This window comes from Gelatiniphilus marinus (assembly GCF_042684345.1).
Classification (GTDB): Bacteria; Bacteroidota; Bacteroidia; order Flavobacteriales; family Flavobacteriaceae; genus Gelatiniphilus; species Gelatiniphilus marinus.
This window is the reverse complement of record NZ_JBHULK010000003.1, coordinates 1-57,671: the sequence shown is the minus strand read 5'-3', so window position 1 is coordinate 57,671 and position 57,671 is coordinate 1. Positions and strand designations below refer to the sequence as shown.

General features: G+C 35.5%; 54 protein-coding genes and 1 rRNA gene (1 of these 55 running past the window's edge). 28 read left to right on the top strand and 27 right to left on the bottom strand.

Features of this window, described 5'->3' with window-relative positions:
- The 3 genes in view from cls to ACFSQS_RS09030 are tightly spaced (at most 36 nt apart) and all read right to left on the bottom strand, a layout consistent with a single transcriptional unit that may run on beyond the window.
- Window positions 1-363, bottom strand: the beginning of a protein-coding gene (gene cls / locus ACFSQS_RS09040; protein WP_388017396.1) for a cardiolipin synthase. Its footprint begins 1,095 nt before the window's first position; only the first 363 of its 1,458 coding nucleotides appear in the window; the start codon lies at window positions 361-363; its stop codon lies beyond the left edge, outside the window.
- A complete protein-coding gene (locus ACFSQS_RS09035) occupies window positions 364-1,293 on the bottom strand; it encodes a lytic transglycosylase domain-containing protein (RefSeq protein ID WP_388017393.1) in 930 nt (309 codons plus the stop codon).
- A 36-nt stretch (window positions 1,294-1,329) separates the two neighbouring features.
- Window positions 1,330-1,995, bottom strand: coding sequence for an alpha/beta hydrolase (locus tag ACFSQS_RS09030; protein WP_388017390.1), 666 nt, complete (start codon window positions 1,993-1,995; stop codon window positions 1,330-1,332).
- Between the two features lie 116 nt (window positions 1,996-2,111).
- Here ACFSQS_RS09030 and ACFSQS_RS09025 point away from each other — a divergent pair, with 116 nt between their 5' ends.
- A complete protein-coding gene (locus ACFSQS_RS09025; protein WP_388017387.1) occupies window positions 2,112-2,408 on the top strand; it encodes an N-acetyltransferase in 297 nt (98 codons plus the stop codon).
- 48 nt (window positions 2,409-2,456) lie between these two features.
- On the opposite strand, the gene mtaB is transcribed toward ACFSQS_RS09025, so the two are convergent.
- Both mtaB and ACFSQS_RS09015 read right to left on the bottom strand, forming a co-directional pair.
- The gene (gene mtaB, locus ACFSQS_RS09020; protein WP_388017384.1) at window positions 2,457-3,782 is read right to left on the bottom strand and encodes a tRNA (N(6)-L-threonylcarbamoyladenosine(37)-C(2))-methylthiotransferase MtaB; all 1,326 of its coding nucleotides are present in this window, start codon (window positions 3,780-3,782) and stop codon (window positions 2,457-2,459) included.
- A gap of 139 nt (window positions 3,783-3,921) precedes the next feature.
- Window positions 3,922-4,521, bottom strand: a complete 600-nt coding sequence (locus tag ACFSQS_RS09015; protein WP_388017381.1) for a lysoplasmalogenase family protein — start codon at window positions 4,519-4,521, stop codon at window positions 3,922-3,924.
- Window positions 4,522-4,817: 296 nt separating this feature from the next.
- On the opposite strand from ACFSQS_RS09015, the gene ACFSQS_RS09010 reads away from it, so the two are divergent.
- Window positions 4,818-5,354, top strand: a complete 537-nt coding sequence (locus ACFSQS_RS09010; protein ID WP_388017378.1) for a hypothetical protein — start codon at window positions 4,818-4,820, stop codon at window positions 5,352-5,354.
- A 10-nt stretch (window positions 5,355-5,364) separates the two neighbouring features.
- Here the strand turns inward: ACFSQS_RS09010 and ACFSQS_RS09005 are convergent, their stop codons facing one another.
- From ACFSQS_RS09005 to ACFSQS_RS08995, 3 genes are all read right to left on the bottom strand, one after another.
- On the bottom strand, window positions 5,365-6,276 hold the full coding sequence (locus tag ACFSQS_RS09005) for a TolB family protein (RefSeq protein WP_388017375.1): 912 nt from the start codon (window positions 6,274-6,276) through the stop codon (window positions 5,365-5,367).
- A 258-nt stretch (window positions 6,277-6,534) separates the two neighbouring features.
- Window positions 6,535-7,710 (bottom strand): GlmU family protein, encoded by a 1,176-nt coding sequence (locus ACFSQS_RS09000; protein WP_388017372.1) that lies wholly within the window; start codon window positions 7,708-7,710, stop codon window positions 6,535-6,537.
- A 175-nt stretch (window positions 7,711-7,885) separates the two neighbouring features.
- Window positions 7,886-8,137, bottom strand: a complete 252-nt coding sequence (locus tag ACFSQS_RS08995; RefSeq protein WP_311941027.1) for a type B 50S ribosomal protein L31 — start codon at window positions 8,135-8,137, stop codon at window positions 7,886-7,888.
- A gap of 159 nt (window positions 8,138-8,296) precedes the next feature.
- Between ACFSQS_RS08995 and ACFSQS_RS08990 the strand changes: the two genes are divergently transcribed.
- The 7 genes from ACFSQS_RS08990 (at window position 8,297) to ACFSQS_RS08960 (ending at window position 15,380) form a co-directional block, all read left to right on the top strand.
- Window positions 8,297-8,827, top strand: coding sequence for a DUF4199 domain-containing protein (locus ACFSQS_RS08990; protein ID WP_388017367.1), 531 nt, complete (start codon window positions 8,297-8,299; stop codon window positions 8,825-8,827).
- A 41-nt stretch (window positions 8,828-8,868) separates the two neighbouring features.
- On the top strand, window positions 8,869-9,819 hold the full coding sequence (locus tag ACFSQS_RS08985) for a glycosyltransferase family 2 protein (RefSeq protein ID WP_388017364.1): 951 nt from the start codon (window positions 8,869-8,871) through the stop codon (window positions 9,817-9,819).
- 112 nt (window positions 9,820-9,931) lie between these two features.
- Complete coding sequence (locus ACFSQS_RS08980; RefSeq protein WP_388017361.1) at window positions 9,932-11,662, top strand: phospho-sugar mutase; 1,731 nt, start codon at window positions 9,932-9,934, stop codon at window positions 11,660-11,662.
- Window positions 11,662-13,521, top strand: a complete 1,860-nt coding sequence (locus ACFSQS_RS08975; RefSeq protein WP_388017358.1) for an ABC transporter ATP-binding protein — start codon at window positions 11,662-11,664, stop codon at window positions 13,519-13,521. The genes ACFSQS_RS08980 and ACFSQS_RS08975 overlap by 1 nt, the downstream gene beginning before the upstream one ends.
- Before the next feature lie 302 nt (window positions 13,522-13,823).
- Complete coding sequence (locus ACFSQS_RS08970; protein ID WP_388017355.1) at window positions 13,824-14,366, top strand: RNA polymerase sigma factor; 543 nt, start codon at window positions 13,824-13,826, stop codon at window positions 14,364-14,366.
- 33 nt (window positions 14,367-14,399) lie between these two features.
- Entirely contained in the window at window positions 14,400-14,909 is a 510-nt protein-coding gene (locus ACFSQS_RS08965) for a hypothetical protein (RefSeq protein ID WP_388017352.1), read from the top strand.
- A gap of 15 nt (window positions 14,910-14,924) precedes the next feature.
- Complete coding sequence (locus tag ACFSQS_RS08960) at window positions 14,925-15,380, top strand: sensor of ECF-type sigma factor (RefSeq protein WP_388017349.1); 456 nt, start codon at window positions 14,925-14,927, stop codon at window positions 15,378-15,380.
- Between the two features lie 71 nt (window positions 15,381-15,451).
- Here the strand turns inward: ACFSQS_RS08960 and ACFSQS_RS08955 are convergent, their stop codons facing one another.
- A complete protein-coding gene (locus ACFSQS_RS08955; protein WP_388017346.1) occupies window positions 15,452-15,781 on the bottom strand; it encodes a thermonuclease family protein in 330 nt (109 codons plus the stop codon).
- A gap of 173 nt (window positions 15,782-15,954) precedes the next feature.
- Here ACFSQS_RS08955 and ACFSQS_RS08950 point away from each other — a divergent pair, with 173 nt between their 5' ends.
- The gene (locus ACFSQS_RS08950) at window positions 15,955-17,718 is read left to right on the top strand and encodes an aromatic amino acid hydroxylase (protein WP_388017343.1); all 1,764 of its coding nucleotides are present in this window, start codon (window positions 15,955-15,957) and stop codon (window positions 17,716-17,718) included.
- Between the two features lie 170 nt (window positions 17,719-17,888).
- Here the strand turns inward: ACFSQS_RS08950 and ACFSQS_RS08945 are convergent, their stop codons facing one another.
- Window positions 17,889-18,641: an enoyl-CoA hydratase/isomerase family protein gene (locus tag ACFSQS_RS08945; protein WP_388018290.1), complete on the bottom strand. Its 753-nt coding sequence runs from the start codon at window positions 18,639-18,641 to the stop codon at window positions 17,889-17,891.
- Between the two features lie 95 nt (window positions 18,642-18,736).
- On the opposite strand from ACFSQS_RS08945, the gene ACFSQS_RS08940 reads away from it, so the two are divergent.
- Window positions 18,737-19,051, top strand: coding sequence for a rhodanese-like domain-containing protein (locus ACFSQS_RS08940; RefSeq protein ID WP_388017340.1), 315 nt, complete (start codon window positions 18,737-18,739; stop codon window positions 19,049-19,051).
- Window position 19,052: 1 nt separating this feature from the next.
- On the opposite strand, the gene ACFSQS_RS08935 is transcribed toward ACFSQS_RS08940, so the two are convergent.
- The 7 genes from ACFSQS_RS08935 to alaS form a co-directional block, all read right to left on the bottom strand.
- Window positions 19,053-19,988: a pyridoxal-phosphate dependent enzyme gene (locus ACFSQS_RS08935; protein ID WP_388017337.1), complete on the bottom strand. Its 936-nt coding sequence runs from the start codon at window positions 19,986-19,988 to the stop codon at window positions 19,053-19,055.
- Window positions 19,989-19,992: 4 nt separating this feature from the next.
- Window positions 19,993-20,607 (bottom strand): DUF4230 domain-containing protein, encoded by a 615-nt coding sequence (locus tag ACFSQS_RS08930; RefSeq protein WP_388017334.1) that lies wholly within the window; start codon window positions 20,605-20,607, stop codon window positions 19,993-19,995.
- Window positions 20,608-20,664: 57 nt separating this feature from the next.
- On the bottom strand, window positions 20,665-21,315 hold the full coding sequence (locus ACFSQS_RS08925) for a response regulator (protein ID WP_388017331.1): 651 nt from the start codon (window positions 21,313-21,315) through the stop codon (window positions 20,665-20,667).
- Between the two features lie 7 nt (window positions 21,316-21,322).
- Window positions 21,323-23,413, bottom strand: a complete 2,091-nt coding sequence (locus ACFSQS_RS08920) for a tetratricopeptide repeat-containing sensor histidine kinase (RefSeq protein WP_388017328.1) — start codon at window positions 23,411-23,413, stop codon at window positions 21,323-21,325.
- A gap of 516 nt (window positions 23,414-23,929) precedes the next feature.
- A complete protein-coding gene (locus ACFSQS_RS08915; RefSeq protein ID WP_388017325.1) occupies window positions 23,930-25,819 on the bottom strand; it encodes an outer membrane protein assembly factor BamB family protein in 1,890 nt (629 codons plus the stop codon).
- Window positions 25,820-25,968: 149 nt separating this feature from the next.
- On the bottom strand, window positions 25,969-26,919 hold the full coding sequence (locus tag ACFSQS_RS08910; RefSeq protein ID WP_388017322.1) for a GSCFA domain-containing protein: 951 nt from the start codon (window positions 26,917-26,919) through the stop codon (window positions 25,969-25,971).
- A 121-nt stretch (window positions 26,920-27,040) separates the two neighbouring features.
- The gene (gene alaS, locus ACFSQS_RS08905) at window positions 27,041-29,704 is read right to left on the bottom strand and encodes an alanine--tRNA ligase (protein ID WP_388017319.1); all 2,664 of its coding nucleotides are present in this window, start codon (window positions 29,702-29,704) and stop codon (window positions 27,041-27,043) included.
- 129 nt (window positions 29,705-29,833) lie between these two features.
- On the opposite strand from alaS, the gene ACFSQS_RS08900 reads away from it, so the two are divergent.
- The 5 genes from ACFSQS_RS08900 (at window position 29,834) to ACFSQS_RS08880 (ending at window position 33,086) form a co-directional block, all read left to right on the top strand.
- Complete coding sequence (locus ACFSQS_RS08900; protein ID WP_388017317.1) at window positions 29,834-30,805, top strand: M23 family metallopeptidase; 972 nt, start codon at window positions 29,834-29,836, stop codon at window positions 30,803-30,805.
- On the top strand, window positions 30,805-31,134 hold the full coding sequence (locus ACFSQS_RS08895; RefSeq protein ID WP_388017314.1) for a MerR family transcriptional regulator: 330 nt from the start codon (window positions 30,805-30,807) through the stop codon (window positions 31,132-31,134). Before ACFSQS_RS08900 ends, ACFSQS_RS08895 begins: the two co-directional genes overlap by 1 nt.
- A 66-nt stretch (window positions 31,135-31,200) precedes the next feature.
- The gene (locus ACFSQS_RS08890; protein WP_388017311.1) at window positions 31,201-31,794 is read left to right on the top strand and encodes a LemA family protein; all 594 of its coding nucleotides are present in this window, start codon (window positions 31,201-31,203) and stop codon (window positions 31,792-31,794) included.
- Between the two features lie 6 nt (window positions 31,795-31,800).
- Window positions 31,801-32,238, top strand: coding sequence for a TPM domain-containing protein (locus ACFSQS_RS08885; RefSeq protein ID WP_388017308.1), 438 nt, complete (start codon window positions 31,801-31,803; stop codon window positions 32,236-32,238).
- 8 nt (window positions 32,239-32,246) lie between these two features.
- Window positions 32,247-33,086, top strand: a complete 840-nt coding sequence (locus ACFSQS_RS08880; protein ID WP_388017305.1) for a TPM domain-containing protein — start codon at window positions 32,247-32,249, stop codon at window positions 33,084-33,086.
- Between the two features lie 14 nt (window positions 33,087-33,100).
- On the opposite strand, the gene der is transcribed toward ACFSQS_RS08880, so the two are convergent.
- Window positions 33,101-34,405 carry a ribosome biogenesis GTPase Der gene (der, locus tag ACFSQS_RS08875; protein ID WP_388017302.1) on the bottom strand — a complete coding sequence of 435 codons (1,305 nt, stop codon included), beginning with the start codon at window positions 34,403-34,405 and terminating at the stop codon, window positions 33,101-33,103.
- Between the two features lie 163 nt (window positions 34,406-34,568).
- On the opposite strand from der, the gene ACFSQS_RS08870 reads away from it, so the two are divergent.
- On the top strand, window positions 34,569-35,090 hold the full coding sequence (locus ACFSQS_RS08870; RefSeq protein ID WP_388017299.1) for a GTP-binding protein: 522 nt from the start codon (window positions 34,569-34,571) through the stop codon (window positions 35,088-35,090).
- A gap of 62 nt (window positions 35,091-35,152) precedes the next feature.
- Here ACFSQS_RS08870 and era read toward each other — a convergent pair whose 3' ends face one another.
- Window positions 35,153-36,034 carry a GTPase Era gene (gene era / locus ACFSQS_RS08865; protein WP_388017296.1) on the bottom strand — a complete coding sequence of 294 codons (882 nt, stop codon included), beginning with the start codon at window positions 36,032-36,034 and terminating at the stop codon, window positions 35,153-35,155.
- A gap of 195 nt (window positions 36,035-36,229) precedes the next feature.
- Between era and ACFSQS_RS08860 the strand changes: the two genes are divergently transcribed.
- Window positions 36,230-36,373 (top strand): hypothetical protein, encoded by a 144-nt coding sequence (locus ACFSQS_RS08860; RefSeq protein WP_388017293.1) that lies wholly within the window; start codon window positions 36,230-36,232, stop codon window positions 36,371-36,373.
- 56 nt (window positions 36,374-36,429) lie between these two features.
- On the opposite strand, the gene ACFSQS_RS08855 is transcribed toward ACFSQS_RS08860, so the two are convergent.
- Complete coding sequence (locus tag ACFSQS_RS08855) at window positions 36,430-37,158, bottom strand: FKBP-type peptidyl-prolyl cis-trans isomerase (protein ID WP_388017290.1); 729 nt, start codon at window positions 37,156-37,158, stop codon at window positions 36,430-36,432.
- A gap of 87 nt (window positions 37,159-37,245) precedes the next feature.
- The gene (locus ACFSQS_RS08850; RefSeq protein WP_388017287.1) at window positions 37,246-38,127 is read right to left on the bottom strand and encodes a LysR family transcriptional regulator; all 882 of its coding nucleotides are present in this window, start codon (window positions 38,125-38,127) and stop codon (window positions 37,246-37,248) included.
- Between the two features lie 84 nt (window positions 38,128-38,211).
- Here ACFSQS_RS08850 and hutH point away from each other — a divergent pair, with 84 nt between their 5' ends.
- The 9 genes from hutH (at window position 38,212) to ACFSQS_RS08805 (ending at window position 50,940) form a co-directional block, all read left to right on the top strand.
- On the top strand, window positions 38,212-39,702 hold the full coding sequence (gene hutH / locus ACFSQS_RS08845) for a histidine ammonia-lyase (protein WP_388017284.1): 1,491 nt from the start codon (window positions 38,212-38,214) through the stop codon (window positions 39,700-39,702).
- A 12-nt stretch (window positions 39,703-39,714) separates the two neighbouring features.
- Window positions 39,715-41,712, top strand: coding sequence for a urocanate hydratase (locus ACFSQS_RS08840; RefSeq protein WP_388017281.1), 1,998 nt, complete (start codon window positions 39,715-39,717; stop codon window positions 41,710-41,712).
- Complete coding sequence (gene hutI / locus ACFSQS_RS08835; protein WP_388017278.1) at window positions 41,712-42,950, top strand: imidazolonepropionase; 1,239 nt, start codon at window positions 41,712-41,714, stop codon at window positions 42,948-42,950. The genes ACFSQS_RS08840 and hutI overlap by 1 nt, the downstream gene beginning before the upstream one ends.
- Window positions 42,951-43,090: 140 nt before the next feature.
- Window positions 43,091-44,245, top strand: coding sequence for a hypothetical protein (locus ACFSQS_RS08830; RefSeq protein WP_388017275.1), 1,155 nt, complete (start codon window positions 43,091-43,093; stop codon window positions 44,243-44,245).
- Between the two features lie 60 nt (window positions 44,246-44,305).
- Window positions 44,306-45,100: a hypothetical protein gene (locus ACFSQS_RS08825; RefSeq protein WP_388017272.1), complete on the top strand. Its 795-nt coding sequence runs from the start codon at window positions 44,306-44,308 to the stop codon at window positions 45,098-45,100.
- Window positions 45,101-45,130: 30 nt separating this feature from the next.
- Window positions 45,131-46,201, top strand: coding sequence for a hypothetical protein (locus ACFSQS_RS08820; RefSeq protein ID WP_388017269.1), 1,071 nt, complete (start codon window positions 45,131-45,133; stop codon window positions 46,199-46,201).
- 108 nt (window positions 46,202-46,309) lie between these two features.
- The gene (locus ACFSQS_RS08815) at window positions 46,310-46,930 is read left to right on the top strand and encodes an RNA polymerase sigma factor (protein ID WP_388017266.1); all 621 of its coding nucleotides are present in this window, start codon (window positions 46,310-46,312) and stop codon (window positions 46,928-46,930) included.
- 2 nt (window positions 46,931-46,932) lie between these two features.
- Window positions 46,933-47,679, top strand: a complete 747-nt coding sequence (locus ACFSQS_RS08810) for a tetratricopeptide repeat protein (RefSeq protein ID WP_388017263.1) — start codon at window positions 46,933-46,935, stop codon at window positions 47,677-47,679.
- A gap of 12 nt (window positions 47,680-47,691) precedes the next feature.
- A complete protein-coding gene (locus tag ACFSQS_RS08805; protein ID WP_388017260.1) occupies window positions 47,692-50,940 on the top strand; it encodes a CHAT domain-containing protein in 3,249 nt (1,082 codons plus the stop codon).
- 442 nt (window positions 50,941-51,382) lie between these two features.
- Here ACFSQS_RS08805 and ACFSQS_RS08800 read toward each other — a convergent pair whose 3' ends face one another.
- From ACFSQS_RS08800 to ACFSQS_RS08780, 5 genes are all read right to left on the bottom strand, one after another.
- Window positions 51,383-51,673 (bottom strand): Sec-independent protein translocase subunit TatA/TatB, encoded by a 291-nt coding sequence (locus ACFSQS_RS08800; protein WP_388017257.1) that lies wholly within the window; start codon window positions 51,671-51,673, stop codon window positions 51,383-51,385.
- Window positions 51,674-51,854: 181 nt separating this feature from the next.
- A complete protein-coding gene (locus ACFSQS_RS08795; protein WP_388017254.1) occupies window positions 51,855-54,161 on the bottom strand; it encodes a M1 family metallopeptidase in 2,307 nt (768 codons plus the stop codon).
- Window positions 54,162-54,263: 102 nt separating this feature from the next.
- A complete protein-coding gene (locus ACFSQS_RS08790; RefSeq protein ID WP_388017251.1) occupies window positions 54,264-54,767 on the bottom strand; it encodes a DUF6702 family protein in 504 nt (167 codons plus the stop codon).
- 180 nt (window positions 54,768-54,947) lie between these two features.
- The gene (locus ACFSQS_RS08785; RefSeq protein WP_388017248.1) at window positions 54,948-55,697 is read right to left on the bottom strand and encodes a hypothetical protein; all 750 of its coding nucleotides are present in this window, start codon (window positions 55,695-55,697) and stop codon (window positions 54,948-54,950) included.
- 36 nt (window positions 55,698-55,733) lie between these two features.
- Entirely contained in the window at window positions 55,734-56,477 is a 744-nt protein-coding gene (locus ACFSQS_RS08780; RefSeq protein ID WP_388017245.1) for a carboxypeptidase-like regulatory domain-containing protein, read from the bottom strand.
- Between the two features lie 191 nt (window positions 56,478-56,668).
- Here ACFSQS_RS08780 and pepE point away from each other — a divergent pair, with 191 nt between their 5' ends.
- Window positions 56,669-57,376, top strand: a complete 708-nt coding sequence (pepE, locus tag ACFSQS_RS08775; RefSeq protein WP_388017242.1) for a dipeptidase PepE — start codon at window positions 56,669-56,671, stop codon at window positions 57,374-57,376.
- 174 nt (window positions 57,377-57,550) lie between these two features.
- On the opposite strand, the gene rrf is transcribed toward pepE, so the two are convergent.
- Window positions 57,551-57,658, bottom strand: a 5S ribosomal RNA gene (rrf, locus tag ACFSQS_RS08770).
- Window positions 57,659-57,671 lie beyond the last annotated feature (13 nt).

The window sequence follows — 57,671 nt, the reverse complement described above, 5'->3', positions numbered from 1 at the left end:
TAAAGTTAAAGGCTCCTCATCACTTTCATAAAGGAACTTGACAAGTTTTACTTTATCGTTTAAATAGTGGTCTGCTTTTTTAATTTCCGCTTTGCTAAACTCTAATTCCTTATTGATGGATTTTATTACACTTTTATTTAGAATATGTTTTCTGCTAAAAATTTTATTTTTCCGATATTCTTGTCCAAAAAGATAATAAACCAGCAAGCCCAAAAACGGGAAGAAAACCAAAACGATAATATAAGATAGCGTTTTGGTTGGATTTATGCGTTTAAAAAAAATGGTAATTACAGCAGATATAGCTAAAATATAATTGACTGTAATGAGTAAATACCAAATGTTTTCTTTTATAAAATCGAGCATTTAAGGACCAGTCTGGTAAAAGCCGGCTTCAGGAATATCAATGAGGTAAAATTTTCTGCTTTTATTGTTCAAATGTGGCTCGCGTAACCAAGGGTTATGCAGTTTAAGTATTTTGTAATTAATGCCAAAGCCTTGGGCAAACTTAGCAAAATTGGTAACTGCCGTATCAACTTCTACTTTGTAGGTTGGTATATTTTTGTACAAATCTTTTTCTCTAAAATTAAATCCGTATTTATCTGGATGGGATAAAATTTCTTTTAAAGCTACAATTCTAAAAAGGTAACGCCCGGTTTCTTCGCCCAATAGTAAATCGTAATAATCATTAACGTTTTGTGCTTTTAAACGCCTAGAAATACCAGCGATTCCACCATTATATGCAGCGGCAGCCAGTGTCCAAGAGCCTAATTTTTCTTTAGATTTTTTTAAATATTTACAGGCTACCTCGGTGGCTTTTTCTAAGTTATACCGCTCGTCAACATTCGTGTTAATTTCTAGTCCGTTTTCTCTTCCTGTGGCTTTCATAATTTGCCAAACGCCACGTGCTCCTGCTGGCGATACGGCATTTGTTAATCCACTTTCAATAACTGCTAAGTATTTAAAATCGTCTGGAACACCATTTTTGGCCAAAATAGGCTCTATTATGGGGAAGTATTTTTTGGCGCGTTTAAACATTAATAAACCGTTAGACTGCCAATAGGTATTAACTAGCAACTCCCTGTCCATGCGCTCTAGAATATCTGGATTTTGCAAGGGCACGGGCTCGCCGGCAAAATTCAAATCATCTGGCACTTGAAGTGCATACACATTATAATCGTTTATTAGTTTGGTTTCAAAATTTTCGTCTGTTGGAGCATCTTGCAGGGCGTAAATAAATAATCCGCATAAACTTAATAATCCTACAAACGCTAAGGTTTTCTGTATAATCTTCATTTTTAAAAAGTTTTTCTAAAGGTAAAAAAAATTTGATTAGCTTTCTAAAATAAGGCGTGGCAAATTTTCGTTAAACCATTTGTATTTATTAATAATCATTATATGCGTACCGCCTTTTACGACAATGCAATTAGCGATATTTTTAATGGGGAATACAGCATCGTTATCGCCATGGATATGTATTATATTTGGGTCATGATTCTCTTGGTTCCAGCACAGCATATTTTTAATGGCCCAACTTAAATACGTACTGTTATTAACCGATAAATATTTTTTATACAGCTCTAATCGTTTTGTAACATTGCCACCAAATGCGAGTTTATAAAAAATATCTATATGGCTGGCAAGCTGTGTTGGTATTAACTTATAAGCTTTTGTTGCTTTGGTAATAAGCATGCGTTTTGGCAACTCGTGCATCGATTTTACACTAGATACAATAATGAGTTTTTTAACCTTGATATGTTTACTAATTTCTTGCGCCAATACACCTCCAAAAGATACGCCGAGCAATACTATATTATTGTGTTCAATACCCTTTGAAAATCGCCAAGCATAGTCGTTTAACGATTCGTTTTCTAAAGGGATTATCCATTCTAATTTATGAATTTCAAACCGGTTTTCTGGCAGTTTAATATGCTCGAAAATTTTGGGGCTTGCAGCCATTCCCGGCATAAAATATACAGGTATTAGCTCTTGATTCATAAGGTTTTAACTTTAATATTTGTTGAGGGTAACGTTTTTTTTCGTATTTTTGCACAAAGTTATAAAATAGTGCTTGCTATTTTACGAATTCCTTAAGAAATAAAATAAAATTCATCATGGTTGAAACTGCAGAATTAATTGACAATGAGTTTTTGCGTCAATATGAAATTAAAATTGATGACCATTTAGCTAAAATTGAATATTCCTTACAAGAACGAAAGATTTTTTTAACCAAGCTTATTATTCCTGAAGGCATAAAAGACGACAACTTTAAAAAAGAATTTTTGGCGCTTGTTTTTGAGCAGATCCAAGAACGCAATTTAAGCGTGGTGCCTACAAGCCCAGAAATTGCAAAGTTTGTGAGGGGCAACAGAAAATACAAACGCATGCTGCCTGTTGGCGTTAGGATATGAGAAGTTAGTAAAAATATAAAATCTGAAGTTTAGGCTTCAGATTTTTTTTTATATTGCAAGTTCTTTTTTAAAATCGAACCTTACCAAACCGTCTTCATCAATTTTAGTTAGCTCTACCTCGTGCAACGTATTTACCAATTGTGGGTTCCAAGGTGTTTTTACTTTTACATAATTTTCGGTAAAACCATAAATATAACCTGCTTTGTTTTCGCTTTCAAACAACACTTTTCTGTTGCTTCCCAATTGGCTTTCGTAAAAGGCTCGACGCATTTTAACCGATAAACCCCGTAGCATTTTACTGCGCTTGTTTCTTACATTCGTGGGTACAACGCCTTCCATTTGCACAGCTTCGGTATTATCGCGTTCAGAGTAAGTAAACACATGTAAATAAGAGATATTCAAAGTGCTTAAAAAATTATAGGTTTCTAAAAAATGTGTGTCTGTTTCACCCGGAAAACCAACAATTACATCAACACCAATGCAAGCATGCGGCATCACTTCTTTAATTTTAGCTACGCGATCTACATAAAGTTCGCGCAAGTAACGGCGCTTCATTTTTTTAAGAATTTCGTTATGGCCAGATTGCAGCGGGATATGGAAATGTGGTACAAATGCCCTGGATTTTGAAACCAAATCGATGGTTTCGTTCTTTAATAGATTAGGTTCTATTGACGAAATTCGCAAACGCTCAATACCTTCAACTTTATCCAGCTCGGTAACTAAATCTAAAAAGGTATGTTCGTGCTTTTTATTGCCAAATTCGCCTTTGCCGTAATCGCCAATGTTTACCCCTGTTAAAACAATTTCCTTTATGTTTTGTTTGGCTATGTCTTTGGCATTTTTTAAAACATTTTCCAAAGCATCGCTTCGCGAAATACCACGGGCTAAAGGTATGGTACAGTAGGTGCATTTGTAGTCGCAACCGTCCTGCACTTTTAAAAAGGCACGTGTTCTGTCGCCTATTGAATAACTGCCCACGTAAAAATCGGCATCTTCAATTTCGCAAGAGTGTACTTCGCCAAAATCGTTTTTAGACAAATCGTTTAGGTAGTCTGTAATCTTGAATTTCTCGGTCGCTCCAAGCACCAAATCCACACCATTAACATCGGCCAATTCTTGCGGTTTAAGTTGGGCATAACAGCCTACGGCAGCGACAAAGGCCTTTGGGTTTGCCTTTTGCGCTTGTTTTACAATGGTTTTAAAACGCTTGTCTGCATTTTCGGTAACCGAACAGGTGTTGATAACATATATATCTGCCGGTTCGGAAAAATCGACACGACAGAAACCTTCATCGTTAAAGTTTCTTGCAATAGTTGATGTTTCAGAAAAATTGAGTTTACAACCCAAGGTGTAAAATGCGACTTTCTTTTCCATGTATTGGTTTGGATTTTTATGTAGATAAAAATCTTGTTGTTTAAGCGGTTTTTAATAAAAGACTGCAAATTTACAATTAATATGTTATATGGTAAAATCTATTAAATTTAAGCTAACAAATAGGCTTATGGTTAGCAAATTAACTGTCTTGTATTTGCGCCAGTTCAATTTCTTTTTCGTTAATAAGACCAAAGACTATGGCATATAGTCCGGACCCATAAAAAAGTGTGCTTAAAAACTCCTGCATGGGGAACATGCCTTTAAACAATTGTATTGCTTGCATGCCTTCGCTTACAGCATAAGCAAGCACACCTAGAAACACAAACTTAAAACTCTTTTTATTAAATGCAACTTGCCTTAAAAAAGCAAATTGGAGCATAAGTAAAGAGGTAAAAAAAGATAGCAATGCAGGTACAAAAAAATCGTTTAGATGGTCGTAAAGAAACCAGGTCATAAAAACCGTATATATAAATAGAACTGAAGTAAAAGGAATTAAACTTGAAACACTAAAATCCTTGCTATGTGAGAATTTAAAACTTAAAAACAATTTAGCTGCTGTAAAAAACAGAATGGTTAAGCCCAATAGAACTAAGCTATCACCTTTTAGAATGATAATTAAATCGCCTAAAAGAAACGACACTAATGCCCAAAATACCATTTTGTTTTTTTTATCGCTTTTATTAATTACATGGCAATAAAAATAGCACAGCAAAACTAAGGTTACCCATGGTTTAGACATAAACCGGTAAGGAAATTGAGAACAAAACAGCTTTACAAAAATATCGATAGATAACACGATAAAATAAAGCAATGCAAATTGTTTATGGTTAAAAAAAACACGTAGTATCATTCGATGGGGCAATAATTACAATCGGCAAAAGTAGCAAAAAAATCGTTTAAAAAATATTTTGTAATAAAAAACATAAAATAAAACAAAACATTGACTATACATTTAATAGGCTTTTAACAAATATAAACCGATGACATTTTGGGTTATTACCGATGTACAGGTACAAACTTTTTAAACCTAAAAAAATGATGTCTCTTAAAACTAAAATTTTAACACTATTGATATTAATTTTATGTTTCTCTTGCAGCAAAAGCGATGAAACCGATAACGATAATACAATTGGGGATGCACTGGTAAATTTATCACTATCAAACGGCGATTTTAACGGCACTTATGCCTTTGAAAATTTCACCTTTAATTCTAATTCCTCAACACCTTACATAGGTACAATTGATTCTGGTGTTAATAAAAACACAGCCTCCATTAGCCTATTTTATTCTTTGGTTTTCGTAGATCTTGCCCAATTAAGCGAAAACAAAACGTTGAAATACAATAATGTTGAACTCTTTTTAAATATAAACGATGTAGGTTACCGAGGGTTTTCTGGAGGAGTTACCATTACACGCTTTAGATTGGCACCTCCTTCTTACGGGAAAAACATTTATGTTGTTGATGGCAACTTTAATCTTGAATGCACCAACGACAGCAGAACAAAAACTACCACAGCCACTGGAGAGTTTAAAAATATTTTAATTGAATGTACCGTGTGCACCGATAACTAAAATTAATTTTTTATTGTTTTAAAAAATAATAAACATCATCATCGCCTTTTCCATTATTTCTTTTGGAAGAAAAATAACCGGTTTTGTTTTGTGCATCTATTATAAAAGAAAAATCGTCTTTACCACTATTAATAGGTTTAGGCATTTTTTCAGCTTTTAAAAATGTACCATCAGCATTCATTTTGCTTTTGTAAATATCGAATCCGCCATAGCCATTGGGTCTGTTTGATGCAAAATACAAGGTATCATCAGCACTTATAAACGGAAACATTTCCCTGCTATACGAGTTTACTTTACCGCCCAGGTTTTTGGGTTGGGCATATTTACCGTTTTCTAAAACATCAACTTTAAAAATGTCCGACCCGCCTTTGGTGGTTTCTTTGCCACCGCGAATATTTGCAATAAAATAAAGGGTTTTTCCGTCTTTACTTAAACAAGGATGCCCATACGAGAACTTGGGCTTGCAAAACGGCAAGACTTTAAAATTTGTAAAGCCCAAACCTGCTTTATATTCGCCTACTTTAATATGAAAATTGGTGGCTTTAAAATTACCTTTAGGTTTATCTTTATTATTATAATTCGTGGTTAAATACAGTTGTTTTCCATCAGGGGTCATGGTTGCGCTTGTAATATGAGAAATGCCATATTTAGTATCAATAATAATTGGTTTTGGGTTAATTATTTGTCCGTTTTCAGCTAATTTTCCTTCATAAATTGTTAATATGGGTTGTCCTGCAACCTTTTTTGCTTTCCCTTTTTTTGTTAAAAGGTACGATGTGAAAACGATTTTATTATCGTTTGCATACATTAATCCGAAATGGGGAAATTGATTGTTTATTTTTAAATTGGTAATCTTATAGTTTTCATTTTGAGAAAACCCAAAGCATCCAATAAACAAGATAAGAAAGCAAGACAAGTTCATTTACAAAAAAAAAGAAAAACGTTTAAAAACAAAACTGAATATCAGTAATCATGCATATTGATATTTTTGTTGTTCAGAACGAAGTGAAGAATCTTTAATAATCAAAGGGATTCCTCGTTTGCTCGGAATGACAAAATCATTGAATTTTTTAAATTTATGACAAATTACGGGCAATCAAAAAAAACAAATATAATATTTTGATTTTAAACCTTTTTACGCTTGTTTGGCAACAATCGCTACTTAAAAAGTATTTGTAAATTAATTTTTTCTGTATTTTTTTGTTTCTTCGAATATATGTTCAAAAATAGCTTCGTCTTTTTTAGAGAATTCTAATTTTTTTCTGCTTAAAACAACTTTAGCGACTTCAACAGCTTTGGGCAACAAATAAGTTGTAAAGCCTGCACTTCCGCCCCAACTAAAACTGGGGATAAAATTTCTTGGGAAACCGCTACCGTAAACATTGGCATTTACGCCAACAACGGTTCCTGTGTTAAACATGGTATTAATACCACATTTGCTATGATCGCCCATCATTAGGCCACAAAACTGCAATCCTGTTTTTGCAAAACCTTCGGTTTCATAATTCCATAAACGTACTTCGGCATAGTTGTTTTTAAGGTTGGAGTTATTGGTATCGGCACCTAAATTACACCACTCGCCCACCACCGAGTTACCTAAGTACCCCTCGTGCCCTTTGTTGGAGTTTTGGAAAATTACCGAGTTTTTAATCTCTCCGCCAACTCTACTGCAAGGTCCAATTGTAGTTGGCCCATAAATTTTTGTGCCCAATTTTATTGCTGCTCTATCGCCTAGCGCCAATGGCCCGCGAATAAGCGCACCTTCCATAACCACGGCGTCTTTTCCTATATATATTGGGCCAAGGCTTGCATTAAGTGTGGCGTATTCTAAGGTTGCGCCAGCTTCAATAAAAACATGTTCTGGGGCAATAACATTATTTGTGGGCGAGATAGGTTGCGATTTTCTGTTTTTAGTAATTAGGTTAAAATCTTCTTTAATTGCCTCGCCGTTTTTAGAGAAAATATCCCAGGTATGTTCTACTTTTAAAACGGCTTCATTAATCTCTATAATTTCATAGGCGTCAAAATTTATATGGTCTTGGGTACTTTTTGTGTAAAAGGCCACAAGGTTTTCACCATCAAAAATGGCTTGATTTTCTTTTAGGTTCTCCACCAGCTTTACCAAGGTTTCTTTTGGCAGATAAGAGGCGTTTATCATAACATTCTCGTCCATTTCAACCATTGGGTACTTATCTGCTAAATAATCTTCGGTTACCGTAGTAATGGTTGTGCCTAAATAGGTTTCCCACTTTTCTCGAATTGTTAAAATGCCAATTCTTATATCTGCTACCGGTCTTGTAAAGGTAAACGGCAATAAATTATTGCGCGAAGGCCCATCAAAAAGAATATAATTCATTTTTATAGTATTTGCTTAGGCCAAATATAAACATTACATTAAGTAATTGTGCTTCATTTTACCTAGTAAAACGGCTAGTTATCGTTGTGTTCGAGAACACACTTTTGTGCACAAAAAAAAGCCTTTCGGTAATTTCCCGAAAGGCTTTGGTAGAATATAATAGGTTTACCTAAACTTATTTTTTAAATTTAGCGTACTTGTTTTTAAACTTATCTATACGTCCAGCTGTGTCTATTAATTTAGACTTGCCGGTGTAATACGGGTGCGAGGTTCTTGAAATCTCCATTTTTACAAGCGGATATTCTACGCCATCAACCTCTAAGGTTTCGTTGGTAACTGCAGTAGATTTTGTTAAAAAGACATCGTCGTTAGACATATCTTTAAATGCTACTAATCTATAATTTTCTGGGTGTATACCTTTTCTCATCGCTAAACGCTTTTTGTTCTTTATAATTTTTCGAGCTGCAAATTTACGCTTTTTTTATAAATTTACAATACTTTTTAATATTTTTTATTATGCGTAAACATGTAACGTTTTACTATATTTGAGTACTAACCAAACTACTAACAAATTAAATAAAACATTATGGAAAAATCTATTAAATCTGTTGCAACAAATTACGGCTTGTATTTAGGTACTGCTCTATCTTTATTAACCGTATTAGGTTATGCTAACCTTGATCTGTTTACTAAATGGTGGTTTGGTATTGGCACGCTTATTCTTATAATAATTTTTGGGATTACCTCTTCCATGAAATCCAGAAGTGCTTTAAACGGATATTTAAGCTTTAAAGAAGCTTTTACTTCGTATTTTATTGCAGTAGCTTTAGGCTTAGCCATAAGCACTTTAGTGAGTATATTAATTTTTAATTTTATCGACCCTGATGCAGCAATTGCTTTAAAAGAAAAAATAATAGATTCTACTGTTCAAATGATGCAAAATTTTGGTGCACCAGAAGGAGCTATTGCAGAAACTGTTGAAAAAATGGAAGCAGACGAAAGTATGTTTGCTATTGGCAAAGTATTACAATCTTTAGCTTTTCAATTAATTGGCTATAGTGTTGTTGGATTAATTGTAGCTTTAGTTGTTAAAAAAAACAAACCTGTCACAGAATAATTTCAGTATTTTTGAAGTGAAAATAATTTTGAAATTTGTACATGAACATTTCCGTAGTCATACCACTACTCAACGAACAAGAATCCTTAACAGAATTAAATGATTGGATTGCCAAAGTTATGCAATCCAATCATTTTTCGTATGAAATCATTTTTATCGACGATGGCAGTACCGATGATTCTTGGCAAATTATCAGCCAGCTATCTAACCAAAACAACCATGTAAAAGGCATTCGGTTTTTAAAAAACTACGGGAAATCGCAGGCACTACATGCTGGTTTTGAAAAAGCCCAAGGCAATGTGGTTATTACCATGGATGCCGATTTACAAGATAATCCAGATGAAATTCCCGAGCTGTACAAAATGATTGTAAACGATGGTTTCGATTTGGTTTCGGGCTGGAAAAAGAAACGCTACGATTCGGTGTTAGCAAAAAATTTACCGTCAAAATTATTCAATTGGGCCGCCAGAAAAACCTCGGGTGTTAAATTGAACGATTTTAATTGCGGCCTTAAAGCCTACAAAATAGAGGTTGTAAAAAACATTGATGTTAATGGCGAAATGCACCGCTATATTCCCGTACTTTCCAAAAACGCAGGGTTTTCTAAAATTGGCGAAAAAGTTGTAAAGCACCAAGCCAGAAAATATGGCGAAACCAAATTTGGAATGAACCGGTTTGTACACGGTTTTCTAGATTTAATAACCATTTGGTTTTTGTCGCGCTTTGGCAAACGCCCCATGCACTTATTTGGGGCCTTAGGGTTTATTATGTTTGCCATTGGCTTTGGTTTTGCCATTTATTTGGGCATAGACAAATTGTTTTTAAACCCCATGGGCAGGCTCATTACCCAACGCCCACAATTTTACATTGCATTGGTTACCATGATAATTGGCACCCAGTTTTTTGTTGCTGGTTTTTTAGGAGAAATTACTTTACGCTCTAAGCAAAATAAAAACCGCTACAATATTAAAGACCAATTGAATTTTAATTAAAATATTAGAGCGAAATAATTACAGAATAAAATTATATTTCTTAAATTTAAAACAATAAACTAACTAACGAAATGCTTATTTTAGCGTTCGCTTAACTAATCAATGCTTTAAGATGATTCACATTAAACCTGAAATTTTAGACCGAATAAACTCGTGGCTAACTCCAACTTTCGATGAAGAAACGCAGCAAACCATCAAAGATAGCATAGCCAATAACCCTAAAGATATACAAGAAAGCTTTTATAAAAATCTAGAATTCGGTACTGGAGGAATGCGTGGTATTATGGGCGTTGGCACCAACAGAATCAACAAATATACCCTAGGTAAAAACACGCAAGGCTTAAGTGATTATTTACATAAATCGTTCCCTAACCAAACACCAAAAGCCGTAATTGCTTACGATTGCAGACACAATAGCAAATCGTTGGCAAAAGTTGTGGCCGATGTGTTTTCGGCCAACGGCATAAAAGTCTATTTATTTGAGGACTTAAGGCCAACTCCAGAATTATCATTCGCTTTAAAGCACTTAAACTGCCACTGTGGCATTGTGCTAACGGCATCGCACAATCCGCCAGAATACAACGGTTACAAAGTGTATTGGCAAGATGGCGGACAATTAGTGCCACCACACGACAATGCCATTATTAATAAGATAGAAAGTCTAGATTATGCAGACATTAAATTTGAAGCCAATAACGATTTAATCGAATATATAGGAAAAGAGGTAGATAACGCTTTTATAGATGCCTCTGTAAAAAACGGAAGCTTCAATACACCCCAAACAGCAAAAGACGATTTAACGATTGTGTTCACATCACTTCATGGCACATCTATTGTTTCTGTGCCAGAAACTTTAAAACGTGCTGGGTATAAAAACGTGCACATTGTTAAGGAGCAGGAAGTGCCAAATGGAGATTTCCCCACCGTAGCGTCGCCAAACCCAGAAGAACCTGCAGCTTTAAAAATGGCCTTGGAATTAGCCGAAAAAGTTAACGCCGATATTGTTATAGGTACCGATCCCGATTGCGACAGATTGGGCATTGCCGTACGAAACACAAAAAACGAATTGCAGTTACTTAACGGTAACCAAACCATGTTAATGATGACGCAGTTCCTTTTAAAACAATGGAAAAAACAAGGCAAAATCACAGGAAAGGAATTCATTGCCTCTACCATAGTTTCAACGCCTATGCTAAGCACCCTTGCGGCATCGTACAATGTAGAGAGTAAAATTGTACTTACCGGTTTTAAATGGATTGCTCAGTTAATCCACGAAAACAAAGACCTCAATTTTATTGGTGGTGGCGAAGAAAGTTTTGGCTATATGGTCGGCGATTTTGTTCGCGACAAAGATGCGGTAACCTCAACGCTTTTAGCTTGCGAAATCGCGGCTCAAGCCAATGCAAATGGCAGTTCGGTTTATAAAGAGTTAATAGACTTGTACGTTGAACACGGTTTCTATAAAGAACACCTAATCGCATTAACAAAAAAAGGAATTGAAGGTGCCGAAGAAATAAAACAAATGATGATTGATGCACGCGAAAACCCGCTAACCGTAGTTAACGGATCAAAAGTAACTAAAATTGAAGACTATCAATTATCGATTTCAAAAAATATGATTACTGGAAAAGAAAGCCCTATTAACCTCCCAAAATCAAATGTTTTGATTTACTATACTGAGGATGGTACTCAAGTTGCTTTGAGACCAAGTGGCACAGAACCAAAAATCAAATTCTACATAAGCGTTAACACCAATTTAAATTCAGCATCAGAATATAAAACCGTAGAAGCGCAACTCGACAAAAAAATAGCAGCCATCGTAAAAGACATGAAATTGAGTTAATGAACCATTTTATAAACATTTTAAAATACGCAAAACCTTATAAGCGTTATGCCATAGGACACATTATTTCTAATGTGTTTTTTGCTTTATTTGGCACCCTATCATTCGTGGCATTAAAGCCCATGCTCGATGTTATTTTTAAGAAAGACAATGTAGATGAATTAGGAGGAAAACCAATAACACAAACAAACCCTGCTGAACCTGTTTATAATGGTTTAATGGAAATAGACAATTACGTTGAAGATTTATTGGCCTACAACATGCACCAATTTACCGGTGGAGACGACTCGAAAGCATTGATTTTTGTGGTCGGGTTAATTATTGTTATGTTTTTACTAAAGAATATTTTTGGGTACTTAGCCAATTATTTTTTGGTTTTTCTTAGAAATGGAGTGATTAGAGATATTAGAAACAAAGTTTACAAAAAAACTGTAGAATTACCTCTTTCATATTTTTCTGAGCAACGAAAAGGCGATATTTTATCGCGAGTAACCAGTGATGTTTTAGATTTACAATACTCGTTTTTATCGGTTTTAGAACTTATTGTTAGAGAGCCTCTTACCATTATTTTCACCATCACGATTATGCTGTATATTAGTCCGCAGCTTACCTTGTTTATCTTTATTTTCATCCCAATAATGGGCTTTATCATTTCAAAAATCGGTAAAAGCTTAAAACGAAAATCAGATCGTGTTCAAAAAGAACAGGGTATATTTCTGTCTGCCTTGGAAGAAACACTTACGGGACTGCGCATCATCAAAGGTTTTAATGCCGAAGATAAATTTAACGAGCGGTTTCAAGAATCCACCACACGCTTTTATCATTTTTCAAACAAATTGCTCAACCGTCAAAATCTAGCATCGCCAAGCAGCGAATTTTTAGGCATTCTAATGATTGCCGTTATTTTATGGTACGGAGGTAATTTGGTGCTTACTGGCGATTCCGAATTAGACGGCAGTACATTTCTTGTTTACATGGGTCTATCATACAATATATTAACACCTGCAAAAGCCATTTCAAGGGCGCTTTACAACATTAAAAAAGGTGGCGCTGCCGCGGAACGTATTCAAGAAATTATCGACACTCCAAATCCTTTAAAAGATAAAGAAAATGCTATTGAAAAAATCAGTTTCGATTCTGAAATTAAGTTTAACAATATCTCTTTTAAATATCAAGACGAATATGTTTTAAAGGATTTTTCCTTAACCATTCCCAAAGGAAAAACGGTAGCACTTGTTGGGCAGTCTGGTAGCGGAAAATCGACCATAGCCAACCTAATCACCCGCTTTTACGATGTAAACAAAGGACAAATTTTAATTGATGGTATAGATATTCGCGACTTAACAACAGGCTCTTTACGTGCCCAATTGGGCATTGTAACCCAAGATGCCATTTTGTTTAACGAAAGCATAAAAAACAATATGAAATTAGGCAACGAAAACGCTACAGATAAACAAATCATTGAAGCCTTAAAAGTTGCTAACGCTTGGGAATTTGTTAAAGATTTAGAAGGTGTTTTAGACTATAACATTGGAGATGCAGGAACAAAACTTTCTGGCGGACAAAAACAGCGTTTAAGTATTGCCCGTGCAGTATTAAAAAGTCCACCAATTATGGTTTTAGACGAAGCCACATCGGCACTAGACACCGAAAGCGAACGCTTGGTACAAGTAGCCTTGGAAAACATGATGAAAAACAGAACATCCATCGTTATCGCACACCGATTATCAACCATTCAAAACGCCGATGAAATTGTAGTTTTAAAGAAAGGTGAAATTGATGAACAAGGGAAGCATAACGAACTTATTGCAAAAAACGGCAGCTACAAAAAACTTGTCGAAATGCAGAGTTTTGAATAAAAACAAGCTTTTAATAAATTAAAAAAACTAAAAAAGGATAGAGATTTGGGGTTTCTATCCTTTTTTTTATTTATGCTAGACTTGGGGACAAAACTAGCAACATAAGTAGGTTTCTGGTACAAACATAAAGCAAAAAAACAGACTAAACAAGAAAAAAATGCGTTTTATCGTGTTATTTTGCGTTTTATCGATATATTTGAACTCAACTACCTGATTATCAGTTTTTAAAAAAACAAGAAAAAATTAAGAAAACCACTTTAAACTTTTAGTATATTAAAAAGTCTAACAACAAAGCCTTTTCTTTGATTGACGAATTACAATTAATAGAGCAATTAAAAACAAAAACCTATAAAGAACAAGCATTTAAAACCTTGCTTGCACTTTATAAGGAACGCCTATATTGGCACATCCGAAATATTGTAAAGTCGCACGACGATACAGACGATGTTTTACAAAACACATTTATAAAAATTTACAAAAATATTAATACCTTTAAGGGAGATAGCAAACTCTATTCTTGGATGTACAGAATAGCCACAAACGAATCGATTACATTCATTAATAAAAATGCAAAACGTTTACAAACAACAAATGAGGAAGTGAAACAAATAGCCATAAATAATTTAAAATCAGACGTTTACTTTGAAGGTGATGCCATACAACTAAAATTACAGCAAGCCATTGCAAGCTTACCACAAAAGCAACAATTGGTTTTTAACATGAGATATTTCGAGGATATTAAATATAAAGATATGGCAGAAATTTTAGAAACCAGCGAAGGCGCACTAAAAGCATCATACCATATAGCAGTAAAAAAAATTGAAGACTATTTAACTAACAATTAAACCTTTTAAAGATAAATAAGTCTTATTAAAACCATGAAAGACAATAATTTACATAAAATAAAAACTGCAGGTTTTAAAGTTCCAGACAAATACTTTGAGTCTTTTAACGAAAACCTATTGGCTAAATTAAAAACCGAAACCAATTTAGAGTTTTATAAATCTACAGGTTTTAAAGTACCAAATGATTATTTTGAAACCGTTGACGATAAAATTATAAATAGGATCGACAACAAAGAAAAAACCAAGGTAATCCCTTTGTATTCATGGAGAAAAGCAGGATATGCAACGGCTGTAGCGGCAAGTTTAATACTTATGCTTAACATCGTCTTTAATGCTCCAGAAAAATTAACTTTCGATTCTTTAGAAATCGCTTCCATCGAAAATTATTTAGCTGAAGAAGATTTTACAAGTTACGAGATCGCCAACTTTTTAACTGAAGAAGAATTAAATGCTGACACCTTTACAAGCAACATTATCTCTACAGACTCTTTAGAAGATTACTTGTTGAACAACGCAAACATTGAAGATTTATTTATAGAATAATAACATAATACAGTTATGAAAAAAATTATAACAACACTGCTGTTGCTAACTTTATCGCTAACCGCATTTTCTCAAGGAAAAGAAAGAAAAGAACGCATAAGAGCACTAAAAACAGCCCATATTACAGAAAAACTGGATCTATCTGAAAAAGAAGCCCAAAAATTTTGGCCCATATACAATGCCTATAACGAAAACATGAAAACCTTAAAACATGTAAAGGTTAGAAAAATACGCCAAGAAATAAAACAAAACATAAATACTTTAACGAACCAAAAAGCCCAAGAATTTTTAAACCAATTGTCCGAAGCCGAAAACAGCATGCACAACGAGCGCTTAAAATTAGTAAACGATTTAAAGGGGGTTATTTCACCCAAAAAAATACTCTTGCTAAAAATTGCCGAAGAAGAATTTAACCGAAAATTGTTCGAGCAAATTAGAAGCAGGCACCAAGGGGGCAAAAAACGAAACTAGTCGAGCCACACCCTAAACTATAAAAAACCTCATCAAATATTAAGAAAATAAACTTTTTATACCCTCGCCTTCTATGGCAAATAAGGTTTCGCATACCCGTTATCTACCAACCACTGGTTAACCTCCAACCCATCTTCTAAAACAATATTTGCTAAATAACGCCCGTACTTACCCTGTTTATCTTTGTAGGTACGTATAGTTACTTCTTTATCAAGCACCATCTCTCTTACAATATCGCGCACTTTTTTACCTTCTAATTTTTCTGGCCCTCTCATTTCGGGTGTATCAATGCCATAAAGCCGTAATTTCATTTCTTGGGAATGAAGAAACCCTAAATCTACAACGGCAGTAACGGTATCGCCATCATAAACATCAATAATTTTTGCTCTGTAAGTGTACATATCGTCTTATTTTACTGAAAGATACAAATTCATTTTAAAATCATTTCATCATAAAACCCAATTTAGCCAACTAAAACAAAAAAAACTAAGAACCAATAAATTTAACAACTAAAAATATACGTTTTTATTTAGAGTTTGTATTTTTACATAAGCAGCCACAAGCACAAAAACCCATGTCGAACACCATAGAATCCAACGTTATTTTAAATCGCTTGCCCAAGCATTTAAAACAGTTTATAAAACCGCAAAACTACGATGACTATTCGGCCATCGATCAAGCAGTTTGGCGTTATGTAATGCGAAAAAATGTCGATTTTCTAACCAAAGTCGCACACAAATCGTATTTAGACGGTTTAAAACAAACGGGGATTTCCATCGATAGCATCCCCAATATGTACGGTATGAATCGCATTTTAAAAGACATTGGTTGGGCAGCCGTGGCGGTAGATGGTTTTATTCCGCCCAATGCTTTTATGGAATTTCAAGCCTACAACGTGCTGGTTATTGCCAGCGATATTCGTCAATTAGAGCATATTGAATACACACCTGCACCAGATATTATACACGAAGGTGCAGGACACGCACCCATTATTGCCAACCCAGAATATGCCGAATATTTACGTAGGTTTGGAGAAATTGGCTGTAAAGCCATCTCGTCGGCAAAGGATTATGAGTTGTACGAAGCGGTAAGACACCTTTCCATCATAAAAGAAGCACCAAATTCTAAAGATATTGATATCGCTTCCGCGGAAAAAAAAGTTGAAGACTTGCAAAAAAATATGGGTGAACCCAGTGAAATGGCTTTGATACGAAACCTCCATTGGTGGACGGTTGAATATGGCTTAATTGGCACCTTGGAAAACCCTAAAATTTACGGCGCAGGATTACTATCGTCTATCGGCGAAAGCGCGTGGTGCATGACTGACGAAGTTAAAAAACTACCCTATACTATTGAAGCTGCCTTTAAAGATTTCGATATCACCAAACCCCAACCCCAACTTTTTGTTACTCCAGATTTTGCGCATTTAAGCTTGATTTTAGAAGAATTCGCCAACACAATGGCACTGCGCAAGGGTGGACTTTCGGGCGTTAATAAACTCATCAACTCCCAAGCATTGGGTACCATCGAGTTAAGCACAGGCCTACAAATTTCTGGGGTATTTAGCAATGTTATTGAACTTGAAGGCAAACCCATTTACATACAAACCACAGGTGAAACCGCTTTATCGTACAGAGAAAAAGAATTGGTTGGCCATGGTACAGAAACACACCCCAAAGGATTTGGATCGCCCATTGGAAAGCTAAAAGGCATTAATATAGCCATTGAAGATATGAGTCCGCGTGATTTGAGTGCTTACAATATTTACGAAGAAAAAGTCGTAACACTTGAATTTGAAGGCGGGATTAAAGTATCCGGTGAAATTATTACCGGAAAACGAAACCTTCAAGGTAAAATTATACTGATTAGTTTTAACAAGTGCAGGGTAACCCACAACAACACCGTTTTGTTTAAACCCGAATGGGGCATTTACAATATGGCTGTTGGCAAAGACATTGTTTCGGCTTTTTCGGGGCCAGCAGATTTGAATAGTTTCGATTTAATAACCCATGTGCCATCAACGCAAACCATTCATATTAAAAAATCTAGCGAAACACTTAAACTTGAAACTTTATACCAACAAGTTAGAGATTATCGAGAGGGTAAAAACAAAACCATTTCCAGAACCAAGGTTTTAGAAGCACTTATTAAAAACCATCATAACGATTGGTTATTGCCCCTTGAGCTTTATGAGTTGGCTTTCACCGGAAATGAAACTAAACTATGCGAAAACATTATAAATCATTTAGAAAACATTAAACAAAACAGACCCGAAGTTGGGCATTTGATTAATGATGGGTTGGCAATTATTAAAAAAACGCAATTGTCAAAATATTAACACGTTATTGCGAGAAGGAATGACGAAGCAATCTCTTAAATAAAACTAAAATCTTAATAAAATCAAAATACTAAATAAGCAGATTCTCACGTCGCGCTTTGGGCGCTCCTCTGAATGACGAATAATCGGATTTAGGCTAAATAAAACATTAAAAAAATTATATTTAAAAACTACTTAAACCGCTTCAAAGTTTCTTTAGTAAATTCACTTAAAACCAATTTACCACTAATTTTGGCGCGTTCTTCCAAAAGGTTGTCCCAATGCGATGTGTCTTTCCAAAAGACTGCTTTCATTGCTTTTAAAGCTTCGGGGTTATAACTTGCCAGTTTTTCGGCCAGGGTTTTAACGGCTTCGTCTAAAGTTTCAACGCTATCAAAAACATCGGCGTACAAGCCTTTTTCTTTTGCAAATTCTGCAGAAAAAAACTGCTCCGCATTAATCGTCATTTGAGACATAACGTTCTGCCCCATTTTTCGCGTTACAGCTGGTTCGATAACAAAAGGGCCGATACCAATACTTAATTCGCTAAGCTTTATGGCTGCGAATTTGGTAGCCAAACAATAATCGGTTGCCGCTGCTAAACCAAGGCCACCGCCAACGGCTTTACCTTGAACTCTGCCAATAATTAACTTTGGGCATTTTCGCATGGCGTTTATAACATTGGCAAAACCTAAGAAAAATTGCTTTCCGGATTGGGCATCATCAATGGCAATTAGCTCTTTAAAACTGGCACCGGCACAAAAGGTTCGGTCGCCACCACTTTTTAAAACGATGACTTTAATTGCATCGTTTTTTCCAGCTTCAACAATAGTATTTTCTAATTTTTTAAGATTATCACTTGGCATGGCGTTGTGCTCTGGGTGGAAAAACTCTATTACCCCGATATGCCCTTCTAAAGTTAAACTAACGTATGGTTGCATTATTAAATTCTTTTGGCTGAATATATAAAATTATTAGTAACACATGTTACATTCTTCTTTAAAATTAATTGGATATTTGCACAAATAAAAATTACAACATGGGATTATTAAACATTCTTTTTGGTAACAAAAAACAAGAAAAAATTAAAGACTTTAAAACAAGAGGTGCTATTATTATTGATGTTAGAACACAAGGCGAATATAACCAAGGTGCTATTCCGGGGTCTAAAAACATACCTTTACAAAGTATTAATTCTAAAATTAACCAGATAAAAAAACACAATAAACCCGTAATAACTTGTTGTGCCAGTGGCATGCGATCGGGCAGTGCTGCAACAATTTTAAAAAGCAACGGTATTGAAGCGATAAATGGCGGTGGCTGGCACAGTTTGTATAAGAAATTAGAAGTATAGTTTAAAAGGGAAGATGACGTAAATCTACATTTCCACCAGAAATTATCACGCCTATTTTCTTGTTTTTAAAAGCGTCTTTCTGTTTTAAAACGGCAGCAAAAGCTACGGCACTCGAGGGTTCGATGATGATTTTCATGCGCTCCCAAATCAATTTCATGGCATAAATTATTTCATCTTCTTCAACCCGTATAATTTTTTCAACCTGTTTTTTAATAATTGGAAAATTCCTGTCGCCTAAATGCGTTCTCAATCCATCGGCAATGGTGTTTGTGGTAGTGTTTTTCTCGATGTTCCCTGATAATAGCGATCTGTAAGCATCATCAGCATTTTTAGGTTCGCCTGCAATCACTTTACAATTTTCAGAAAAATTTATTGCCGCCAAAAGCGTTCCTGCCAATAAACCGCCACCGCCAACGGGTGTGAAGATATAATCTAAATCGGGATAATCTTCCAACAATTCTATGGCCGCTGTACCTTGACCGCGAATCACATTGTCATCATTTGATGGATGAATAAAAGTTGCGCCTTTTTCAACAACTATTCTACGAGCTTCTTCTTCTCGCGCTTTAATGTTTGAATCGCATTCAACAATAATGCCCTCATAGGTTTTTACCGCATTCTTTTTAACTTGTGGCGCATTTTTGGGCATTACAATATAAGCTTTTACGCCTATTTGTTTTGCTGCCAACGAAAGGGCCTGCGCAAAATTACCCGACGAATGCGTTACGACGCCTTTACTTTTCTGCGCTTCGGTTAAATTTAAGATAGCATTGGCCGCTCCTCGCATTTTAAATGCACCCATTTTTTGGAAATTTTCGCATTTAAAAAACACATGGGCATCACATATCTCGTCTATTAATTTTGAGGTTAATACCGGCGTTTTATGAATGTACGGCTTTATACGATTGTGGATGTTTTGCAAAGTGGCTTTATCCATAAAATTACAGTTTTAAGTTTTGGAAGGTCTCCAAGGAAGTCATCGTGGTATCGTTATAAGTTAATGTCCAACCCAAGGAATTGGTTAAAATATAAAACTTTGAGAGCTCGCTAATCAGTCTGTTTTTGGCATTTGCTTTTAAATCGGATGCCTCTATTTTTTTGGCTAAAGATGCTTTTACGGTGTTTTTAATGGCGTTGTAATCTTGGGCTTCAAACGGATTTAAAAAATCGGATTGCATATCGTAATACTCCAAATCTGGATTTATTTTAATTTCTTCTTTCGGGATATTGATTATTTGAAGGGTTTTAGTGGCTTCGTCTATTTTAAATTCAATTTTACTTAAATCGTAAGCAATAGTTACCTCGGCATTTACAACCACCAACGCTTTTTTATTTGACGTAAAATATTCCCCAAAAATCTCTTTGGAATTTTTATAGTTGAATACTTCGCTAAAATGGCCTTCGTTAACTATTAATTTTCCAACATTTTTGATTTGCTTTTGAATGAGTGCCGAACTTTCCTGAAGCACAATTTTATCTTCTTTTTTTTCATCGCAATATTTAAAAGTGAATAAAACAACCAATGTGATGATGACACCAAATAGAATTTTTCGCATGCACTAATTTAGCATAATTTTATTTGAACGCATGAATTGCAATAAAAAACAAACACTCTAAATTAAATTGTTTTTTTTAGCTTTTTGTACAGCTTCCAGTTTGTTGTGCACCTGTAATTTTCGGTAAATATTCTCGATATGCTTTCGGATAGTACCTGCTGACAAAAATAGATTTTCGGCTATGGCATTATAGCTTAAACCTTTGCTTAACTGCTCTAAAACATCTATCTCCCTTGGGGTTAACTTGATGACTTCTTTCTCTTCAGAATTGTTTAACGCCATAGGGTTTCTGAGCAATTTTAAGGTTTTCATGGCTATGGATGGGGTCATGGCGGCACCGCCATTTAAGGTTTCCAAAATACCATCGTACAAATCTTTGGCATTAATTTCTTTCAACAAATAGCCATCGGCGCCCGCTTTTATGGCGTTAAAAATATGCTCGTCGTTATCAAAAACCGTAAGCATGATAATTTTAATATGCGGGTATTTATTTTTAATAATCTCGGTTGCTTGAATACCATTTAAAACGGGCATTTCAATATCCATTAAAATTAAATCGATGTTGTGGTTGGCTTCTAGTTTTTGTAGTGCCTCCTTACCATTTATAGCCGTAAATTTAACCGATAATGCTTCAAAAAAAGACAATTTTTCTTCAATCATTTTTATTAAAAAAGAATTATCGTCAACTATGGCTAATTTATATTTCATATACTATTTACACCTTTAATTTTACTTTTGTGCCCTTGCCCAAAACGCTTTCAATGTTAATTTGGGCATTGATATCAGCTGCACGTTTTTTCATGTTGTTTAACCCATTTCCCGCTTTAATTTCACTTTCATCAAAACCAACGCCATCATCTTTCACAGCAAACTGTAACTTATCGGCTCTCTTTTTTATTTCAACAGTGATGTTTGAAGCTTGGGCGTATTTTATCGCATTATTTATAGCTTCTTGAATAATGCGGTAAATATTCATGCCGTTAACCGAAGAGAATTGCAAGTTTTTTGAAAGCGACTGGTCAATATTAAAATTAAAGCTTGTTTTATTTGCCGAAACACTTGCTTTATCAACAAAATTAGATACTCGGGCTTGTAAATCTTCCAAAGAAATTTCACTTTTATTCATGGCCCAAATGGTGTCGCGCAACTCATAAATGGTGTCTTTTGTAAACTCACTTATAGTGCCTAATTTATTGTTGAGTTTATCGTTAGTTATTTTAAAACCGTATTTTAAATTATCGATTGAAGAAATAATAAAAGTGAGTTGCGCGCCAATATTATCGTGCAAATCGCGCGAAATTCTTAAACGCTGTTCTTGCAATCGGTTTTGGGTTTCAATTTTTACCAAAGCCTCTTTTAACTCGCTTTCTTTTTTAAGCTGCTCGTTTTTTAATTTTTGTTGATTGAACAGTAAATACCCTAAAACAGCAATAACAATGGCCAAAATGCCCAAACCGAAAAGCTGGGTGTTTTTTCTGTTAAGATTCAGTTCTTTTTCGGCAATATCGGCACGTTGCAAAAGGATTTCTTTTTCTTTTTTCTCGGTTTCGTATTTTACTTCAAATTCAGATATTTTATCTTTTAATGAGTTATTTGATAGTTTTTTTTCAACCTCGTACTGTTTTTCAAAATACTCCAATGCTTTGGCGACATTGTTAGTAGTTTTATAAAGCACAGACAAATTTTTAAAAACACTTGCCATATCGGATGGATTTTCGGCTTCAACAATAAGTGGTTCTGCCTTTAACAGATAAGCTTCTGCTTGTTTTAAATTATTAATTTTAAGATGATTTACACCTAAATTGAGATAAGTTACGCGTAAGGTTTGATTGTCGTTTGCTTTTTTTGCCGCTTCAACAACCGATTCGTATATTTTAATGGCCTTTAAAGGTTTATTTCTTACGGTTGCCAATTGCGCCATTCCTGTTTTTGAGAATAGAATAACCTTACCATAATTTATTTCTTCAGATTTTTTAATGGCCAACTTATAGTGATTTTCGGCTTTGGCATATAGTAACGTGTCGTTATTTTTCTCTCCAATTTCTTTGTACATACCAGCCACATTAAATAGGCTGTTGGCGACATCGACTTTACTTTTTCCGTTTTTTTTAATTTCAAGCGCTTCCAAATAAAATTCCAAAGCTTTTTCGTAGGCTTTCATATCTTCATAAATCAACCCAATATTGTTGAACGATTTACCCAAAGATGTAGAGTCGTTAAGTTTTTCGGCAAGTTCTATGGCTTTTTTGTGTACCGTTAGCGAGGATTCTGCCTTACCCAAATAAGACATGGCCAAGGCTTTGTTGTTAAGAAACCGCAGTTGATCTTCTTCATTGTTTTTTTCTTCGGCAAGCTGCAATGCTTTGTCAAAGTTTTGCAATGCGCTTTTAAAATCGCCTTTGTAAAAACTAAGCACCCCCAAATCGCCGTAATATTTGGTATAAAGGTCGTAATTAAACTCATTTTTTAAAATCTCCCAAGCCTTATTGTAATATTTGGCAGAGGTTTCGTAATCGCCTTTTATAATATACAACTGAGCGTATTTTAGCAAACTATGAATGTATATGTGTTCTAATTCTTTTTTATCCTTGGTGAATTGTAGTGTTTTGTTAATATAAACCTCGGCTGAGTCTTTACTTACATCGAAATACCCATCGACAATTTGGTTTAAGGCAACAGCTTTTTCTTCTGGATTTTTACTGGTATTTGCAATAGTTTTTAAACTGTCAATTTTTACTGGATTGTTTTGGGAAAACAAAAAAAAACCAAAAATTAACAATAAAATCGAGAGACTTTTTTGTTTCATATAAAATTAATTGTCTCGTTCCTCAAACATGAGTTTTTGAAACAAAAAAAATGTTTCAATAATTTTAAAAACTCTATTGTACAACGATTTGTTTAAGCTATTTATAAGTATAGTTTTTTGATGGATGGATTTGCTTTTTTCAGTCTCAATATGCAATTTGTTTTTTAAATAGTTAAAACGGTTTTGATATGTTTTTTTTAAAAGCACAATTGCAAAAAATGCTTTTAGGACAAATAGCATCAAAACAACTATTGTTACTACAATTAGAATTTCAAAAAACAAGAGCCATTCCATAATTAAAATAGATAATTAAGGTAACAAAAAAAACATCAATTGCAGACCTTATAAAGGGTTTAAAGCAACCGATGTTTTTTTGATATGAACTGATTAATAGCATTTTAAATCTACAACTTAAAGTAATATGTTCGTTAATTTTTCGACAAAAGTGTTTTAAAAAAAGATTAAGCGCAATATTGTAATCTATTACGCCTAATCAACAAATCTCAACAACAAGATTTATTTTTTAAGGCTATATGCATAAATGCTTTTATCATTAGCTTTATAATATAAGTAGCCCCCAAACTCATCTACTTTGTATTCTGGTTTTTTGTCTTTTAACAAAATTTCCTTATCCACTTTGCCAGTATCTTTGTTTACCTTTACCAATCCTACACCACTATCTAGTTTTGTTAAAATAAACTGCGCATCCTTTGTAGCCGATGTGGCTTTAAAACGCTCGGACATCATTTTAAACGAAGCATCGGCAATGGAGGCAAACATATCGGACGCTCTTTTGGCTTCTTTACCATAATCGTTATAATTTCTTAAATTGTTGCTACTGCCATAACCGGTTTTATTTGCTCCTGCCGCTGCCGTAGATACCGTTGCAACCAAAGAAGCTGCTGCTACAACACCACCAACAATTTTCATAAAACCGCTTTTTCCGGGCGATTTATGGTACTCGTGATACACTTTTTTTCCGTTGCTGTCCAACAACATCATGTTTTGCGACGCGCTTAAAAACACATTACCACCCCGAATCTGTATAGTGTTTGCTGCTTCCTTTTCATCAAAATCGAGGTCTGCCAATTCGGTTACTTCTCCAGATTTTGCGTCTATGGCAAAAACGGTTTTATCGGCAGCAATAAGATATCTGTTTTTTGCGCTATCAAAAGTCGATGCTACAGCAACAGAGTTTTTATATTTTAAAGGCTTTTTCCAAACTGCCTCACCTGTTTTTAAATTAACGATATTGGCATCTTCACCTGTAATATACAGTAACCCTTGTGGCGATTCTGCCATAACCATAATGTTTTCACCGGTTTTTAAAGGCTTTCTAAACAATGTTTTCCCGTCGAACGAGATTTTATTAATACCGCCTTGTTGAATACCAAACAAAATACCATCGTCCTGCACATAAAAATGTTGCACAAAGCCTTTTGTTTTTGGTGCTTTTTCCCATAAATCTTCTCCTGTTGATGCGCTAAACATAGTTATTTTTGATTCTGATTTTGCGGCTAGTGCTCCGCTTCCTCCTGTCACATCACTAACTACCGCTAATCCTTGTGGTAAAATCTCAAAGTTAGAAACATTGCCTTTTACCTTTCTGTCGTCTTGCCACAACTCTGCACCATTTTTTCCTATTTTATGGATGCGTGTATTTTTGCCGTTTGTTGTGGTTTCAAAACCATAAATTTCGCTTTCGGTTTTATTGGAAACCATCCAATTGATTCCTTTAATTTTAGTGCTCCACAAATCTTTACCAGTATGCGATTTGGCAATTAACCCCTGTGCCGTTGGAATAATTAAAAAATCGTTTAAAAGCAACGGCACGCCAGTAACGCTAAAATCCTTTGCTACTCCAACTCTACCAGGTTTATCTAAAAAGAAGCTATAATCTAATTTTCGGGTACTTAAATCGTAAACGGCGACTTTTGGCGTCATTTTTTCAAACTTATCGCCTTCTTTTTGAATACCACTTACAATAAGCTTATTCTCGGGTAAAATGACATTACAAGTATATATTTGATTCCAATTATCGGTTTCCGAATTAAAAATCACTGTACCTTGCATATAATCAATTACGGCACGTTTGGTTTTTACGAGTCCTGCAAATTTAGAATCTGCACCTTGAGACACCACTATATATGGCGAACCTGGAATAAATTGTGTTTCTTCTGGCTTAAGCTTCCCAAAATTGTTAAAGGTAAATACCGGTTGATTTTCGGTTGGCTTTATACCTACCAAACCATTGTTGGTGGCGACTACCAAAACACCACCAATGGTAAGTGTCATTTCATTTATTTTTGCTCCCAAATCGTAATTACTGTCTGGTGTTTCTGCTTTTTGTGCGTTTAACATTAGCGAACCCGCCAATAGTAAAACCATTAATTTTAAATGTCTCATTGTTGAATTTGTTTTTATGGTTAATAACACACCAAAATTGCAACAAAGGAGACCTCCAAACAATACGATGAATTGCGTATATTTTATAAAAAGAGGTTAGACCGCTTCGCTTTTAGAAACAAGAATCAAGACTGAAAAAAGAATTTAGATTAAAATGAAATTTTTGGGTGCGCAGATTGAATCTCTTTTATTTTTAATTCCAATTTTTGAAGAAACTGAAGATGTGCTTCTGAATTTGGGTTGAAGGGTTTATGTTGCAAGCCTTTTTGAATACCATCAACCGCTTCCATGGTTTTTGAAGCTTCATTAGATATCCAAACACTTTGAAATTTCTCCCAAATATAATTGATTGCCGTTTGGTTGGGATGCAACATATCTTCATTGTAAAAACGATAATCGCGCAGCTCGTCCATCATGATTTCGAAAGAAGGAAAGTAGTGTAGATTGTTTCTTGGCCCAACCACTTGGTGAATTGCTGTAATTAAATGTGCTTTGCTTTGCATGTTTTCAATAAAACCATCTTTTAAATGACGCACTGGAGATACGGTAAATAGAATAGATGCCTTTTTGTTAACGCTTCTAATTAGCTCCTCAATGGACTGCAAAGATTTTGAAATTTCATCAACCGAAAGCAATGCTTTTAAAAATTTTCTCTGTGGTACTTTATGGCAATTGGCTACGGTATTATTTGTTTTAATATGACTGTAAACCCAGGCAGTACCTAATGTGATTACGATGTGTGTTGCGCTTTTAATTTGCCTATTTGTTCCTTTAATAGAACTATTCAAATCTGCTAACAACTCTTCTTTTGAGGTGTTGCTTAATCGTGAGTGCGCCTCAAAACAATGCCATTGTTCGTTATGAAAAAACACATCTTCTTCTCGATATTCTTTTTTATGTATAGCATTGGTTAATAACTTCTCAATGGCCAAAGGTTGAAATAAAATACCAAAGGGATTTTGAAGATTCTGAAACTTAAAATATTCTAATTTGTTACCAATATTCTCAACAAAACACGAACCCAATAACAAGACACTAGATTTATAATCTATTTGATTATATTGCTGCGGTTGAAGTGTTATTTTGGTTTGTAGTTTCATACTCACAACTATTACACTGAGGTTCGCTGAGTATCACAAAGACTCACAGAGAAACTTTACCTTTAAAATTCTCTGAGAACATCTGTGTTTTTTTACTCTGTGAAGCTCTGCGTTATAACTTTTATTCTATAAACTTCTTAGCTTCTGCTAAAGCCTCATCAATGCCATCTGGTTTCTTCCCTCCAGCTGTAGCGAAAAACGGTTGTCCGCCACCGCCGCCTTGAATAAATTGCCCTAATTCTCTAACCACTTGCCCTGCATTTAAACCTTTGCTTGCTACCAATTCTTTTGAAATATAGCAGGACAATAAGGCTTTTCCGTTTTGCTCGGTGGCAAATAGTAAAAATAGATTATTAAACTGGCTACCCAAATCGAAAGCAATATCTTTAATTCCAGAGGCATCTAAATCTAGTTTTTTAGCTAAAAACCGAATGCCATTTACATCTTGTAACTCACTTTTTAGTTCTCCTTTAATATTTTTTGCTTTGTCTTTTAATAAAGCCTCGATTTGCTTTTTAAGCTTCGTATTTTCTTCTTGTAAATTCTGAAGTGCTTTTACGGGTTCTTTGGCATTATTAAGCAAACTTTTTATTTTAAAAAACGATTGGTTATTGCTTTGATAAAACTCTTTAACCGCTTTATTAGTTATAGCTTCAATACGGCGTATTCCTGATGCTACAGCACCTTCAGAAACAATTTTAAAATGCCAAATATCGGCTGTGTTTTTTACGTGTATTCCGCCACATAATTCAAAAGATTGCCCAAAACGAACGGTACGCACCGTATCGCCATATTTTTCACCAAATAAAGCCGTAGCACCTTCTTTTAAGGCTTGTTGCATAGGCACTTTTCTGTTTTCCTCTAAAGGTAATTTACCTTCTATTCTAGCATTTACAAAGTCTTCTATTTCTTGCAATTGCTCTGTTGTAACTTTAGAAAAATGAGAAAAATCGAAGCGTAAAGATTTTGGCTTAACCAAAGAGCCTTTTTGCTCGACATGATTACCTAAAACAACTCTTAGTGCTTGATGCAATAAATGTGTTGCTGTGTGGTTGCTTGAAGTTAAATCTCTGTGTTCGCTACTTACTACTGCCTTAAAAGTTTCGTTTAAATGCTTGGGTAGATTTTTAGCAAAATGGATAATAACATTATTTTCCTTTTTGGTATCTAAAATATAGACCACATTGCCGTGGGCATCTTCTAAAACGCCTTTATCTCCAACTTGCCCGCCACCTTCGGGGTAAAATGGCGTTACATTGAAAACCAATTGATACCTATCGCCATCTTTTTTAGAGCTTACTTTTCTGTATCGCGTTAGTTTTACATTAGCCTCAAGTGTATCGTAACCAACAAATTCTGCTTCTGCTTCATCATTTAAAATGGTCCAATCATCAGTTGAAGTTTCACTGGCTGCTCGCGAACGGTCTTTTTGTTTTTGCATTTCAAGATTAAATCCTTCGACATCAACTGTAAAGTTATTCTCTTTAGCAATAAGTTGAGTTAAATCTAATGGAAAACCTGAAGTATCATATAAATCAAAGGCACTTTTTCCAGATATAACCCTAACTTCTTCTTCTTTCCTTCCTTTAGGAATTCCATGCAAATAAATTGCTTGGTTTATCACTTTCATTATAGCTTCAATATCAATAATCCCTGATGATATTGTCCGCAAAAACGATTGCTCTTCTTCTTTAATAACATTTTCAATCAATTGTTTTTGCGCTATTAATTCTGGGAAAGCAGCCCCCATCTTATGGCTTAACACATCTACTAATCTGTAAATAAAAGGTTCTTTTTTATCGAGAAAGGTAAATCCGTAACGTACGGCACGACGCAGAATCCTACGAATTACATAGCCTGCACCCGTATTACTTGGTAATTGTCCATCTGCAATGGAGAAAGCAACAGCACGAACGTGATCTGAAATAACACGAATAGCGATATCTGTTGGCTCATCGTTGCCGTAGGTTTTTCCAGTTATGGTTTCAATTTCTCTGATTATGGGCGTAAACACATCGGTATCGTAATTAGATTGCACGCCTTGCAAAACCATACAAAGCCGCTCGAAGCCCATACCGGTATCGATATGCTTGTCGGGTAAGCTTTCTAAGCTGCCATTGGCTTTTCGGTTGTATTGCATAAAAACCAAATTCCATATTTCTACAACCTGCGGATGGTCTTGGTTTATTAAATCCCTGCCGTCAACCTTGGCTTTTTCTTCAGCAGATCTAATATCTACATGGATTTCGCTACATGGGCCGCAGGGACCTTGATCGCCCATTTCCCAGAAATTATCTTTTTTATCGCCTTTTAAAATGCGGTCTTCGGCAATGTGCTGTTTCCAGAAATCGTAAGCTTCGGTGTCCATGGGCAGTTTATCGACATCGTTGCTTCCCTCAAAAACGGTAACATACAACATGTTTTTATCGATACGGTAAACCTCGGTTAACAATTCCCAGGCCCAGGCAATGGCTTCTTTTTTAAAGTAATCTCCAAAGCTCCAATTGCCCAGCATCTCAAACAAAGTATGGTGGTAGGTATCGTAACCAACCTCTTCCAAATCGTTATGTTTACCAGAAACACGCAGGCATTTTTGGCTATCGGCAATTCTATTGTTTATTGGCTTTGCGTTTCCTAAAAAATATTCTTTAAAGGGCGCCATACCAGAATTTACGAACATTAAAGTTGGGTCGTCTTTTAAAACCATGGGTGCAGACGGTACAATGCTGTGTTTCTTTTGTTCAAAAAAACTTAAAAATTTCGATCGAATCTCTTGTGATTTCATTTATCTTAATATGCACTATTTGTTAAATTACTCTATTTGCAAAACAATTTTTATCTTTGGTCGTTTAGCAATAAAATCCTAATATTTACATTAAACTTAAGGAATTGCAAAAATAGCATAATTTAAACAATGAGTAAGGTAAAATATTATTACGATCCGGAATCGCTTTCCTATAGAAAAATAGAGCGTAAAAAAAGAAAAACCTTTGCATACATATCGGTTTTTCTTTTAGCGGCTTTTCTGTTTTCCTTTATTATTTTTTCTATTGCCAATCTATATATTGAATCGCCTAAGGAAAAAGCCTTAAAGCGAGAGCTACAGAACATGCAGCTACAATTTGGATTGCTAAACAAAAAAATGAACGAAGCCGAAGCCGTACTTGCCAATGTTGCCGATAGAGACAATAATATATACCGGGTGTATTTTGAAGCCAACCCCATACCAGACGAGCAACGTAAAGCTGGTTTTGGTGGGATTAACAGATATAAAAACCTTGAAGGCTTTGACAACTCTGAACTTATAATTGAAACCAACAAACGCTTAGACATTTTACAAAAACAAATTGTGGTACAGTCTAAATCACTGGATGAAATCACCGTTCTAGCAGAAGAAAAAGAAAAACTTTTAACCGCCATACCAGCCATACAACCCGTTAAAAACGAAGATTTAACACGAATGGCCTCTGGATACGGCATGCGTACAGACCCCTTTACCAAGGTTAAAAAAATGCATTGGGGCATGGATTTTTCGGCACAAAAAGGCACCCCCATTTATGCCCCGGGCGATGGCATTGTAAAACGTGCAGATGCCAGATCCAGCGGTTATGGCAAGCACATAAGGATAGATCATGGTTTTGGCTATGTAAGCCTATATGCGCATTTGCACAAATACAACGTAAAAAAGAACCAAAGAGTTAAACGTGGCGACGTAATAGGCTATGTTGGAAACACAGGGCGCTCTATGGGACCACACTTACATTACGAGATATTTAAAGATGGTAAGCGCATAAACCCAATTAATTTTTATTATGGTAGTTTAACTGCTGAAGAATTCAGCAAATTATTAGAGCACGCCTCTTTAGAAAACCAATCCTTAGACTAATGCACATAGATTTACCAGACAAAAGATATTACGGCATTGGAGAAGTAGCCAAAGCATTTAATGTAAACACCTCATTGTTACGTTTTTGGGAAAAAGAATTTGACGTGCTTAAACCAAAAAAAAATGCCAAAGGCAACCGCAAATTTACACCAGAAGATATTAAAAACCTAAAGCTTATTTATCATCTTGTTAAAGAGCGGGGCTTTACTTTAGAAGGTGCAAAAATTCATTTAAAAGAAGGCAAAAAAGAAACTTTGAATAATTTTGAAATTGTTAGTAAACTCGAGGATGTTAAAAACCAATTGATTAAAATTAAAAATCATTTGTAACATTTTAACTTTACTCTAGACCTATTATTGCTACATTAAAAACAAACTAAACAAACACAATAAAAAATGAAGAAATTTTTACCATGGATTATCTTAGGAATACTTGTAATTGGCTTATATTCTTGGGGGAAAGGGTTTAACAACACAGCTGTTAATTTAAACGAAGGCGTAAAAGAAGCCTGGGGCAACGTAAAAACCTCTTACCAACGCAGAAACGACCTAATTGGCAATTTGGTTAACACCGTTAAAGGAGCTGCCGACTTTGAAAAAAGCACCTTAGAGGCTGTAGTTAATGCACGCGCAAAAGCCACTTCCATATCTATAGACCCAGCAAATGTTACACCAGAGCAACTCGCCCAGTACAACCAAGTACAAGGGGGCTTAAGTGGCGCATTAAAAAGCTTATTGGTAACCGTAGAGCGCTACCCAGATTTAAAAGCCAACCAAAACTTTTTAAAATTGCAAGACGAGCTAACCAGTACAGAAAACACCATACAAACAGCAAGAACACGTTACAACGAAGCTATTAAACCCTACAACATTCATGTTAACGAGTTTCCAAACACCATACTTGCTGGCCTGTTAAACTTTGATGAAAAACCGTATTTTGATGCTGAAGCTGGTGCCAACCAACCAGTTAAAGTAGATTTTTCTAACTAAAACGCCATGTCTAAAATAGAAGATTTTCTTTCTGCTGAAGACGAACAGGAAATTATTGAAGCCATTAGAAAGGCCGAAGCCAAAACCTCGGGAGAAATACGTGTGCACATTGAAAAAACATCGAAAACAGATGTGTTTTCCCGTGCTATGGAAGTGTTTCATTATTTAAAAATGGACAATACCAAACTGCAAAATGGGGTTTTAATTTATGTTGCTATTAGCGATAGAAGTTTTGTAATTTATGGTGACAAAGGCATTAATGATGTGGTTCCTAATAATTTTTGGAACAGCACCAAAGACCTTATGCAATCGCATTTTAAATCCGGTAACTTTAAACAAGGTTTGGTTGAAGGCATTATTGAAGCGGGTGCAGAACTTGCCCTGCATTTTCCGTGGAAACACAACGACAACAACGAACTTTCTAACGAAATATCAAAAGGCTAACCTTTAACATGCGGCATTCGGTTTTAAGAATTCTATCACTAAAAAAAGAAGTAAAGTTTACCCTTTGCTTTTTAATGCTTTTTTGTGCTTTCAATCTTTCTTACGGGCAGTATAATATTCCTGAAAAACCCAGTTTTATTCCGCCAGTAATAGATATAGACAGCACCAAAACCCTAAGCACTAAAGAATACCAACTGCTTTACAACAAATTAAAACATTATAACGACTCTACATCTACAGAGATTTTAATAGTAATAATATCAAAAACAAAAGGAGAAAACATTGGGTTACTTGCCCCTAGGTGGGGGCACAAATGGGGAATTGGCCAAGAAAAAGAAGATAACGGTGTTATTATTTTATTAGCAAAAGATGACAGAAAAATATGGATTGCTCCAGGTTATGGCGTTGAGCATAAACTAACTGCTGGCATTAACGGGGAAATTATTAGGAATGTTATTATTCCGGAATTTAAACGCAACGATTATTATCGCGGATTAGACAAAGGTATTGATGCCATTTTTAAAGTGCTAAGTGGTGAGTATAAAAACAATAAAAAACCGTCTAATGGCGCCAACGTACCACCTGTTGGCTTTATTGTTGTTCTGTTTTTTATATTCATTATCATCCTTATCTCCATTACAAAAAACCGTAGAGGCGGCGGTGGCAAAAACGGTGGCCACAGATCTGCTGCCAGCGATATATTAGAAGCCATTATATTAAGTAATATGGGGCGTGGCAGTTACCGCAGAAATTCCGGTGGTTTTGGCGGTAGCTCCGGTGGGGGTGGCTTTGGCGGTTTTGGCGGTGGTGGTGGCTTTTCTGGCGGTGGTGCCGGTGGTAGCTGGTAACTCTGGCTAAAAACTTATTTTTTACGCATATAAACACTAATAGGCACACCATTAAAATTGAAATGCTCGCGTAGTTTATTTTCAAGAAAACGCTTGTACGGATCTTTTACATATTGCGGCAAATTACAGAAAAACGCAAATTGCGGCTGCGGTGTTGGCAATTGCATAATGTATTTGATTTTTACAAATTTAGCCTTGTACGCCGGTGGCGGATAGTTTTCTATAATAGGCAACAAGATATCGTTAAGCTGACTGGTTTTTATTTTTTTGGCTCGGTTTTTATAAACCTCTACGGCCGTTTCAATAGCTTTAAAAATACGCTGTTTGGTTAGTGCCGATATAAATACAATTGGCACATCGGTAAAAGGTTCCATTTGTTTTTTAATGGTTTTCTCGAATTCTTTCATCGATTTGTGGTCTTTCTCCACCAAATCCCATTTATTCACCAAAACCACAATGCCTTTTCTATTGCGCTCTGCCAGCCAAAATATGTTTTGCACTTGCCCATCAAAACCTCTGGTGGCATCTAAAACGAGTAAACACACATCGGCATGCTCGATAGCACGTACACTTCGCATTACCGAGTAAAACTCTAAATCTTCTTTTACTTTAGATTTTCTTCTAATTCCAGCCGTATCGACTAAATTAAACTCAAATCCAAAACGATTGTATTTGGTATCTATGGCATCGCGCGTTGTTCCGGCAATATCGGTAACTATATATCTATCTTCTCCGATTAATGCATTAATAAACGATGATTTCCCAGCATTTGGGCGGCCAACCACGGCAAAACGAGGCAGCTCATCTTCAATAAAATCTTCTTTCTCTGGCAGGGCTTCAACCAGGGCATCCAAGAGCTCGCCGGTGCCACTACCGTTAATACTGGCAATGGTATAGTAATCGCCCAGTCCTAAGGCATAAAACTCTACGGCATCTTCTGCACGTTTTGCATTATCGACCTTATTCACTACTAAAAAAACGGGCTTGTTTACTTTACGCAATAATTCGGCAACATCTTCGTCCATTCCCGTAACGCCAGATTCAACATCAACCATAAAAATAATAGCATCGGCTTCATCAATAGCCAGTTCCACTTGTTTATCGATTTCAGCTTCAAAAACATCATCACTTCCCAATACATAACCACCGGTATCGATAAGCGAAAACTCTTTACCGTTCCAGTCACTTTTACCGTAATGCCTATCTCTGGTTACGCCACTAACGGCATCTACAATGGCTTCTCGACGCTGAATTAAACGGTTAAAAAACGTTGATTTCCCCACATTTGGGCGACCTACTATGGCTACTATATTACTCATAATTTTTACTTCTATAACAGTCTAAGACTGAATTTTATATCGCTTCTGGAATATTCTGCAAAAATAGGAATTATACCCAATGCATAACGATTTTTAACTAAAGAATAAAAACGATTTATAATTTGAATAAAAAATGTTACTTTTCTAAGATTAAAAATAAAGTATGCCAGTTACCAACGATATTGTTTTACGCCCACGTTTTAAAATGGAATTAAATCAAGATAACGAAACCGTTTTAAAAGCTTTCGAGGATTGTAAAAATACACAAAGTGAATTTATAGTAAGCAGAATAGACGACCACGTATTCATTAAACTGCCTAAAGAAAAACAACGGTTTTGGTCGCCACAATTACATTTTGAAATAAATGAAACTGATACTAAAACAAGTACATTACATGGCTTATTTGGCCCTAACCCAACGGTTTGGACCATGTTTATATTTTTTCATTTTATGGTTGCCGGATTTTTTATAGCGTTTGGAATTTGGGCTTACACCAATTGGTCTTTAAAAAACGATTATGCCGTACAATTAAGTTTTATGTTTTTAATGGTATTGGTTTGGTTTGTGCTTTATTTTGCTGGTCGTATTGGTAAGGCATCGAGCAAAAACGAGATGCGCGATTTATATGATTTTATGAATGGGGTTTTAGAGGAAAACGGGGTTGTTACGAGCCAAAGGCCTTAAAATATTAAGACACGGATTTCATGGATTATCACGGATTTTTGAAATATCTTGCGATTTATATTTTAATTATTATACCCAAAACGTTTCAACTGATTTTGGTTGCTACGCCAGTTTTTATTAACTTTTACATACAATTCTAAATGAATTTGTTTCCCGAAAAACTTTTCCAAATCTTTTCTAGCTTCAATCCCAACACGTTTTAAAGCCGCCCCTTTATGCCCAATAATGATGCCCTTTTGGGTGTCGCGCTCTACCATAATTACAGAACGTATTCGAATGATGTTTTCTTCTTCGAGAAACTCCTCGGTCTCTATTTCAACCGCATAAGGAATTTCCTTTTTATAATGCATCAATATTTTTTCGCGAATGGTTTCGTTTATAAAAAAACGCTCGGGCTTATCGGTTAATTGGTCTTTTGGATAAAATGCGGGCGACTCTGGCAAGAGCTCAATAATACGGTTAAACACCTCTTTTACATTAAAACCTTCTAAAGCCGAAATAGGGACAATCTCTGCATTGGGCACTTTTTCTGACCAAAGCTGTACTTGAGTTTCTAATTGCTCTTGGTTTGATTTATCAATCTTATTCAACAATAATAAAACAGGGATTTTAGAATTTTTTATCTTATTGAAAAAAGCTTCGTCCTTTAATTCTTGCTCGCCAATTTCAACCATATAAAGTAAAATATCGGCATCTTCAAAAGCCGATTTAACAAAGCCCATCATAGATTCCTGCAATTGGTAAGCGGGTTTTATAATTCCGGGGGTATCGCTAAATAGCACTTGAAAATCGTCTCCGTTTACTATACCCAAAATCCTGTGGCGTGTGGTTTGCGCTTTGGATGTGATGATTGATAATTTCTCTCCAATAAAAGCGTTCATTAATGTAGATTTACCCACATTAGGATTACCTATTATATTTACAAAACCTGCTTTATGACTCATAATTTTTATTAATTATTACACTGCAAAGTTACAACCTTGGTTTGTAATTTCATTATCTTTATTTTGAAACAGAAAATCGAATCGTTTAATCAGTATTATGCTTTTTTTGTAATTTTAAAAATGAACGTTTATTATCTGACAAAAATCATATATACAAAACATTTGTATTAGTATTTTAGCTTAAAATTTTAATTTATGATAACTCAAACTATTTCTCTTTATAACTGGACCAATGGCGTAATAATGATAGCTATTTTCGCACTTGTTTGTATTGCATTAATTGGTATTCTTATTAATTTTATGATGAGCGGCAAGAAAAAAGACCCTGATGAAAACTAAAAAAAGCCGTTTAAATTATTTTAAACGACTTTTTAATATTTAGTTTTGGTGTGATTTTATTTTACTATTTCTAATAATTCAACCTCAAAAATTAAAACATCAAACGGTTTTATTTTACCACCTTGACGCGGAAAAGCACCATAAGCCAATTCTTGGGGAATAAAGAATTTGTATTTTGAGCCTACAGCCATTAACTGCAAACCTTCGGTCCATCCTTTAATTACTTGGTTTACAAAAAATTCCGCTGGCGTACCTCTATCAACAGAACTATCAAACACTTCGCCGTCAATGGTAGTACCGTGGTAGTGTACTTTTACCTTAGAAGCCGCTTCTGGTTTTTCGCCACTGCCTTCTTTTAAAACAATATACTGTAAGCCCGATGCTGCTGTTTTTACACCTTCTTTGGCTTTGTTTTCTTCTAAAAAGTTTTCCCCTGCAACTTTAACATCGTTATACTGCTCTTCTACTTTTTTTAATTGTTCGGCTTGTTGCTTTTTTCTTGTTTCTTCTTGCTTCGCTCTAAAGTAGGTATTTATTATTTCCCTGGCTTTATCTTCTTCAATCATTGTAGATGTAGAATCTAGAGTGTTTATAAAACCTTGAATAAAAATATCCCTATCAATTTCAGAAGCGCTCGTATTAACATTTCTTGCTATATCCATTCCAATAGCATAACTTACAGAATCCACTTGGGTTTTTAACGGCTTATTGGTTACCCCATTTTTATTACAAGAAAATAATGTGGTTGCCACTAAAGCGATACTTAAAAGTTTAATTGTTTTCATTCTTTATAGTTTATTTTTTATTTTTTATGTGATGCCAAAAGTATGGAATTTTATTGCAGTAAACAAAGCTAGTTTTTTCTGCTTTTTTTAATTGATATGAGTTAAAAATTTTTTCAATATGAGGTTCCTGTTCTTTTTATTCCAGATGACCGAAAGTACGGTTTTTTGAGACACTTTTTTTAATTCAATAAATTTAATACCCGGTATATTTTGAGTTTGAAGCGATTTTGGCACAATGGAAATCCCGAATTCGTTTTCAACCAACTTATAAATAGAACTCGCATGAATGGTATTGTGCGCAATAATTGGAGTAAAACCGTTATCGTCAAAAATCTGCATCACTTTCTCGAAATACGAAGCGCTATATTTTGAATCAAACAGAATAAAAGCATCGCTTTTAAACTGTTTGAGGTTTTTAAAATTGGTAGCATTTATAGGATGATTTTTGGGCAACACCAAGCAAAAATGCTCTTTTAAAATGGGTTTTATCTGTAAATCCCTTGGCACCCGCTCTAAGCGCACAAAACCAATATCAATATCGTGAGACAGCAAACTGTCTATTTGTTTTTGGTTGTCCAATTCTTTTAAACTAAAGTGCACATTGGGGTTTTCAGTTCTAAACTTTAGTAACAGGTTTGGTATAATCTCTTGCATAGCAGACCCAACATAGCCAAATTTTAAATCGCCACCAATGCCATCGTTTAACAATTTGGCTTGATTGAAGATACGGTCTAAATCATTTAAATGCTGCGCGATTTCGGTTTTAAGGTAACGTCCGGCTTTTGTAAGTTCCACTTTTCTGTTGTGGCGTTCAAACAATTTAATACCTAAATCGCCTTCCATTTGTTTTATTTGTCGGCTCAATCCGGGTTGCGAAATAAACAAGCGTTCTGCCGCTTTTCTAAAATGTAAATCTTCGGCAACAGCTATAAAATATTTGAGATGCCTTAACTCTAATTGATACTTCATAGTTATTAATTAATAATATTATTAATCTTGTTAAGCATCAAAAATAAGAATAACTTTGTTAACACATCCATTACACAAAAAAACATGTTTAAATACGGAATAGAGCATCTTACAGTAAATAAAGCCATTGCCATTGCAAACGGGACTTTACATGCTGGCATTACCGAAGATGTTAAAAACAATATAAAAAATTGCAGACAAAAAGTTGAAACAATAGCCAATTCAAACAAAGCAGTTTATGGCATAAACACAGGTTTTGGGCCATTGTGCGATGTACAAATTACACCCGAAGAAACCAGTAAACTACAAGAAAACCTATTAATTACCCATGCGGTTGGTGTTGGAAATGCAATTGATAAAGAACTTTCGAAAATTATGATGATTTGTAAAGTGCATGCCTTATGCCAAGGATTTTCAGGAGTGCGTTTAGAGCTCATTGAACGCATCATTTATTTTATCGACAACGATTTATTACCTATTGTACCCGAACAAGGTTCGGTTGGTGCCTCGGGAGATTTAGCGCCCCTAGCCCATTTATTTTTTCCTTTATTGGGTGAAGGTGAATTTTGGGTTAGCAATAGCATTAAACCAGCAAAAACGGTATTAAAACAACACGGTTTAAAACCGATGAAATTGGAAGCCAAAGAAGGGTTAGGATTAATTAACGGCACGCAATTTATTTTGGCAAATACCATTATCGGATTAAAAAAAATGAAATATTTACTTGATTTGGCCGATGTTTCCGGAACGATGAGTTTGGAAGGTTTTCAAGGAAGCGCCTCGCCTTTTAAAGAAGCCCTACATAAAATCAGGCCGTTTAAAGGGAATCTAAAAGTTGCCGAACGTATAAGGATGTTATTGAAAGATTCTCAAAACCTTGAAAATCATTTTGAATGCAGTCGTGTGCAAGATCCATACTCTATGCGCTGTATGCCTCAAGTTCACGGCGCTTCAAGAAATGCCTATTATCATTTGAATGAATTGGCAGAAATTGAAATGAATGCAGTAACCGATAACCCCATTATTTTAAGTGAAACCGAAGCCATTTCTGGTGGAAACTTCCACGGACAGCCCCTTGCGATGGCTTTAGATTACGCATCTATTGCTGCTTCAGAATTAGGTAATATTGCAGACCGACGGTGCTATTTATTATTAAAAGGTAAATACGGATTGCCACGATTATTAACCCAAGCTGGTGGCTTAAATTCTGGTTTTATGATTCCGCAATACACCACAGCAGCCTTGGTAACCGAAAACAAATCGCTGTGTTTTCCGCCATCGGCAGATAGTATTCCAACCTCGTTAGGGCAAGAAGACCATGTGTCTATGGGCAGTATTTCTGGGCGTAAATTCAACCAAATATTAGGGAATATTGAAAAAATATTGGCCATTGAACTCATGTACGCCGCACAAGCTTTGGAGTTTAGAAGACCTAATACATTTTCAAAAATAATAGAAGAAAATTTCAAAATAATAAGACAAAAAGTTGCTAAGTTAGAAGACGATCGTGTTTTAAAAGACGACATCAACGCATTAATAACTATGGTAAAAAACCGTGCTTTTATTGTAAACTAAAACCTTTAGATCATGACTTTTAAAGAACATATATTACAAGGCATTCCAACAAAATTACCAGTAAAACGCCCCGATACAAAAGATGCGAATAGAGCACCAAAACGAAAAGATATTTTATCTAAAGAGGAAAAACAACTGGCTATTCGTAATGCGTTACGCTACTTTCCTAAAAAATGGCACCAAGAATTAGCTGTTGAATTTGCCCAAGAATTGCTAGATTTTGGTCGTATTTACATGTACCGTTTCAAACCAAAATACAAAATATACGCACGAAATATTGCTGAATACCCTGCCAAATCTAAACAAGCAGCAGCCATTATGCTCATGATTCAAAACAACTTAGACCCTGCCGTGGCACAACATCCCGAAGAATTAATTACCTATGGCGGCAATGGCGCCGTGTTTCAAAATTGGGCGCAGTACCTTTTGGTGATGCAATATTTGGCGACTATGACCGATGAGCAGACTTTACACTTGTATTCTGGTCATCCCATGGGATTATTTCCATCGTCTAAAAATGCGCCTCGAGTGGTAGTAACCAATGGCATGGTAATTCCCAATTATTCGCAACCCGACGATTGGGAAAAGTTTAATGCCTTAGGGGTATCGCAATACGGACAAATGACGGCGGGTTCGTTTATGTACATTGGCCCACAAGGTATTGTACACGGCACGACCATTACCGTTATAAATGCCTTTAGAAAAATTTTACAAAAAGATGAAACACCCGCGGGAAAAATATTTTTAACTGCCGGATTGGGCGGTATGAGTGGTGCACAACCAAAAGCAGGAAACATTGCGGGTTGCATTACCGTTTGCGCCGAAGTGAACGCAAAAGCTGCAACAAAAAGACACGAACAAGGTTGGGTGGATGTACTTATTGATGATATGGGCGATTTAGTTACCCGAGTAAAACAGGCTCAAGAAAATAACGAAATCGTTTCAATAGCCTATATTGGCAACGTTGTTGATGTTTGGGAACGCTTTGATGAAGAGGATATTTATGTGCATGTTGGGTCTGATCAAACCTCGTTACATATTCCATGGACAGGTGGTTATTATCCTGCTGATATTTCTTATGAAGCATCAAACCGATTAATTCGTGAAAACCCAAAATTATTTAAAGAAAAAGTACAAACCACGTTGCGCAGACATGCAGCATCAATAAATAATCACACTGAAAAAGGCACGTATTTCTTCGATTATGGCAATGCTTTTTTATTGGAATCATCCAGAGCCGGAGCAGATGTTATGGCTGAAAACGGTATCGATTTTAAATACGCATCGTACGTGCAGGATATTTTAGGGCCGATGTGTTTCGATTATGGTTTTGGACCTTTCCGTTGGGTTTGTACTTCGGGAAAATCAGAAGACTTGGATAAAACCGATGAAATAGCAGCAACCGTTTTACAGGAAATCATGGAGCATGCTCCGGAAGAAATCAAACTTCAAATGCAAGACAACATCACGTGGATAAAAAATGCGAAACAAAACAAAATGGTGGTCGGTTCGCAAGCACGTATTTTGTATGCCGATGCCGAAGGTCGTACAAAAATTGCCAAAGCGTTTAACGATGCCATAGCCAAAGGTGATATTGGTCCCGTGGTTTTAGGACGCGACCATCACGATGTTAGCGGCACCGATTCGCCGTTTAGGGAAACCTCAAATATTTACGATGGCAGTAAATTTACCGCAGACATGGCCATCCACAACGTTATTGGCGATAGCTTTAGAGGCGCTACTTGGGTATCCATTCACAATGGTGGTGGCGTAGGTTGGGGCGAAGTTATTAACGGTGGTTTCGGTTTATTATTAGATGGCACGCCAGAAGCCGAAGCACGGTTAAAAAGCATGCTTTTTTACGATGTAAACAATGGTATTGCACGCCGAAGTTGGGCACGAAACGAAGAGGCTTTATTTGCCATAAAACGCGAAATGGAACGGACTCCAAACTTAAAAATTACAATCCCTAATTTGGTTGAAGACAATATTTTAAACGATTTATTTTAATGAAAACACTTTTTAAAAACATTAAGGAACTCATTCAAGTGCGCGACAAGCATATCGATTTTATCGCTGGTGCGGAAATGAAGATTTTACCAACCATTAAAGATGCTTTTTTAGTGGTTAAAAACGGATTGATTTCAGATTATGGAAAAATGGATGATTGTCCGAATGCCGAATTTGATACGATAGTTGATGCCACAGGAAAAATGATTTTACCCTCGTGGTGCGACTCGCATACCCATATTGTTTATGCAGGTAATCGAGAAGGTGAATTTGTCGATAGAATCAACGGACTATCTTACGAAGACATTGCCAATAACGGTGGCGGTATTTTAAATTCTGCAAAAAAACTCCAGGAAACTTCTGAAGACGATTTATACAATCAAAGTAAAACACGTTTAGAAGAAGTGATACAATTGGGCACGGGAGCTGTTGAAATTAAATCGGGTTACGGCTTAACTGCCGATGCCGAATTAAAAATGCTTCGTGTAATTAAGCGATTAAAGGAAAATTATCCTATTGAAATAAAAGCCACTTTTTTAGGTGCGCACGCGGTTCCTTCAACTTTTAAAAACAATAAAAGAGGCTATTTACAAATGCTTATTAACGATGTGATACCAAAAATTGCCTCTGAAAATCTCGCAGAATACATCGATATTTTTTGTGAAAAAGGATACTTTTCGGTGGAAGACACCGAACTGATTTTAGAAGCGGGCAAAAAACACGGCTTAATACCTAAAATACACGTTAATCAGTTTAATGCCATTGGCGGCGTACAAGCTGGTGTAAAACATAAGGCGCTATCTGTAGATCATTTAGAGATAATGCGAGATGAAGATATTGAGGCTTTAAAAAACACCAAAACCATGCCTGTTGCTTTACCAAGCTGTTCCTATTTTTTAAGCATTCCGTACACACCGGCCAGAAAAATGATTGATGCAGGTTTACCGCTAGCTTTAGCAACCGATTACAACCCCGGATCGACACCATCGGGCAACATGAATTTTGTAATATCTACGGCGTGCATCAAAATGAAAATGACACCAGAAGAAGCCATTAATGCCGCCACTATTAATGGAGCTTATGCCATGGGATTGGAAAAACAAGTCGGCTCTATTACCAAAGGAAAATTGGCTAATTTCATTCTTACAAAACCCATTAATTCTTATGGATTTATACCCTATTCATTTGGAAATCATCACATAGAAAAAGTTTACTTAAAAGGATTGGAAATTGATTAATTTATAAAAACACTATCAATACAATATTTAAAAGACACTTTAGAAATAGAGTGTCTTTTCTTTATAAAAAATGATTTTTCTAAATAAAGTTTGATGACATATTTTGTGCGATTCGATGTCATAATATAAACCATATTATTATGAAACTAATGAATCATTTTTTAATTGTAAGCTTCACTTTTTCACTTTTATTTTCCTGTAATTTTAGTAACCAGAATAACGCCGTTGGCAACCTCGATTTTGATGATAAATCTTCACAAAATAAAAATAGCATTTCATCTCAAAACGGTTTAAAATACAATAACATTTACGACCATAGTAACGGGATGGTAATATGCCGAATACCGCTACCAAAAAGCTGGAATTACAACGCCGCTAAAAATGCTAAAATAACGGTAACCGCGCCCAATAATATTAAAGTAAACAAAACCGAGACCTATAATTATGCCTATGCCAATGATGCGTTTTCGCTTCAAACGCTACAAATGGCCAACACCCCGAACGTACAGGTTTCTCCGGTTTACACGCTTCAACAAATACTACAAAATAATATTGTGCCCTCGGCACAATCGCAAGGCTACAATCTTGTAAAAAGCTATCAAATACCTAGCGTATTGCAATTTTGGAACAGGTTCGATTCTGGTATGTTAAAAACGGGCAGCAACAGGCGTTACCATGTTTTAGGCACAGATTGGGAGGACGCTAACGGCAATAAATCTTGTATCATTTTAGTGCAATCTATTATAGCTAAGGGCAATTTTATTTACTGGACTTTACAATCTACCGAACTGGAAGCGCCACAACAGCATTTTAAAAAAGCTAAAGAAGCATTCATTTACGGTTTAGCCAATACACAAATAAACATGCCATGGCAGCAACACAAAAACAAAGCCCTTTTACAAAGTATTAGACATAACGAAGCGTTTTGGGCAAATGCTACGAGGCAAAGTCAAATAGCACACAACCAACGTATGAGAGCCATTGAATCGAGAGGAAATACCACACGTTCCATCGGTAAAACGTATAGCGATATTTTAGATATTAATCATGCTGGTTATTTAAAAAGAAATGATATGAATAGTGCCGGACAATCCAAAACCGTTAATATGATTGGAGAACGTGCTACAATTTCAAACATGGCAACTGGCGAACGCTATAATGTTGAAGATGGCAGTAAATACTATTGGGTAAATACCAATGGCGAATATTTTGGCACGAACAATTCATTTTATGACCCTAGAGTAGATAATAGACTTAATAATAGTGAATGGAATCAATTTGAAGTTGAAAATTAATAAATGATGACATTTTAATTTAATTACGATGTCTAAGCAAACCCTTTAAATATCATCAAAATGAAATCAACAAAACTATACAGTATTTTATTAATTATTCTAATAGTGCTATCCTGTAGTTCGGATAACAATGAAAGTAACGAAAACAATCTTGCCAATTACACCCCTAGAATAAATTGCACAAGCAATACGGTTGTAGGGCCAACAGCTGCCTATTGGGATTATGGCAATAGTGTACCACCGCCATTAACGCAAGTGCCTATTATAGCAAATCCTGGATCGCAGTTTATACACAGTCAACATCCGTATTTGGGGTTAACCATTCCCCAAGGTTATACGGCATCCGAAGATACAGACCAGTTTACAGCGCCTTTGGGTGTTAACATAATTAGAAACGGAAATAAGTCCAATGCTGCAGTATGGAGATATGTACCGTTGTCAAGCTATCCGCTTAATTTTTCAGTCGATGACATAATTGCAAGAGAAATAAACGATAAAATGTTCAAGTTTTACGGAACAAACGGTAATAATTTTGAAGTATTATGTAAAAACACACCGCCTCCAATTTCTGAAAATGGGCTAACAAGAGTATTTAGTTCTCGATTGATTCGCTTTGGAAATCTCACAGGACTCGTTTGGGTTAGTGTTACGGCGGTACAAGGTTTACCTACGCTTTCAGTCGCATCTTCAATTTCTGTTGGCCCAACAAATGAGTATGACAATTTAGTGATGGATGTGTTTTTGCCACTTAGTTTTCAATTGTTAGTGAGCGACAGAGGTACGCTTCCAGATAGAGACAACGATGGTACTCCGGATATATTTGATAAAGAACCCGACAATCCCGATGTTCAATAAATAAAAAATACAAAAAAAATGATAAGCTCAATGATTAAAACGCCAATAAAAATCCTTTTATTAATAACCATTTTTAATATTACATTTTTTGCTTGTAGTAAAGAAGATGCTAATATAAAGGAAGAAGAAACATCGGGTTCACAGGTATATGTGGCGGGTGTTAACCCAATAAACCCACAGCTTGCCACTGCAGAATTATGGAAAAACGGGGTGGCCACCAACCTTTCAAGCACAAACGAACCTGGGCTTGCCTATTCTGTTTTTGTATCGGGAGAAGATGTTTATACCACAGGTTATGAGTATAATGGCACCGTTAATATTGCCAAGGTTTGGAAAAACGGTGTAGCCAGCAACCTAGGCAACGGCACAACAAGCTCTGTAGCCTATTCCATTTTTGTTTCAGGAAACGACGTACATGCTGCTGGTTTTGAAGAGGGCAGTAATGGGTTTAATGCCCGGTCTTGGAAAAACGGTGTAGCTACCGATCTTTCAGACGGATTCCAATCCAGTGCAAACGCCGTTTTCGTTTCAGGAAACGATGTCTATGCAGCGGGTTGGCAGATTCCCGTTAGCACCGCTAATAATGAGTTTACAGCAGTACTTTGGAAAAACGGCGTAGCTACAAGACTTACCGATGGCACTAAATACGCAGGTGCCACCTCTGTTTTTGTTTCGGGTAACGATGTGTATGTGGGAGGGTTTGAATATAAAGACAACCAAAGCAATATATTAGTGGCCAAAATTTGGAAAAACGGAGCAGCTATCAATTTAACTGATGGTACTAAAGATGCCATTGTAGAATCTGTTTTTATTGATGGCAACGATGTGTATGCCGTTGGTATGCAAAATGTAGGCAGTAAGCTTTTTGAAGATGCAGCAACCGTTTGGAAAAACGGAGTTGCCACCAAGCTTACTGATGGCACAAAAAAAGCAAGAGCACATTCGGTTTTTGTTAATGGTAGCGATGTGTATGTTGCTGGCGTTGAAAATAATGGCACACACGATGTTGCCACAGTTTGGAAAAACGGTGTAGCTACGAGCCTTACCAATGGTGCTGGACTTGCAAGAGCCTTTTCCATTTTTGTAAAAACCAACAACTAAGCATCATATTAATATTTTAATGATATAAATATTTTGTTGTAAAAAATTCAAAAAAATGGATTAAAAAAGTTGATAAACGAATTCTTATAGCATTTAATAGTGTAGTATTTGAATAAGATTAAAATAGTTGTATATTTCTTTCGAATTGCTACAACTATGGGACAAGCCTACAAACTTGAACATCAAACACAACTTATCGATGCTATTAAAAGCAACAATACCATTGCTTTAAAAGAACTATACATTACCAATTACCCAAAAATTGAAGCTTTGGTTTTAAAAAACAGTGGTACCGTTGCACATGCTAAAGACATTTACCAAGAAGCCTTTATAACTGTTTGGCAACATGTAAAAAACAACACGTTTATACCACAAAACAACACCGCTTTACAAGGGTATCTCTATAGAATTGCAAAAAACAAATGGACCGACGTTTTACGATCTAAAGTCTTTAAAAATTCTAAACCATTAAACATAGAAACCATGGTTGTTCTTAAAAACGACGAAGACGAAACTAACGAACTGGAAAGCAAGAACTTAAAAATAACCATGACAGCTTTTAAAAAGCTTGGAGCACCCTGTAAATCGCTTTTGCGCCAATTTTATTTTAATAAAAAATCTATGAAAGAAATTGCCAACGAATTAAAGCTAGACGCCGCATCTACAAGAAACAAAAAATACCGATGCGTAAAAAAACTACGCGAATTGGCTTTAAAAACCAATATATAGTAATGAACCCAAATACCAACATATCTCAAGAACTACTGGAGTCTGTAGAAAAGTACCTTAACAATACCATGGATGCCCCCAACCTTAAGGCGTTTAAATCTAGGTTAAAAAACGATTTCGAGTTTAAAACCCAAGTAGAAGACATTAAAACATTGCTTTTAGCTATAGAAACCCAAAGCTTAAAAGAAAAACTAAACGATTTCCACAACCAAATTAAACCAAAGGCAGAAGTAAACACAAACCAGGAAAACAAAAAAAACACCCACATAAACTACCGAAAATTTGCCGTGGCAGCAGCCATTGTTATTGCCTTTGGCAGCATCTGGTTTTTTAGCAACCCGCCCAACCAAAAGCTGTATGCTAAATACTTTAAACCCGATCCGGGGCTTCCAACAGCCATGGGCAGTACAGATAATTACGATTTTTACGATGCTATGGTAAATTACAAAAGAGGAGACTATACATTGGCCATAAGCAAATGGCAAACGCTTTTGGTACAAAAACCAGAAAACGATACCCTAAATTATTTTTTGGGCGTAGCGCATTTGGCCAATAAAAACGAAACAGAAGCCATTCCCTTTTTAGAACGATCGGTACAATCGCAAGACACATTCCCGTTAATACACGACGCCTATCATTATCTAGGATTGGCCTATTTAAAAGAAGGCAATTTAACCTTGGCTAAAAAATATTTTAAGCTCAGTAATACCGAAGCCAGCAATACCATTATTTTAGAACTCAACGATTAAACTGTTAATCACATGACAAGGCTAATAACATATTGTAAATGTGTCTTTTTTATTATCCTTTTCAGTTGTACGCTAAATTTTCAAGCCCAAAACAATACGGTTTTCAATACGGGATACATCAACAAATTAATAGAAAATGATTCTTTGCAAAAAGCAGAAAAAGAACTGCAAATTCAAACCCAATATTACACCAACAACAAACAATACGATTCGCTTTCCAATCTAGTTTATTATCATGGCAGAATAGCCATATTAAAAGGTGAAAACGATTTTTTAGAAAAAAGTGAAAAAGCCCTCGAAAAACTAAAATCTTTAACTCATAATCCAGATGATTTATATAACGCTTACGCGGATATATCGACGTTAACGGTTGATAACGGCCTATATCAAGAATCTTACAATTACAACAAACTCGGTTTCGAACAAGCCAAAAAAACAAGCACAAACCGTTTAAATAAAATGGCCAGAAGCGCATACGGGCTTTCCAGCACATCGTATTTTTTAAGGAAATTCGATTTGGTAAAAAAACACGGGCTAGAAGCCTTTAAAATCAATGAAAAAAACCCTAAAGCCACAGCAACCAATGTATATAGCGCTTGCAATATTGTTGGTTTAATGATGCAAAACGAAAACAAATTAGATAGCGCATTGTATTATTACAACAAAGGGGTTAATGCCTTAAAAAATACCCAAGGCAACCTTAACGAACGCTATTATTACCCCGCTATTTTATCGGGTAATATGGCCATAATTTACATGAACCAAGGCCAGTTTTCCAAGTCGCTAAAGCATCAAGAACATGCCATTCGCCATTACAAAACCTATTTAGATGCTTCGGCAAACAGCCCAAATATAAGCAATGCCAGGTACAACTATTTATCAGTAATTAACGATATGGGGAGCAATTATGTAAAGCTGGGGCAGCTAGAACGCGCCCTTAATTTATTCGAGCATAATTACAAAAAAGCAAAAGCCTATTTTCCAGAAAACAGTATTCAGCAAATTGTATTTACCAATCAGCTTGCCCAAGGAAAATGGGTAGTTCACGATGGCGAAGAAGCACTAAAGCTTATTGACGAATCTTATAGTAAATTTAAAAACATATCTGAAGATTATGCGGGCTACATGACTTATGCCATGGGAACAAAAGCCAATATTCTAGAAAATATGAATAAAATTGAAGCTGCCTACAACGCCTATAAATTAAGTGATGCCCTATATGAAACCGTTAGCCCTGGTAGCTATAGCCACGACCGACTTACAAAACTTAGGGAATCGGCATTGTTTTATTCCAGAAACGGTTTCGAAAAAGAAGCCAATAAAGCCAGTAACAAATTATTGGAAGTTGTAAACAAAACGGCAACCCCAGAAAATCTGGAAACCATAAAAACCAATAACCTAATGGCCGAGATTAAGTTTAACCTCAAAAATTACGAGGGCGCTATATCTTGGTCCGAAAAATCCTTAACACTTTTAGAAAAAAACAAGGCCTTAAAAAGCACCGATTCCCTCTATTGGCAAACTTTAAAAGCAACACCCATGCTTTACAAAAGCAAAGCCGCTTTCAAAAGTATTGATACCACTAAGGTTAAAGCCGTTTTAGAAATTTACGGTACGCTTAAAAACTCCATTGAAATTTTAAATACCGCCTCGTCAAAATATGTTTCGGATATCGATAAAAGCGAACACCTATCCAAGATGAAACCCATAATAGATTTTACCATGGAAATTAGTCTTAAACTTTACGAAATGACCAAAAACAAGCTGTATTTGGAGCAGCTTATTTCCATGCACGAATCAACACTCTACAATCGCATTCGCTCTAAATTATCTATTAGGGATAACATTAAATTTAAAGATGTTCCGCAAGATGTTATTGAAAAAGAAACCGCCATAAAAAACCAATTAAAACGTTTAAGAAGCAACATAAATCTCGACAAAAACTCCATTGAAAAATTTAACAGCACAAATACCGAGTGGCTTGTTTTTTTAAACAATTTAAAAAAGAAGTATCCCAAATATTACAATATGCGGTACAAAACCGTAAAACAATCTGTAGGCAACATACAAAAAAACATCCCGAAAAACACCACAATTGTTAGGTACCTTTACATAAATAGCAACTTATATGCTTTTATTGCTTCTAAAAAATCAACTGCGTTTTATGAGTTAAATTCAGAAAATTTAGAGGAGCAAATTCAACTTGCGTCAAATAATATCGTAAAATTAGAAGCCTCAAAAAAAGTACTGCATCAACTTTACAAACAACTTTGGAAACCTTTTGAAGAAAGCATTAAAACTGAAAATATTATTATTATTCCCGATGGTGCTTTATTCAATTTAAGTTTCGAAAGTTTAACGCCCAAACACATAAATTCATTTAAAGAACTGGCAACCCATAGCTTACTTGCCAGACACATCCTGTCGTACAATTATAGCTTACTGCTTTTAGAAAAGGACAGAAAAACCGTTGATTATCAAAACGATTTTATAGCCTTTGCCCCAGAATTCAACGACAAAATGAAAACGGATTACAAAATTGGAATAACCGATTCTATAGCTATTGATAAAACCTATTTAAAATTATTGCCGCAACCATTCAGTGTAGATCTAGCCAAAGAATTTACAAGACTTTTTAACGGCACCTCCTTTATTAACGAAAATGCCTCTAAACAAATATTTACAAACGAAGCCAACGAGCACAAGATTATCCATATTGGCACGCACGCCGAATCCAATAACATAAAACCAGAATTATCGCGCTTAATTTTTGCCAAAAGTGATGATAATGAAGACAACTCGCTTTATACCTACGAGATTTACAACGAAAACCTAAATTCTAACTTAGCCATTTTAACCGCTTGCGAAACCGGAAAACCAACCTATAAGGCTGGCGAAGGCATGATATCGTTAGCCCATGCTTTTAATTATGCTGGCAGCGAAAGTATTTTAACCAGCCTTTGGAAAATTGATGAGCAATCCAGTGCAAAAATAATCGAATTGTTTTATACCAATATAAAAAAGAGCCTACCAAAAGACAAAGCCTTGCAACAGGCCAAATTAAGTTATTTAGCCCAAGCCCAGGGCAGAACCATAGCACCACAATATTGGGCCGGTTTAGTACTTATTGGCGATGCCTCTCCGCTAGATCTGCAATCAGGTTCGGCTTATTTAATGTACTTGCTTTTGGGGCTATTGGCTCTTGCTCTTATAATTATAGTGGCTAGAAAAATAAAAATGGGTATTGAAAGGTTTTTTTAGCTTTAACTGCTTTTACAGAAACAAATAAATTATGTTTTGCCATAATATTGCCATTAGGTGCATTAAGCTCTAATACCATCTGTTTTTGCCTAAGTTTTTATGGTTTTAAAGCTTGTTTTAAAATCATTAGTGTCCAACTAAAAACGTTTTATAATCGTTAATCTCTTTTAAATAAAGAACTTGACGCGTCTTTTAAAATGATACCTTGTTTATATAAAACAATTATAAAGAGTGCGATGAGATGTTTTATTATTCAATTCACCTCTGACAATCAGTTAGTTAGAATCTAGTCTTGGTTCTAATGTCTAAAAGCGAAGCGGTCTTATGTCTTTTATAGGACATTAATGTAATAAAATATAAAAAATGTTTTGTAAGTAAATATTGAAGCAAGAGTTAACAGCGCCATAGTGCTTTATTACCTTTTTGGTAAATAGAATGTTTGTTAAAGTTTACGCTTTACCGAACCCGTAAAGTCCTCTAAATCGTCTTTAACCTGATCGAGTTCTTTTTTTACATCGTTGGTAATGCTGGTGGTGTCTATACCGTTTTTTTCTACGGTTTTTGTGATTTCTTGTTTAATATCGTTGGTTGCGTCTTTTAAGGTTCGCATACCTTTACCAAGGCCACGGGCTATTTCGGGCAGCTTGTCGGCACCAAAAACCATGATAACAATAAATAGGATAAATGCTATTTCTGCACCGCTAATAAATAAAAATGTAGGTTGATGTATCACAGTACAAATATAGTGAGTGTTTTGTTAGAATAAAAAGAGGCGGTCTAAAAAGTTATCACCGCTGCCATTTTGAGCGCAATCAAAAAAACCATACGCATTCATTTTAAATACGTTTTGATTGCTCTTAAACTAACATTCTTAATTAAATTACTATTTTTAAGACAGCCTAATTAATAGATATTTATCCTTTTATTTTGTCTTTAAATTGGTCGAATTGACTTTGTTTTTCTTCTTTAGGCCACGAATTGTTCGAGGTATCTACATCTGCTGTCTCTAAATTCGGGTCTATTTTAATACTTATTATTTCTTTTTCTGAAGCTATTGCTTTATTTACTTCGTTATCGTTAAACCTCCAAATCTGCGCGGGGTATTTTTCTGTTTTAAAAGTACCGTCTGCATAAGCATATTCAACAATAATAGGCATTACCAATCCGCCTGGTTTCTCGAAGGTAATGTTATAGAAATACTTTGGCGAGTTTATGTTTTTCTGTTCTTCTGGTGTAAAGTTGTCCATAATGTACGCTTTAAGAGGTGTTGAGTTTTCGCTTGGCATTCCGTTTTTCATGTTCTCTTTAAAGTCTTCGCTACCTTCTTCAACCATGTAAACCAATGGCCTTAATTGGTTTTCGCTAATATTTCTTTCTTTCATAAGTTCTTTCATGTAGGCATTTGGTTTAGAAGATACGTAGTATTTTTTCACTTCTTTAATGCCAATATCTACCCAATCTGTGGTGTAAAACCAACCTCTCCAAAACCAATCCAAATCAAAGGCCGAAGCGTCTTCCATGGTTCTAAAAAAATCTTCTGGCGTAGGGTGTTTAAACATCCAACGTTTCGAGTATTCTTTAAAGGCATAATCAAATAATTCGCGACCCATAACGGTTTCCCTCAAAATATTTAAAGCTGTGGCTGGCTTTCCGTAGGCGTTGTTTCCAAACTGGTATGTGTTAAGTCCTTTCGTCATAATTGGCATAATATAGTCTTGGTTGCCAGACATATATGGTATGATATTAGCTGCAGGCCCGCGTCTTGAAGGGTATTTGTCGTGTCCGGGAGATAAGGCTTCTGGGTACCAAGTGCCAAAATCCTGCTCGGCGACATATTGTAAAAAAGTAGTTAAGCCCTCGTCCATCCAAGTCCATTGGCGCTCGTCGCTATTAACAATCATAGGGAAGTAATTATGTCCAATCTCATGTATAATAACGCTCATCATTCCGTATTTTGTGCGATCGCTGTAATTGCCATCTTTATCAGGCCTGCCATAATTCCAGCAAATCATTGGGTACTCCATACCTTGGTTTTTTGCATGCACCGAAATGGCCTTGTGGTAGGGGTAATCGAAGGTCATTCTAGAAAAGGTTTTTAGCGTGCTAGCCACGGCTTTTGTTGACCAGTCTTCCCACAGCGGATTGCCCTCTTTTGGATACATTGATACTGCCATTACATCTTTACCGCCTATTTTAACGGCCATCATGTCCCAGATAAACTTTCGCGACGTTGCAAAACCGTAATCACGCACATTTTCTGTTTTGAATTTCCAGGTTTTGGTTTTGTTGGAAAAACCTTTTTCTGCCGCTTCTGCCTCGGTTTGGTTTACAATAACTACGGGTTCGTTATAAGACTTTTTTGCCTGCTCGTAACGTTGCATCATGGTTTTTGTAAAGACTTCTTTTCTATTAGTAAGCTCTCCCGTGGCATCTAAAACATGGTCTGCTGGTACGGTAATATTTACCTCGTAATTGCCAAAAGGTAGGGCAAACTCATCGCGCCCCCAAAATTGGGAATTCTGCCAACCTTCTATATCGTTGTAAACAGCCATTCTTGGAAAAAACTGAGCAATTACATAAGCTCTATTGCCATCTTCTGGAAAATATTCGTAGCCAGAGCGGCCGTCTTCAACCACATGGTCGTTAATGTTGTACCACCATTTTATTGAGAACGAAAACTTGTCGCCAGTTTTCATGGCTTTTGGCAATTCTACACGCATCATGGTTCTGTTAATCATGTATTGTAATGGTTTGCCGTTAATATCTTTAACTTCTTCTATATTAAAACCTCTTTCTAAAGGTGCCTTTAAATAAGTTTTTGCAAATTGAGAAGGTGTTTGTACCGGCGATATGCTGCTACTTTTAATTAACGGCGATTTAGAGTCTTTTGCACGTACATTTTGATCTAATTGAACCCAAAGATATTTTAAAACATCGGGTGAATTATTGGTATAAGTAATGGTTTCAAAACCAGACAATACAGCATTTTTATCGTCTAGAACTATATCCATTTTATAATCGGCTTGCTGCTGATAATAGGCTACACCAGGAGCTCCAGATGCTGCCCTGTACATATTTGGCGTAGAAAACTCGTCGTATAGTTGCTTGAATTTATTTGTATTGGTGTGTCCTTTTTTTTGCTCTTTTTGGTCTTGCCCTTGTGCAAAAACACCTGTAGTAATAAACGCTACAGACAGGAAGTAATAGGCGATTTTTTTCATCTTTATTTTTGTGTTTAGATAGTTAATTTATGCTTTCCAATAATTTAACTAATCGTAAAAAGTGCTCGAAAATACTAATTTTAATAACAATTTAACTTTGTTTTAATTAAAGTTTAACAAAGCATGGTCTTTTTGAAGAATAAGTAAAAAACTGTTTTGTTTCGAGTTTATTTTGGTTTTAACTATATTTTGTTGCTCTTGAAACAAATCAAACAGTAATTGGTTGGTAATTTGAATGGTATCAATAGATTTTACTCCTTCAATTTCTAGGTAACAAAGCATTATATCGGCATCGTATTCTTTTCCAATAAAATTTAATTTTGCGGCTTTGTTGTTTATTTTAATCTTTAATTTTTGGTTTAAATAGCGCTCAATATAAGCATCTACGGTTTTAGGCTCGTTTTTGCCAGCTAATGTTATGTTTTCATCATAGCGTTTGCGCAGTACATTTTCAAAATCGTCAATAAAAATCCTCGATGTTATTTGTACAGATGCTTGCTGCCTCACATAGGTTATTTGGGTTACGCTCACATAATATTTGTGCACAGGGGCAAATGCCAAAAGCGGAATTATTAAAACAAGCAAAAAAGACTTGGTAAGAGCCATCTGTATTTTTTTGCTAAAATAAGTATTTTGATGCTTGCATTTACTTTTCATAAAGCGATCCAAAAAATATTTTAATTATTTGGGCGTTACCTAAAGGTCGGGCTATTCGCTATATCTTTTTCTCGTGCCTCAAAAAAGGATGCCGCTGCTATCCCTAACGCAGCAATAATAACTTAAAAATTAATCTTTAGGCAATTCCAAATTTTCGTTATAAACTATTAGTTTTTCTTTTAAAAATTCAAAAATTTCAATATCGCTTTTATCTTTACAACGCTTTGCAAAATTTGCATCGTCTGCACAGAAATAAAAAAAATCTGTGTGCTTACTTTTATCGAGTTTGTAAATACTAAAAAAACTCTCAGACAATTTTACTTTTATCTTTTGCAATAAATCATCATTTGCCTCTATTCTCACCCTGTTTTTAAGCTCTTTTGTTCTTCCAGAAATGCCGTTTAATATGGGGTTTAAAGGAATTCCGCCGCCTAAAAGCCCTAATAGCATTTTTGGTTTAAACACCCCAGCCTCGTGCAATCGGCGCTCGCTTTGTGTTGCAATTTTACCGGTATATCCAGGAATACCAACATTGTAAAAATTAATGGGCGGGTCGCCTTCAACATTATCAATATCCAAAAGCAAATCTCCTGTTAGTATTTTACCAATTAAAACTTCGCCTAATTGGTTTATTTGTTCTTCTAATTTTATGGCTAATGTTCCATTTAAAACTACATTTTTGTTAATAATTATCTGCATTAGCTTGTGCTGAATAGACGAAAACACTAGCGTATCCCCAACTTTCGCGGTAATTACAAACGCGCCTATTTTATTTGTAGCTGCAAAAACTTGAGCTGTTTTATTTATAACGTGTATATTTTCAACGCTTACATTACTTTCAACTTTTCCGTGAATTTCAACAGATTGCGATATGGCCATTTTAAAACCAAAAAAAAAACTAAAAAGGCAATCGGCTTAATCTTTTGCATCTCTAAGCTTTAAAAATTCTTTGCTTTGTTTTATTATGAACTCGATTAAATACACTTCGTTTTTGGTATCGAACAATTCATTTTTAATGCCTTTAGCTTCAATATATGCTATAAATGATTCAACCTTTTCAAATGGAATATTACAGGTTTCACTAATAAATTTAGGCGAATACACGTCTAAAATATCTTTAGTTAAATCTTTTTTTTCATTATAAATATCCTTTTTTTTACTTTTCCGTTTTAACAGCTTGTTTAATCCAAGTATGGCAGCAAAGTCAATACCATTGTAAAATTGGCCTTTATTGGTTATTTTAATTAATTCATTAACAACAACAGTATTATCGAAAGCTTTATCATCATTATATTCAAAATCTATATTTAAATTTCCCATATCTATAACCAAAGGTTTAATAGCCTTAACATTTAAAATATCGGCCTCAATATTACCTAAAAGACCAGAAGACAATAACACAGCATCCAATTGGTTTACCTGCTCTATTAATTGAATTTTTAATTGTTTTGTTTCTAAAACATGGGCATCAATAGTAACCGATACGGTTTGAAACTGTAAAGCTGCAATTTCAATTATATCGTTTAAAGCCACCATAATAATAAATTCGCCTTTGCTGTTTGTTATGGTCCCCTTGTTAGAAGAAGCGTTGTAAACCGTAACACTTTCCACATCGTTATTTTCAGCAAGAATAATACCGCTAACTTCAATACGCTCCATATTCTGACTTGTTATTGAGTCGCAAAAAAAAAGTATTGCAATAAGAAGTAAAAGTGGTTTCAATGGTAGTTTTATTGCTAATCTGGTTTATTCAATAAAGAAAGTATTTCAAATCTTAAATAAAATGAAAAACCGCTTTAAACTTTTGTTAAAACATCTGATTGTTTAAATTTACAATATATATCCATAACATGAAAAACCTAATTATTGCAAGCACCTCCACAGTACACGGCAGTGGGTATTTAGATTATATCTTTGAAGAACTCACCGTTTTATTTAAAGATGCCCAAACTATATTATTCATCCCCTATGCAAGGCCAAGCGGCATATCGCATAACGATTACACTCAAAAAGCAAAAAAAGCCTTATCCAAAATCGGTAAAAAAGCAGTAGGCATACATACCTTTAAAAACCCCGTACAAGCTATAAAAGACGCACAAGCCATATTTACCGGCGGCGGCAATACCTTTGTTTTGGTAAACCAATTATATAAAAACAATTTAATAACAGCATTAAAAGAAACAGTAACCAGCGGCACACCGTATTTAGGCACAAGCGCAGGAAGTAATATTTGTGGGCTTAGCTTAAAAACAACAAACGACATGCCCATTGTTTGCCCACCTAGTTTCAACACTTTGGGGCTGGTACCCTTTAACATTAACCCACATTATCTGGATCCCGATACCAACAGCAAACACATGGGCGAAACCCGCGAAACCAGAATTAAAGAATTCCACAATTACAACACCCCGCCAGTAATAGGCCTTAGAGAAGGAAGTTGGCTGCACGTTATTGGCAATTCAATTATCTTAAAAGGCGATCTAAAAGCACGCATTTTCGAACATAACAAAATCCCTTACGAAGTAAATTCAGGAACACAACTCAACCATATAAAATAAAACCCGTCAGGACGAGGGGTCGGCGATGGGCTCGGGCTATACCACACTCGAGCTAACGTAAAAAGAGTGCTCGGGATCAAATCCCCAAAACCATAATCTAAACAAACAGATGTTTTCACTAAAGTTTAGCGCAAAAAAAAGAGTCTAACCACACAATGTAATTAGACTCTCCAAAAAAGGCAACGACCTACTCTCCCACAAATGCAGTACCATCGGCGCTAACGGGCTTAACTTCTCTGTTCGGAATGGTAAGAGGTGAGCCCCGTCGCTATAACCACCTTAAGCTTTAGTCCCG

Bases quoted from the DNA above. Each gene is read 5' to 3' on its own strand.
- ACFSQS_RS09035 (WP_388017393.1), bottom strand. From the start codon at position 1,293: ATGAAGATTATACAGAAAACCTTAGCGTTTGTAGGATTATTAAGTTTA.
- ACFSQS_RS09030 (WP_388017390.1), bottom strand. From the start codon at position 1,995: ATGAATCAAGAGCTAATACCTGTATATTTTATGCCGGGAATGGCTGCA.
- ACFSQS_RS09025 (WP_388017387.1), top strand. From the start codon at position 2,112: ATGGTTGAAACTGCAGAATTAATTGACAATGAGTTTTTGCGTCAATAT.
- mtaB (WP_388017384.1), bottom strand. From the start codon at position 3,782: ATGGAAAAGAAAGTCGCATTTTACACCTTGGGTTGTAAACTCAATTTT.
- ACFSQS_RS09015 (WP_388017381.1), bottom strand. From the start codon at position 4,521: ATGTCTAAACCATGGGTAACCTTAGTTTTGCTGTGCTATTTTTATTGC.
- ACFSQS_RS09010 (WP_388017378.1), top strand. From the start codon at position 4,818: ATGATGTCTCTTAAAACTAAAATTTTAACACTATTGATATTAATTTTA.
- ACFSQS_RS09005 (WP_388017375.1), bottom strand. From the start codon at position 6,276: ATGAACTTGTCTTGCTTTCTTATCTTGTTTATTGGATGCTTTGGGTTT.
- ACFSQS_RS09000 (WP_388017372.1), bottom strand. From the start codon at position 7,710: ATGAATTATATTCTTTTTGATGGGCCTTCGCGCAATAATTTATTGCCG.
- ACFSQS_RS08995 (WP_311941027.1), bottom strand. From the start codon at position 8,137: ATGAGAAAAGGTATACACCCAGAAAATTATAGATTAGTAGCATTTAAA.
- ACFSQS_RS08990 (WP_388017367.1), top strand. From the start codon at position 8,297: ATGGAAAAATCTATTAAATCTGTTGCAACAAATTACGGCTTGTATTTA.
- ACFSQS_RS08985 (WP_388017364.1), top strand. From the start codon at position 8,869: ATGAACATTTCCGTAGTCATACCACTACTCAACGAACAAGAATCCTTA.
- ACFSQS_RS08980 (WP_388017361.1), top strand. From the start codon at position 9,932: ATGATTCACATTAAACCTGAAATTTTAGACCGAATAAACTCGTGGCTA.
- ACFSQS_RS08975 (WP_388017358.1), top strand. From the start codon at position 11,662: ATGAACCATTTTATAAACATTTTAAAATACGCAAAACCTTATAAGCGT.
- ACFSQS_RS08965 (WP_388017352.1), top strand. From the start codon at position 14,400: ATGAAAGACAATAATTTACATAAAATAAAAACTGCAGGTTTTAAAGTT.
- ACFSQS_RS08960 (WP_388017349.1), top strand. From the start codon at position 14,925: ATGAAAAAAATTATAACAACACTGCTGTTGCTAACTTTATCGCTAACC.
- ACFSQS_RS08955 (WP_388017346.1), bottom strand. From the start codon at position 15,781: ATGTACACTTACAGAGCAAAAATTATTGATGTTTATGATGGCGATACC.
- ACFSQS_RS08950 (WP_388017343.1), top strand. From the start codon at position 15,955: ATGTCGAACACCATAGAATCCAACGTTATTTTAAATCGCTTGCCCAAG.
- ACFSQS_RS08940 (WP_388017340.1), top strand. From the start codon at position 18,737: ATGGGATTATTAAACATTCTTTTTGGTAACAAAAAACAAGAAAAAATT.
- ACFSQS_RS08935 (WP_388017337.1), bottom strand. From the start codon at position 19,988: ATGGATAAAGCCACTTTGCAAAACATCCACAATCGTATAAAGCCGTAC.
- ACFSQS_RS08930 (WP_388017334.1), bottom strand. From the start codon at position 20,607: ATGCGAAAAATTCTATTTGGTGTCATCATCACATTGGTTGTTTTATTC.
- ACFSQS_RS08925 (WP_388017331.1), bottom strand. From the start codon at position 21,315: ATGAAATATAAATTAGCCATAGTTGACGATAATTCTTTTTTAATAAAA.
- ACFSQS_RS08920 (WP_388017328.1), bottom strand. From the start codon at position 23,413: ATGAAACAAAAAAGTCTCTCGATTTTATTGTTAATTTTTGGTTTTTTT.
- ACFSQS_RS08915 (WP_388017325.1), bottom strand. From the start codon at position 25,819: ATGAGACATTTAAAATTAATGGTTTTACTATTGGCGGGTTCGCTAATG.
- ACFSQS_RS08910 (WP_388017322.1), bottom strand. From the start codon at position 26,919: ATGAAACTACAAACCAAAATAACACTTCAACCGCAGCAATATAATCAA.
- alaS (WP_388017319.1), bottom strand. From the start codon at position 29,704: ATGAAATCACAAGAGATTCGATCGAAATTTTTAAGTTTTTTTGAACAA.
- ACFSQS_RS08900 (WP_388017317.1), top strand. From the start codon at position 29,834: ATGAGTAAGGTAAAATATTATTACGATCCGGAATCGCTTTCCTATAGA.
- ACFSQS_RS08895 (WP_388017314.1), top strand. From the start codon at position 30,805: ATGCACATAGATTTACCAGACAAAAGATATTACGGCATTGGAGAAGTA.
- ACFSQS_RS08890 (WP_388017311.1), top strand. From the start codon at position 31,201: ATGAAGAAATTTTTACCATGGATTATCTTAGGAATACTTGTAATTGGC.
- ACFSQS_RS08885 (WP_388017308.1), top strand. From the start codon at position 31,801: ATGTCTAAAATAGAAGATTTTCTTTCTGCTGAAGACGAACAGGAAATT.
- ACFSQS_RS08880 (WP_388017305.1), top strand. From the start codon at position 32,247: ATGCGGCATTCGGTTTTAAGAATTCTATCACTAAAAAAAGAAGTAAAG.
- der (WP_388017302.1), bottom strand. From the start codon at position 34,405: ATGAGTAATATAGTAGCCATAGTAGGTCGCCCAAATGTGGGGAAATCA.
- ACFSQS_RS08870 (WP_388017299.1), top strand. From the start codon at position 34,569: ATGCCAGTTACCAACGATATTGTTTTACGCCCACGTTTTAAAATGGAA.
- era (WP_388017296.1), bottom strand. From the start codon at position 36,034: ATGAGTCATAAAGCAGGTTTTGTAAATATAATAGGTAATCCTAATGTG.
- ACFSQS_RS08860 (WP_388017293.1), top strand. From the start codon at position 36,230: ATGATAACTCAAACTATTTCTCTTTATAACTGGACCAATGGCGTAATA.
- ACFSQS_RS08855 (WP_388017290.1), bottom strand. From the start codon at position 37,158: ATGAAAACAATTAAACTTTTAAGTATCGCTTTAGTGGCAACCACATTA.
- ACFSQS_RS08850 (WP_388017287.1), bottom strand. From the start codon at position 38,127: ATGAAGTATCAATTAGAGTTAAGGCATCTCAAATATTTTATAGCTGTT.
- hutH (WP_388017284.1), top strand. From the start codon at position 38,212: ATGTTTAAATACGGAATAGAGCATCTTACAGTAAATAAAGCCATTGCC.
- ACFSQS_RS08840 (WP_388017281.1), top strand. From the start codon at position 39,715: ATGACTTTTAAAGAACATATATTACAAGGCATTCCAACAAAATTACCA.
- hutI (WP_388017278.1), top strand. From the start codon at position 41,712: ATGAAAACACTTTTTAAAAACATTAAGGAACTCATTCAAGTGCGCGAC.
- ACFSQS_RS08830 (WP_388017275.1), top strand. From the start codon at position 43,091: ATGAAACTAATGAATCATTTTTTAATTGTAAGCTTCACTTTTTCACTT.
- ACFSQS_RS08825 (WP_388017272.1), top strand. From the start codon at position 44,306: ATGAAATCAACAAAACTATACAGTATTTTATTAATTATTCTAATAGTG.
- ACFSQS_RS08820 (WP_388017269.1), top strand. From the start codon at position 45,131: ATGATTAAAACGCCAATAAAAATCCTTTTATTAATAACCATTTTTAAT.
- ACFSQS_RS08810 (WP_388017263.1), top strand. From the start codon at position 46,933: ATGAACCCAAATACCAACATATCTCAAGAACTACTGGAGTCTGTAGAA.
- ACFSQS_RS08805 (WP_388017260.1), top strand. From the start codon at position 47,692: ATGACAAGGCTAATAACATATTGTAAATGTGTCTTTTTTATTATCCTT.
- ACFSQS_RS08795 (WP_388017254.1), bottom strand. From the start codon at position 54,161: ATGAAAAAAATCGCCTATTACTTCCTGTCTGTAGCGTTTATTACTACA.
- ACFSQS_RS08790 (WP_388017251.1), bottom strand. From the start codon at position 54,767: ATGGCTCTTACCAAGTCTTTTTTGCTTGTTTTAATAATTCCGCTTTTG.
- ACFSQS_RS08785 (WP_388017248.1), bottom strand. From the start codon at position 55,697: ATGGCCATATCGCAATCTGTTGAAATTCACGGAAAAGTTGAAAGTAAT.
- ACFSQS_RS08780 (WP_388017245.1), bottom strand. From the start codon at position 56,477: ATGGAGCGTATTGAAGTTAGCGGTATTATTCTTGCTGAAAATAACGAT.
- pepE (WP_388017242.1), top strand. From the start codon at position 56,669: ATGAAAAACCTAATTATTGCAAGCACCTCCACAGTACACGGCAGTGGG.